This window comes from Paramagnetospirillum kuznetsovii, from assembly GCF_003284725.1.
Taxonomy (GTDB): Bacteria; Pseudomonadota; Alphaproteobacteria; order Rhodospirillales; family Magnetospirillaceae; genus Phaeospirillum; species Phaeospirillum kuznetsovii.
The window spans coordinates 1-45,084 of sequence record NZ_PGTO01000024.1 but is presented as its reverse complement, the minus strand read 5'-3'; the positions used below and the strand labels follow the sequence as shown (position 1 = coordinate 45,084).

Here is a 45,084-nt window from a genome sequence, read left to right as displayed (position 1 = left end):
TCGGCGGGCGTCACCGTGGATGTTTCGGCCGCCAGCCAGCCGATCTCGGTTACCGGCGGCACCGGCAACGATACCTTCACCGGCGGAACGGGTTACGACCATTTCGATGGCGGTGCCGGGACCGACAAGGCGATTTTCCACGGCGCCAAGGGCGACTACAAGATCGGCGCCATGGGCGGCGGCACCATTACGGTGCAAGACACCAATTCCAGCGACGGCGACGACGGCACCGACTATCTGACCCATGTGGAGACGCTGCAGTTCTCCGACGGGTCTCTGACTGTTTCCAGCGCCCCGGCCGCGGCAAGCTTTGCCGTTGGAGCGGCCAGCCAGGTCAATGCCTTCGATAGCGGGGCCCAGGATTATATCTACTTGGCGCCCTTGGCCGATGGCGGCTGGATCAGCACGTGGCGGACCCAGGGCCAGGACAATGTCGATGGCGACTGGGGATCGATCGCCCAGCGCTTCGATTCCACCGGTGCCAAGGTTGGCTCGGAATTCGTGGTCAACCAGACGTTGCCGGGCGAGCAATGGGGCGCCCAGTTCTCCCAACTGTCCGATGGCAGGATCGTTGCCGCGTGGCACAGCTTGAACCAGGACGGCAGCAGTTTTGGCGTCTATGGCCGTATCTATCCCGCCACTTGGCCGACCAGCGGCAGTGCTGGCAACGAGTTCCTGGTCAATACCACCACCAATGGTTATCAAGCCTGGCCGGTGGTGACGGCCACCCATGATGGCGGGTTCTTCGTCGCCTGGGACGGAAATGGCGGCGGCAACGGCACCACCAGGACCATTGACGGGCAGATCTACAATTCATCCGGGACCAAGGTGGGGAGCCAAATCTCCATCGCATCCGGCGCCCGCGAGCCCACCGCCGGAGCGGTCACGCTGAGCGATGGAACCGTGGTGGTATCCTGGGCTGGTACGGATGCTTCCGGGGCCGGCGTTTTCGCCCAGCGGATCAATCCGACGACCGGCGCTTTGGTCGGTGGGGTCATCTCCGTCAACAATCTGACCGACGGCGATCAATTCGCCCCCATAATCACCGCGCTGGCCGGGGGTGGTTTCGCGGCGGTCTGGCACGACTCCGTTAATGACGGCAATAATTTTGGAATTTATGCCCGAGTTTTCGATTCCGCCGGATCGGCGGTAACCTCGGGATTTCTTGTCAACACCGCGACCACTTCGGGCTGGCAGGCATGGCCGACCATCACCGCGTTGGCCGGTGGCGGCTTCATGGCGGTATGGGATGATTACTCCTCCGGATCTTTTGTGGTCAAGGCGCAATCCTACGGCGCCACTGGCCAGCCCGTGGGTGGGGTGCTGACGCTCAGTTCCGCAAGCGATATCGAGCATAAGCCCACGGCGACGACCCTTGCCAATGGCGACGTCGTCGTCAACTTCCTGCAGAACGGCACCTCCGGCCAGGACATTTTCACGCAGCGCCTGACCTTCACCACGTCCACCGACACGACGCTGACCGGGACCGGCACCGCCGACGTCATCAATGTGGGCTACGGCATCGCGATCGTCGATGCGGGCAGCGGCAACGACACCATCAAGGTGTCGGGAGCCGACCTGATCACCATGACCAGCGTCATCGGCGGGTCGGGGACGGATCAGGTGATCGTCAGCAATGTTGGCAATATCACGGATTCCGTGGCGGGTATTTTCAGCGGTGTCGAAACCCTGACTCTGACGGGGTCGACTCCCTCCTCGGTCACCTTTGGCGCTCTTGGCCGTTATAACGGCGTCAACACCATCGACGCCTCCGCCACCACCGGTTACATGACGGTGGAGACCTCGGCCAACTTTAACGGCGTTACCTTGGCGGCCGGTTCCGGCCAAACCAATTTCAATGCCGGCGCGGGCATCGACGTTGTCAAAGCGCTGTCCACTGAGTCAGCGGCCGTCTTCTCCGCCTATACGTCCGGCTCCGTCAATGTGGGCTTCACCGGCGGCATGGCGGGTGCGAGCATGACGCTTTCCGGCGTCGATTCCATCGTCTTCTCCGATGGCAAGACGGTGTCCCTGGATACCAGCAACGGGTCGACCACCGTGATCGGCGGCAGCGGCGCCGATGTCCTTCATGCCGGGTACGGGGTCGTGCTGGACGCCGGGACCGGCGGCGACGACACCTTGATCGGTTACGCCTCCGGTTCGACCACCTTCAAGCTGCATAACGGCCTGACCAGCGCGGATACCGTGACCGGCGGGGCGGGCTACGACAATCTTGTCCTCGACGGCGGCACTGTCGCCGATTCCGCGTTCTCCCATGTGACCGGCGTCGAGACCGTGTCGCTTGTGGGGGCCGGAACACTGACTCTGGGCAGCATTGCCAACGGGTCTGCGGGTATCGTCACCATCGATGGATCCGGGTCATCGGGCAAACTCGTGATCAACACGGTGGCCGACGCCTCGGTGACCACCATCGTCGGCGGCGGCGGCAACGACACCATCAGCGCCGGGACCGGCGGCGACACCGTGACCGGCGGCGCCGGGGCGGACACCTTCGTGATCGCCGTCAACGCGGGCACCGTGGGCAGTCCCATGGTGATCGCCGATTTCGAGTCCGGCACCGACAAGCTCGACCTTTCGGCGGCGGGAAGCACCCTGGACTTCGTCTATCGCTCCTGGTCGGGCACGCTCAGCGCGACCGTCGCCACCTTGACCGGGCTGACCAATCCCACCGCCGTGTTCATGCACGACACCACCGATGGCTGGCTTGTGTTCAAGAACGGCGCCATGGACGGCACCGTGATCCAGTTGACCGGTGCGACCGGCGGCATCCTGGGTTCCGATATGGTCGGTCCAACCGTCACGGTCCTCAACCATGCGCCGGTGTTCACCGGCACCAGCTTGCTGCAGACCGATATCAATACGCCCCTATACGGTTCGGCGGTCGCCACAGATTCCGATGGCGATACCCTGACCTATAGCCTGACGGGCGATTCCAGCAACATCATTTATTCGGTCAGCTCCGCCACATTGAGCTTCGGCACCCTGACGGTCAACGGCACCGCCTTGACCAGCGGCGGCACCTTCACCCAGGCGCAGATCGCCCAGGGCCAAGTGAAATACGTCGCGGGCAGCACCACCGGAACCGATTACATTACCACCAGCATTTGGGATGGTGTCGGGGGCACCGGCACGGCCAATCTGTACATGCATGTGTTCAGCGGCACCGACCATGCGCCGACCATCAGTACCGCCAGCGCCCTTTCGGTCAACCAGGGCGGCTATGTCTCGGTTCTGTCCACCGGCCTGATCGCCTCCGATGCCGAGACCGCGACGCCGGTCTTCATGCAGCCCAATCAGTTGGTCTACACCATCACCGCGCTGCCGACCCACGGAGCCGTGACCATCAACGGCGTGGTGGCCAGTGTCGGATCCCAGTTTACCGGCTACGATCTTTACGCCACCCAGAACGTCAAGAACGGCGTCACCTACATCAATGACGGCCAGAGCTCGGCCAATGACTCGTTTGCCGTGACGGTGTCGGACGGCCAGTTGACCAGCGGCACCAGCACCATCAGCATTTCCACCACCGCGGTCAACCAAGCGCCTGTCGCCGGTAACGGCGAAGGCTATGTCCTGAGCTTTGACGGTGAAAATACGGCCGGGTTCTCGGTCGCCGATACCTCCAAGGCCCTGGCGTTTACCAATGCCATGACGCTGGAAGCCTGGATCTTGCCGGAATGGGTCGGCAGCGGCGAACGCGTCCACACGGTCATGGCGCGGGGCATGACGGCCATCAAGACCGACTATGCGCTGGAAATCACCGAGGGAGTGGATCCGGGCACATTCTTCATCACCCCCGTCCTCGACGGCCAGGCCCTGACCTCCCGTGCCGCCGCTGTCACCTTCACCAACGCCGCTTGGCACAATGTGGCGGTCAGCTTCAACAGCGCCAACGGTGTCGCCGTCACCTATATCGACGGGGTCGCGGCCGACACCTTCGACTTCGACCCCGGGGCGCTGCCGGTTTCGTCCGGCGCGATCTTCGATATCGGCGAAAGCCCGAACAATCCCGACAGCCACTTCAAGGGGCTGATGGACGAGCTGCGGGTGTGGAACGGGGTTCGGACCGAGGCGCAGATTTCCGCTGGCATGACCGGCGAGCTGAATGTCTTCAACGAGCCCGCGCTTGTCGCCAATTGGCGCTTCGACGAAGGCAGTGGAACCACCGTCAAGGATGCCAGCCTGCACCAGTTGGATGGCGTCTTGGGCACCGGCGGCGAGTATGTCATCTCCGACCGCGCGGCCATCACGCCGACCCTGGATGCCGCCGGGCATGGGCAACTGACCGGCAGCGACCCCGAAGGTCATGCCCTGACCTACAGCTTGCTCTACGAGCCGGGCCACGGCACCATCACGCTCGATCAGGCCACCGGCGCCTTCACCTATACGCCCAATTACGGATACGGCGGTTCCGATCTGATCACCTATACGGTCAGCGATGGCACCCTGACCTCGACACCGGCCATGGCAAGGCTGCAAGCCCCCCATGGCAACCACGCGCCGCTGTTGGAAGGCTTGGCGACCCGCAATTCCGCGCTTGCCTTGGACGGCGACACCGGGTCGGCCACCGCATTCCTTGGGACCGGTAAGTTTACCATTGACGGCGCCGCGACCTTTGAATGCGACGTCAATGTGTCGTCACTGGGGGCCAGGCAGGACTTCATCCGGCTGTTCAGCCACGGGTCCAACAGCGTGGGTCTGTCGTTCGGCGTCGATACCACCGGTCATCTTTATGTGAACAACGGCTATTCCGAACCGAACCCTCCTTATTCGCCGGTCCATATCGGCAACGCGACCATTTCCACCGATGTCTGGCACCATGTGGCCGTGACCATCGACGACAACCTCTCCACCGGGTTGTCCACCGCCACTTTCGTGGTCGATGGCATGGTGTATGGCGGCATCACCTACGATGTGGATTATGCCCTGATGCAGTCACTAGACAGCGTCAGCATCGGCGACCAGGGCAACAGCGTTCTCAACGGCATGATCGACAATGTGCGGGTGTGGAACACGATCCGCACATTGCCGGAATTGGTAGGCGGCGCCGGGGCGACCTATACCGGCGCCGAGAGCGGGCTGGTGGGGGCCTGGACGTTCGATCCGGTCAACGGCAACTCCCTGACCGATCTGACCGGCCAGCATCCGTTGACCCTGTCGGGCAGCGCCCATCTGGCGTTGCCTCCGGCCGAGGCGTTGGAGTTCGCGGGCAGCACCAGCGTGACCTCAGGCAATGTCTTCGCCCTGTCGGAGCACACCGTCGAGGCGTGGATCCGTACTTCGGATATGACCGGATACGGCACGATATTTACCGTTGGCTCCGATCCCGATACCAGCGCGACCCTAAACCTATGCGCGGGCGGCCTGTTGCAGGTCAGAATTGGAACCGGCACTGAGGAGTACAATCTCTGGGAAACGACCGCCGTCATCGCTGACGGTCAATGGCACCATGTGGCCTACAGCTACAGCTATGACGATATCGATTCCCTGCCGACGATAAGAGTGTTCATCGATGGCGAGTTGGCCACGGCGCCGGTCGTCCATACCTCGGGCAATGCGCCGCCGCGATTGCAACTGGCGGCGGCCAGCGCGACGTTCGGGACGGACTTTGTCGGCGATATCACCGATGTGCGGCTGTGGGAGGCACCCCGGACCGACGCCCAAATCGCCGCCGATATGAATCACGGCCTGACGGGTACCGAGCCGGGCCTGCTGGACAATTGGACCATCTCCGGCGGCACTGTCGTCGATACCACCGGCCATGAGTCCGGAGTGGTGATTACCGGAGACCTATACCAGTCCATCCACATGCAACCGGATGCGGCCACCGCCACCCTGACCACCCGCGAGGGCGTCGCCCTCAACGGTCACGTGGTCGGATTCGACCAGGATGGCGGGACTCTGACCTATGGCACCGTCACCGGCGGCCTGCCCCATAGCGGCACCTTGCATGTGCAGTCGGACGGCGTCTTCTCCTACACGCCTGACCTCGGCTTCTACGGCTCCGATACGTTCAGCGTGCAGGTCACCGACGCGGAAAACCACACCACGACCAAAAGCTTCACCGTCAACGTCACCGACAACACCAGTGTGGCGGGCGTGGCGGAACGGACCGGCGTGTTGATTACCAATGGCGTCGGAACGGCAGCCAGCGCCAGTATCAATTCGCAAGACTTCGCGACGAATCAGGCGACCGTCGAGTTCGACTTCTATCTTCCCCAGACGACGGGGAAGGGGGCGCAGCGCCTTCTCAGCTTCCGGGATTACGACAATTCCGGCACCTTGCTGAATGTGCAGGTCAATGACGACGGCTATCTGGTGGTCGGAACCTCGTCGGCGGTGGGCAGCGGTTCGGCGCAGCCGACGGCAGGCGCTTGGCATCACGTGGCGGTCACCTATTCTAGCAATACGGCGACCATTTACCTCGACGGCGTGGCGAGCGGTTCCAAGGGCGGCACCAGCAGCACCATGACCAACGCGTCCAAGCTGTTCGTCGGTCCCGACAGCGGCAACAGCGATTCGTCGCTGACCGCCATGATCGACAACGTCAAACTGTGGAACGTGGCCCAATCGGCGGAACAGGTCACCCATCCGTCCAATTACACCACCAGTGACAATCTGATCGGTCATTGGACCTTCAACGACGCGGCTTCGACCTCGGCCAATCTGGTGGGCGACAATTATTCCGACATGGTGCTGGGGGCGCATGCCCATCTGGCGGCGCCGCCGGACCGGTCTGCTCATTTCGATACCGGCCAGATCGCGGTGGTTGCGGACAACGCCATTCCGGTGACCGGCGATCTGACGCTGGAAGCCTGGGTCCGCTGGGACGGCAAGACTTCGACCACCAACGACCATCCCCAATTCATCGCCTATAACGGCGACCCCAGTTGGAGTGGTTACGGAATCTATCTGGAAGAAAGCACCGGCAAGATCGGCTTCATGTGCGGCGGCGCTCAGATGGGGGCCAGCACCACAGCCGGCCTGACGGTAGGGATGTGGCAGCATGTGGCCTTGGTTCATGCCAACAATGTCTGGCATCTGTCCGTCGATGGGGTCGATTACGACCTTCCCTACAACACCATGGGCATTGGTGATTTCGGGACGCATCCCGGCAATATGGTGATCGGCGCCGCCGGTACCAATGGCGGCGAAGGATTCCACGGCGACATCGCCGATGTGCGGCTGTGGAGCACGGCCCTGGATGCCGGCCGTCTGATCGACGTGGCGAGCACGGATGTTCCCGCCACGGCGCCCCATCTGGTGGGGTATTGGAAGTTGGACGAGGGGACCGGTCTCGTCGCCCATGACCAAACCGGCGCCCATGACGCGACCTACAGCCATTCCGGCACCGCGCTCGTCCTCGACGGCGAGACCGGCGCGGTCCATGCCAAGGGCATCGACCTTTCCAACCATAACTTCACCATCGAGTTCTGGGCCAATCGGAAGACTTCGTCCACGGAAGACAATGCCATTTCCATGGGAACCCACGGATATGGGGGAGAAGGGCTGCATATCGACTTCCAGCCAGCCAGCTACAGCAATGATGTTATTTTCAGCTTCTGGGGCAACGACCTGACCTTCACCGACACCACCGACAATGTGGGGCAGTGGGTGCATTGGGCGGCCAGCTATGACGCCGACACCAATGCCATGACTCTCTACAAGAACGGAACGCAGGTCGCGACCAGGACGTCGGAGTTCGACTTTACCGGCGGCGGCGACTTCCAGATCGGCGATAAGTTCGATGCCACCGGCGACAGCCATTTCGACGGTCAGATCGACGATGTCCGCGTGTGGGACGTGACCCGCACGGGTGCCCAGATCGCGGCCAATTACCAGCAGGTGTTGACCGGCGACCAAGGCGGCTCCCTGGTCGCCCATTACACCTTCGATAGCGATCTCGGCGCCCTGGCGGTGGACAGCGCCGGAACCGCCCAGAACGGCACTCTGCTCGGCGGCGCCACCCGTGCCAGCACCTGGGTCGATGACAACCATGCCGATGTCCGCTCGGGCGGCATCCAGAATGCCGCGCTGACCTTCGCGGGCGGCCAAGCGGCCAGTGCCGGCAATATCTTCAATATCGCCAGCGGCGCCTTCACCATGGAGGCCTGGGTCAATCCGGCCAGCCTCACCGGCACCCAGATGCTGATCGCCAAGGATTCCAGCGCGGGCGACGGCTTTGCCCTGGAATTGGTCGCGGGCGTTCCGACCTTCCATATCGGCTCCACGACCATCAGCGGCACCACCGCGCTGAGCTTGGGCAATTGGTCCCATGTGGCGGTGACCCGCTTCGAGGACGGTTTAATGCTGATGGTGGACGGCCAGCCGGTGCAGGTGGTTGCCGCCCCCGATCTCGACATCGTCAATGCCTATGACCTGATGGTCGGTGCCCGGGCCGGAGCAAGCGGAATCGGACTCGATTCGACCACCTTCCACGGTCAGATCGCGGGCGTGCGCCTGTATGCCGACAGCCTCAGCCCCGATGAAATCGCCACCAACCGCTATCTTTCCACGGTCGACGACAATTCCCTGGTCGCGGCGTGGAAGGGCAACAGCCTGTCGGACGCCTCGGGCAATTCCCATTCCCTGACGCTGAATGGCGCGACGCTCAGCGGGACTCCATTCCGCGCCATGCATTTCGACGGCGCCGACCGGATCGTCACCAGCGGTTCCGGTGTCAGCTTCACCAACCACACCATGGAAGCCATGGTGCGAAGCACCGACACCACCCATGACTATCAGGGGATCGTCAGCACCGACGGCGGCGGCACCTACGCCACCATGTTCATGCGGGCCAACGGATCCATCCGCATCGAGATGAATCAGGCCGACGGTAGTCATGACCTTGAAGTCCAGACCACCGGTATCGCACTCAATGACGGCCTGTGGCACAACGTGGCCTACAGCTTTGTCGCCGCCACCAACACGGTCCATATCTATGTCGATGGCGTCGATGTGAGCACGACCGTCGTGGCCAATACCCTGACCGCCAACAGCTTCAACGCCAGCGCCAAGCAGATGGTGATCGGCGGCGATCGAATCGATGGTGGGCAGAAGTTCATCGGCGACATCGCCGATGTGCGGCTGTGGGACCGGGTTCTGGCCGGGTCCGAAATCGTCGCCAACAAGGACGGCCCCATCGACGGCAATCCCGGCGATCTGCTCGGCATGTGGCGGCTGGATTCGGTCACCGGCACTACGGTGTTTGATGCGACCGGCGCGGGCAACGACGGAACGATCAGTGGCAGCGCCACCCTGATCGACAGCGCCATTCCAATCTCTGGCGCGGTGATCGAGCTTGATCGCGGCTCGTCCTATCACGGCGTGCTGGCGGCCGACAGCAGCACCGGCGCGGCGTTGAGCTACGGTATCGAGGCCAAGCCCCTGCACGGCAGTGTGGTGTTCAACCCCGACGGCAGCTTCGCCTATACCCCGACCTCGGGCTATGTGGGCGTGGATTCCTTCGTGGTGAAGGTCAATGACGGCCTGGGCGACACCTACAAGTCGGTGAAGCTTGAGGTCAAGGACACCACCTCCGTCCTCGGCGTCAGCCAGCACGAGGCGGCGTTGACCTTCAATGGCAGCCAAGGTGTTGCTGTTTCGAGTAACAGCGCCTTCGCCGCCCTAGGGATGAGCGACTTCACCGTCGAGACGCTGATCAATCCCGCCAGTCTGACCGGAACCCAGGCGGTGTTCATCATTGGTGGTGGTCTTCCATACTTCAACCTGCGGATCATCTCCGGTCAACTCACCTTCCAGATGGTTACCGCCGGGGACAGTCTGACCCTTCAGGCCCCCTCTACCCTGACTGCCGGTCAGTGGGCCCATGTGGCGATCAGTCATCAAGGCGATAGTTTCACCCTATACGTCGATGGCAATGCCGTCGCGACCGCCAGCCATCATTTCACCGACGCGGCTCCGACGAGTGGTTCCATGGGGATCGGATCCCTCTTCAAGGGGTCCATGGACGAAATCCGGGTGTGGGATCACGCCCGCACCGCCAGCGAGATCGCCGACAACGCCCATAGCCAGCTCGACTATGAAAAGGGCTTGATCGGCTATTGGAACGGCGCCGATGCCGGTGGCAATGTCGTCGAAGACCGGTCGCATAACGGCCATTCCATCGACCTGTCGGCGGCCAATGCCCCGCATCTGGTCGAGCCGCCGAGCCGCGGGTTGCATTTCGACGGCAGCAGTTCGGTCGTCACCTCGGCGAGCCTCAGCCTCGCCAGCCATACCGTCCAGGCGTGGATCAGGACAACCAACGCCGCCCCCGGCTGGGATGGCGCCATCTTCTCGAGCCAAAGCGACGGCTCCAACACTATTCCGTGGATCCAGTTGGCGGTGAGTGAAGGCAAACTGGTGGCCGAGATGTACGGTGTCAGCCCCGTCCGTGGTGCAAGCTATATCGGCACCACCAATATCGCCGACGGGGTGTGGCACAATGTCGCCTACACCGCCGATCCCAGCACCAATACCATCACCTTGTACGTCGACGGCGTGGCCGAATCCGCCTCCCTGTTCCTGTCGCAAAACACCGGTAGCATTAGCGGCCTCAGCGTCAACGCTCCCGCCCAGATCGGCACCATGCGGGACGATTACGCCAAGTTCACCGGCGACATCGCCGATGTGCGGGTGTGGGGAACGGTGCTGAACTCCGCCCAGATTCAGAACGGCATGAGCACCGAGCTGACCGGTTCCGAACCCGGTCTGGTCGCCAATTGGCACCTGGATACGGCCGCAAATGCGGGGGGCACGGTCGTGGATGTGGCGACGACTCCCCACAACGGCACAGTGATTGATACGACCTCTCTTACCGCTTCTGTGACAGGAACGCTGACCTCCGTGAGCACAGGTCTCGCCGCAGGGCAGCCGCAGGGCGCCATGCATTTCGATGGCAGCAGCAGCGCGACCACCTCTGACAATCTGGTTCTGACCAGCCACACGGTTCAGGCTTGGATCAAGAGTTCCAGCACGGCTAACTTCTCCGCGATCCTCACCGCAGGCAACTCGGGCACGAGCGGTGCCCAGGTTCAGATTATCGTGGCTTTTGGCGTGCTGCGGGTCGATGTGGTGGATAATTGGGGGACGGGATGTGTAAAGAGGTATATCGGCAGCACCACGGTAGCCGATGGCCAATGGCACAATGTGGCCTATAGCCTGGATGTCGGGACCAACGCTCTCAAGCTCTTCGTCGATGGTGTTCAAGAATCGATTAGCGTTGACGTTCTCAACGGAGATCTTTCCGCATTCTCTCTGGAGCATTCGGCGACTATTGGCGCCCACAGCCTTAGGGATGGGAGCACGAATTTCAGCGGCGATATAGCCGATATCCAAATCTGGAATTCCGCCCTGGCGACCAGCCAGATCCAGTACAATATGGCCCATCAGCCCACTGGAGGGGAAACTGGGCTGGTGGCCAACTGGCAACTGGATGAAGCGTCCAATGCCACTTCGCTGGTGAATGCCACCTCGGGTGTCGCCGCCGTTAGCAACGATGCGCCCATCTACGACAATGTGCTCACCGCTGATTACGGCGCGCCCTATCACGGCCATCTGGCGGCGGAATCCTCCACCAGCACGTCGGAGACGTGGAGCGCCACCGGCCTGACCAGCGGCTCGCTGACCTCGCATGGAACGCTGATCATCGCGTCCGACGGCACTTTCACCTATACGCCCAATGCCGGATGGCACGGTCTGGACAAGTTCTTCGTCCAGGCGACCGGTTCGGATGGCTTCGTGACCACCAAGACCATCGGCGTCGAAGTGGCGAGCCCGGTGGAGCCCATCGGCGTCGGCGCGGCGGGCGGCAACTTGCAGTTCAACGGCAGCCAATATGCCCAGGCCAGCGGCGTGGGCATGGCCAGCCAATCATTCAGTTTCGAATTCTGGGGTAACCGGGCGGTCACCTCGGCGTCGGCCCAGACCGCGCTGTATCAGAGCGGCGGCATGAGCGTGGGCTACACCGACGCCACTCATTTCGGGTTCACCCTGAACGGCTACACCGTCTCGGTCACGCCGGTTCCGGCGGTCAACACCTGGACCCATTGGGCAGGCAGCTACGATTCCGTCTCCCATGTCCTGAGCCTTTACCAGAACGGCGTATTGGTTGGGACCGCGACCGGACCGACCAGCTTCACCGGGGCGGCGACCTTGAGCGTCGGCGCCCAGGGATCGGGCGGCTATGGCTTTAACGGTCAGTTGGACGAGATCCGCCTGTTCAGCGATGTGCGTTCGGCCGCCGAGGTCGTCGACGATTATCGGCGCAGGGATCTGGAAAGCGACGACCATCTGATGGTCCAATGGTCCATGGACCGGATGCAGGACGGTGTGTCCGGAAGCAATGTCAATTCCTTCGTGCCGGATTCATCGGGCGGTGGCCTGTCGCTGAGCTTCGTCGGCCGCGCGGGTGCGGGCAATACCATCCATGACATCACCGGCGCCGGACACAACGGAACGACGTTGAGCGGCGATACGCTGGGCGTCATCTCGGGCCATGCGGCGGTTCACCTGGAAGGTTCCGGCGCCGTCGGCGGCATCACACTCGCCAGCCCCAACACGCTGACCACCGGGACCGGCGCGGTGACCTACGGCGCCTGGATCCGCACCACCATGAGCAACGCCACCCGTGGCGAGATCCTGGAGGTCGGCGCGACGGGCCTCTACCAGACCGCTATCTTCTGCGTGAATGAAGGCCACCTGTATTTCGGCGGCAACAATATCGTCGGCGTGAGCTCCAGCGCCTATGTGAACGACGGCCAATGGCACTATGTGGCGGCCACCTATAACGCCGGATATGTCAGTCTTTACGTGGACGGCAAGTCGGACGGGGCAGGATATACCTACAGCAATCTCACCAGTAATCTTCAAGTTCTCGACGTCCAGTCCGGCGGCGCCGCCGTCATCGGCGATTTGGCCGATCATTGGACGGACGGCTATACCTTCACCGGCGATATTTCCGACGTCGCGGTGTGGAGCACCACCCTGTCGCAGGCCAGCATCCAGTCGGCGGCCGCCAATGGCGCGGCATCGGTCTCGACCGGCAGCCTGCTGGGCAATTGGACCATGGGCGAGGCGGCGGCGTCGCAGCCACTGTTTGCCAATACAGCGGGCAAGGCGCTGCATTTCAACGGCACCAGCGATCATATCGGTTTCACCAATTCGACGCTGAGTGCCCATCCGGCAACCGAGTTCACCGCCGAGGCCTGGATTCGCACGTCCAGCGCGTCCAACGAGACCATACTGTCCCTGGGCTCGACCACCGGCACCGGCACCGGCATCAAGATCTATATGAATGCCGGTCAGTTGGGGTTCTCGATCCAGGGCGGCACCAATGCGGCGACTCCGTCCGGAACCACTTATAATGACGGCTTGTTCCACCATGTGGCGCTGACCATCAGCAGCGGCGGTGTCGCCACCGTCTATGTGGACGGCAATGTGGTCGCGACCCTGAGTGGCGCCACCGCTTTGAATATCGCCACCGGCACGGGCCAGATCGGCCAGACCTTGACGGGGACCAACTTCTTCAGCGGCGACCTGTCCGACGTGCGGCTGTGGAACTACGCCCGGACGGCGGCGGAAATCGCCAATAACATGAATAACCGCCTGTCCGGCCAGGAAAGCGGGCTGCTGGACAATTGGCGTCTCGACGATGTCGCCGGGACAGCGGTCGCCGATACCACGAACCTCGGTGCGGGGACATCGGCCAATTCGCTGTCCTCGTTCAGCGTCAAGCCCAGCGTCTACGACGATATCATCACCACCCGCGAGGACACGGTGGCGCGCGGCGGCCTGCTGTCCATCGACCACGACAATGCGGCGCAGGCCCTTACCGTCTCCTTGCAACAGCAGGCCGCGCACGGCACCGTCACCATCACCACCAGCGGTTCCGGACCCAGCTATGTCTACACCCCGAACGCCCATTATGTCGGCAGCGACAGCTTCATCGTCGGCGTCAATGACGGCAGCGGTTTCCTGACCTATGCCACGATCGGGGTCAATGTCAGGGCGGCCCATGAGGCGCCGCAGGTCAGCGGGCTTGGCGCCTTCACCACCGATTCCAGCGGCAGCCATGTCCTGAACTTCCAGGTCAGCGATCCCATCGGACTTGCGGGGCACCAACTGTTCGAGGTGGTCCTGAGCGCGGGCCACGGCTTCTTCCAATTGGGCCAGACCGGTGGGCTCAACATCATTGGCGGCGCCAACGGTTCCAATGCCGTCACCGTGGTTGGAACCCTGGACCGCATCAACGCCGCCCTCAAGACCGCCACCTATTCGGCCGACCCCGGCTTCAACGGCGTCGGTGGCGATACGGTGAACTTCCAGGTGTTCGACTATTCGGTCGACAACAGCGGCAAGGAACTGGCGACCTCGTCTTCCATGGCCGTCACCATCGGCAACCGAGCCCCGTCCGGCGTCCTCACCATGACCAATGCCAGCGCGGTGGCGGGCGGCGCCCTGACCGGCACGCTTTCCGGAACGGACCCGGAAGGAACGGCCTTCGGCTGGGGGATGACCGGGCCGGACCATGGTTCTCTCACCCTCGGGACCGCCAGCTTTACCTATACCCCGACCAATTCCACCTATACCGGCTCGGAAATCCTTCACTTCACCGAGAGCGACGGAACGAACACGGTGGACCGCTATCAGCGGGTCGAGCTGTATAACCACCAGACCAATGCCACCACCGCCATCACCAGCGACACCTCCGGTCTGGTGGCCATGAGCGGCGTGACCATCACCCATTCCTCCGGCTCCCACGAGATCGCCGGCCTCAGCCTGACCGCCGCATCGGCGCTCAATCTGACCGGCGGCAATATCACCATCGATGTGGGGGCCAGCATTGGCGCCTCTTCATCGCTGGCCATCAATGGCGGCACCCTGACCTTGGGGACCAATGCCCTCGCCAAGTCGGCCGGAGCCCTGTCCCTGTCCAGTGGAACCTTGACCGGTGCCGGGACGCTGCAACAGACCGGCGGGACCATCGCGCTGCGGGGCTTCGACAACGATATCGGAGTCGCCTTCCAGAACGCGGCGGCCGCCTTGCTGCTGGTGGAAGGCATCAGCGGTAGCGCGGCCGTGGCGATCATGGAGCACGGCTTCGACAATTTGGGTGTCTTGCAACTGAACGCGGCGGTTGGGGGCACATACACCGATACGGCTTGGCTGAGGGTCGAAGGTGCGCTGACCAACCACGGCACGATCATGTCGACGGGGCAGGTGGCATCAAGCAGTCACGGATTGATGGCCGACAGCTTCGACAACGTGAATCTGATGCAGGTCGATCACAGCCTGTATCTCACGGCCGCCACAATCACCAACCACGGTGTCCTCACCCTGGGCGATGCCAGCACCTATCTGGTGATGCAGGATAATTCCACCGGACATGCCGCCGCCAGCAATGTCGGCCTGATCAGCGGCGACGGAACACTCTATGTGTCCGATGCGGATTTCGTTAACCACGGCTATATCAATCCAGGCTCCTCCACCACGGCGGGGACACTCGCCATCGGCGGCGACCTGACCCTGGCGGGCGATTCCCATCTCGTGCTCGATACCGGCCTCACGGGCGGCAGCGACAAATTGGATATTTCCGGCGTCGCCAATCTGGGCGGTGATCTCTACATCTCCAATCATGCCACCCCGACCGGCTCCTACAGCCTGATGACATGGGAGAGCAGCACGGGCGGTTTCGAGTCCATCCATGGCCTGGACAATGGCCCGACCAATGCGGGTTGGCTGCTTGATCCCACCTTCAGCGGCACGGGTCTCAATCTGACGGTTCGCTCTGCCACCGGCATCGGCCAGAACGACTATTTCAGCGATATCACGCTCACCGCGAACTACCTCATCGGCCTTGGCGGCAACGAGGAAGTCCATCTGGGCGGCGGCGCCGATGTGTTCATCGGTCATGGCGGCAACAATGTCATCGGAGTCGGCGGCGCCACCAATGGCAGCGGCACCACCTTCCACTTCCTCGACGGTGGTTCGGGCGGCAACAACCAGTTGCTGTGGGAAGGCATCAGCAATACCAACGACACCTTCGATCTGACCAAGCTTCAGACCAACGCCTTGCAGAACTTCGATGTGCTGAACTTCGCCAACAGCAATACCGGCGCCAAGCTGGACTTGGCCCATGTCCTGGCCATGACCAACGGCGCCAATTCCATCACCGGCACCGCCAACACCCTGGTGGTCATCGGCAGCGGCAGCGGCAACAGCAGCAGCAACTATGTCAGCTTTGCCGAGAACGGCTGGCACGTTGACGGGCAAGCCGACCTGACCGTGAACAACAAGCACGACAGCTATACCCAGTACAGCAATGGCGATGCCCATGTGCTGGTGGAAAACAACGTTCACGTCGGATAGGCGGACGCCAGAAACGGCAACGGCCGGAAGCTTGTGGCTTCCGGCCGTTGTTTTTTGTCGGACCCTAAAGCTTGAAGACTGTCCGCAAGCCCAGGACCGCCGCGTCGGGAATGGGAGTCGCCGGCCGGTCGGGCAGACCAGCGCCGCCCGCCGGATGAAAGATGTACTGGGCATCGGGGACGATGGTCCACCACGGCGTCACCTGATAGCGATAGGTCAGTTCCACGGCCGCTTCGAAGTCACGGACCTGGGCGGTGGAGGTGTTCATGCGCCGGGCGTCGGAGTCGCGGGCGGCCAGGGCCGGGCTGATGCGGCCATAGGCGAAGCCGATGGCGGCGACATCGTCGTCGCGCCCCTCGAACAGGCCCTTATAGGTCAGGCCGGTGTCGAAGGCGAAAGGCAGTTGGTTGCGATCCTCGGGCAGGACGGTGGTGCGGAAGAAGGTGCTGAGGCCGCCATCGGCGGTGCCGGGGGTCTTCCACAGCATCTGGTCGATGACGCCATAGACCGCCCAATTGCCGTGCTTGGGCTTGGCCACGGTCGAGCTGTCGCTGGCCGCCAGGGGAAGGCCGGTATTGTCGTAACGCTGATCCAGGGCGCGGCCGTTGTAATAGAGGCCGCCCAGCTTGAACATGGCGGGCAGGCCCTCGGCATCCTTTTCCTGATTGACGCCGTAATCCACCTCGGCCAGCCACAGCGGCGGCTGGTCGACCCGCATGTCGACGCCGCTGCGATTGCGCTTTTGCGGATCGGGAACCTGGGCGCTGCCCGGTGCCACGTCGCCGGTGAACACGCCGGCCAGGATCGCCAGTTGCTCGGTGGCCTGGACCTTGAGGCGCGAGCCCAGATTGGCGACGGGATAACCGCTGCCGCTGCTGGGAAGATTGGCGGAGAAGCCCAGTGGCCAGCCAAAGGCGCCGTTCAGGAGGTAGGCGGAATTGGCGCTGGTGTAGAATTCCTCCTGCATGGGAAGCTGGCCGAAGCGCAGCGACACCATGTCGTCCAGCACACTCTGTTGAAACCACACCGAATAGAGGCGCGTGGCGGGATTGGCCTCGATATCGCGCACCGTCGCCAGATTGGCGCCCAGGAAGTTGGCGCTGAGCTGGCGGCCGTGGATATGGAAGGCGGTCAGATGCATCAGACCGCCCTTCCAACCCATGGCCTTTTCCAGGTCGGCATCAATGTCCAATTGCAGCAGGCCCTCGGCAACCGCTCGTCGCCGCAGGCCGCCCGACACATTGCCCAGCGTCTCGCCGGTATAGGTGGCGGTGAATTTCAGGCCGTTATCGGCGAGATCGTCACGCAGGCCGCCCCAATTGCCCGTCAGGGTGTCGCGTTCCCAAAAGCCCTTCGGCTCGGCTGCCTCCGGAGCGGGAGCGGAACTCTCGTCCCCAGCCAGGGCGGGAAACGACGCGGCCCACAGCGGCAAAGCAATCAGTCCGGCAATAACCATCGAAGCCTTCATCTGATACCTCATATCGCTGTCCCTCACCAGGGCTGCCCCCAAGGCTTGTGGAGTGAGCCTTGAGAGCAGAGGTATAGAAGGACGATTCTGCTGTCAAGCAACGGGCTGTGCGGCCAAGCAATGATGTCGCCGTGTGGCATGTTTGCAAGGGTGTTGCCGCAATGCAACAGCTCTGGGGGGAATTGCCTGCAATGGGGGCAGGGGGGCAGAACTGCCTTGCCTGCCTATAATTGGGTCAGCTACAAAAGGCGTGCCCAACAAATCGGCATCAGCCGTGGGCAACGAAGATTTAGGCGTGCTGAATTTCTGGACTTTCCAGTTGGCATGGCCGTTGCGAAGTGAAGCGCAGTAAATACGAGTTCCGCGAGGGAGTGAGTGATGGTCGAACGTAATCTCCAGTGCCGCAGCCTGATTTCTGGCGCGATTTTTTCTGCCGTTGTTGGTTTCGCGGCGGTTCCCGCCCAGGCCGACATGTCGCTGTATGACGCCAACGGTCTGAAGATCGACGCCGCCGTCACCGCTGGCCTGACCGGCTTCGTTTCCCCCGGCGCCCAGTTCGGTGCCGGTTCGTGGACCAACAACCAGAATGCGACCCAGCGCCGCATTTCCGGCCGTCCGGCCTGGACCGAATGGTTCATCACTCCCGAGCTGAAGGCCTCGTTCGAGACCGAAAGCGCGGGAACCTTCTATGGTGATGTCAGCGGTCAGGTTTCCGCCACCGGCGGCGACGGCGATCCCAGCCTGATTTCCACCACCTACGGCCGTCCGGTTCTGCTGGGCGTCGAAAACCTGTATGGCGGTTGGAAGTCCGGCAAGACCCTGGACGGTCTCGGTCTCGACGAGAACGCCCTGGACCTGTCCGGCGGCCGTCAGAGCTTCAAGGTCGCCGACGGCTTCCTGATCAGCAACGGCACGAGCAACCAGGGCCAGCGCGGCATGTTCTGGACCCAGTCGCGCACCGCCTTCGCCCAGACCGGCCTGCTGAAGGCCGCCACCGGTCCGGTTCGCGCCGATGTGTTCTACCTGCAGAACAACTCGGCCAATGGATTGATGCCGACGGCCATCCCCGACAGCGCCAAGACCAAGGTCATCGGCGGCAATATCGAATGGTTCGAGAACGCCGATGCCGAGGAAGGCAAGCCGGCCAAGGACGGCGCGTCCAACTTCGCCGACCGCAAGTGGTATGCCGGTCTGACCTATTTCAATGTCATCGATGCCAACACCTCGGGGAACCTTGGTTTCGGCAATCCGGGCGTCACCAACGTGACCTCGACCAACACCCTGACGTCCAATCGCGACGGCATGAACGTGTATTCGGCCCATGTGGGCGGCAACATGCTGCCGTTCCTGCCGGACTTCTCGCTGTATGGCAATTACGTCTACGAAAACAACAGCAAGGTTAACCGCAAGGTCGATGCCAATGCATGGTATATCGAGCCCGGCTACCAGCTGTCCGACGTGATGTGGACCCCCAAGCTGTCCTATCGCTATGCGCACTTCAGCGGCGACAAGAGCCCGACCGATAACAAGAAGAAGGCCTATGATCCCTTCTTCTACAATGCCATCACCCGCGGTTTCGGCACGTGGTTCATCGGTGAGATCGTCGGCAACTACGTGATCTCCAACAGCAATGTGAACATCCATCAGTTGGTGTTCTCGGTCAATCCGCGCGACGACCTGAAGTTGAGCGTCCTGGGCTACACCTACAACTACGATGCCAAGGGGCAGAATGTGGGTGTCACCTCCGACAATCTGGCTCGTGAAATCGACTTCACCGCCGAGTGGACCATCAACGAGCATGTCTCGCTGTCGGGCGCCTTCGCCGCCGCCAAGTCGGGTACGGGCTATCGCCAGTACCTGAACCTGAATGCCGATGCTGGTAATAACTGGAACGGCGCCGACAGCACCTGGCTGCTGGCCGAGACTTCGCTGGTCGTGAAGTTCTAGTATCGGGTTGAAAGCGCCCCGGCACCCTCCCTTGGGACGGTGCCGGGGCTTTTTCTTTGGGATATGCAAGGGTGGACAGATGCCCCGGCTCGGCCTACCCTGGCACGGAATCGGGAGCATGCCGGGGGCGGAAGCGGTGGCTTTGGAACAGAATGGGGCTGGGCTGGGCAATCGATCCTGGCAACGGCATAATTGCGGTACCGAAGGCATCTTCACCATGGAAGGCTTCGATAGCCGCGCTTTCATGATCGATGCCTCGCGCGGCGGCTTCAAGCTCCGCTTCGAGCAGATCGAAGGCGCCATGGCGGTCATGACGCCGCTGCCCCGAGACATCACGGTCACGGATACCAACGGAAGCACGTTTTCCGCGACGGTGCTGTGGGCCAAGGATGGCTTGGCCGGATGCCGGTTCTATTCCCATGTCTCGCTGGATGACGTGGTGTGCCTGATGACGGGAAAATTCGTCCTCAGGCTGGCCAAACCGCTGGTGAGCAATGTGGAGCAGGCTGACGGGGATGCCTCTCCTCCGTCCTAGGCCTTCTCGGCGGCTTTCGCTGGGTGCTTGACCATATGCTTGTAGGCCAGCGCCTCGTCATTGATGTGGTGATACAGACCGCCGTCGATATTGCGGTAGATCTCCAGGCAGGCCTGCTGCCCCTGCTTGATGTTCTTGATCTTGGGCACCAGCTTCTTGCACAGCTCCACATAGGACAGCATGAAGGCCGCGTGGGTGGCCATATGGGGCGATCCCTCGGACTCCGAGCGGGTCTTGAGATACTGGTCCTCGGCGGTGAAGGCCGCCTTCATGGCGGTGAAGATGGCGCCGGTCCGCTCCGCCACCAGCTTTTGATTCAGGGCCGGATTGTCCAGGATCTGGAAGAAATCCGCCATGGCCTCCAACAACTGGCGGCGTCCATGGTCGATTGCTTCCAAGCCTGTTTCCAGGGACATGTTCCATCGAAACATGGGATCATCCTGCCAATAATTCGCCACCCTATCGATAGATAGTAAGGAGGCGTGCCCAGGTCAAATGACGGATCGGCGAAGTCACAAATCATCAATCTGCGCGCATTGTTGGCGCATAACGTCAGACGATCACTCCACCGTCACGCTTTTGGCCAGATTGCGCGGCTGGTCCACGTCGGTGCCCTTGGCGATGGCCACGTGATAGGCCAGCAATTGGACGGGAATGGCATAGAGGATGGGGGCGACGAAGGGGTGCACGGTGGGCAGCGCCATGGCGGCGTGGGCGGGCGTGGCAAGGCGTCCGACGCCTTCCTGGTCGGAGAAGAACACCACGCGGCCGCCCCGGGCCATTACTTCTTGGACGTTCGACGCGGTCTTTTCGTAAAGCTCGTCGGTGGGGCAGATGACGATGACCGGCACCGAATCGTCGATCAGGGCGATGGGCCCATGCTTCAGCTCGCCCGCGGCATAGCCCTCGGCGTGGATATAGCTGATCTCCTTCAGCTTCAAGGCGCCTTCCAGGGCGATGGGATAGCCGGTGCCGCGCCCCAGATAGAGCACGTCGCGGGCCTCGGCGATGCCTTGGGCGATCTGGTGGATCTCGTCGTCGCGGCGCAGGAATTCGGCGATGCGCGCCGGGGTCTCGGCCAGGGCCTGACAGATGGTGGCCTCGGTCTCGCGGGTGATGGCGCCGCGCGCGCGACCCAGACCGACGGCCAGACAGGCCAGCACCACCAGTTGGGTGGTGAAGGCCTTGGTGGAGGCGACGCCGATCTCCGGCCCGGCCAGGGTCAGAAGGGTGGCCTCGGATTCACGCGAGATGGTGCTTTCCGGCACATTGACCAGGGCCAGGGTATGCTGGTGGTTGGCGCGGCAATAGCGCAGCGCCGCCAGGGTGTCGGCGGTCTCGCCCGACTGGGAGATGAAGATGGCCAGCCCGCCCGGCTCCATGGGCGGTTCGCGGTAGCGGAATTCCGAGGCGATATCCACCTCGACCGGCAGGCGGGCCACCTTCTCGATCCAGTACTTGGCCACCGAACCGGCATAGTAGGAGGTGCCGCAGGCGATGATGCGCACCCGGCCGACCGAGGCCAGATCGAAGGGCAGGGTGGGCAGCGTGATGGTGCGCTCGGCCGGGTTCAGCATGGTGTTCAGGGTTCCGCCGATCACTTCCGGCTGCTCGAAGATTTCCTTCAGCATGAAGTGGCGGTGCTGGCCCTTGCCGATCATGGCGCCGGAGAATTGGGTCTGGCGCACCTCGCGGGTCACCAACTGGCCGTCGCGGTCGCGGATGGTGGCGCCCTCGGTGGTCAGCACCGCCCAATCGCCGTCCAGCAGATAGCTGATCCTTTGGGTCAGCGGCGCCAGGGCCAGGGCGTCGGAGCCCAGATACATCTCGCCCTCGCCATAGCCCAGCGCCAGGGGCGAGCCTTGGCGGGCGGCGATCATCATATGGGGGTGTCCGGCGAAGATGATGCCGAGCGCGAAGGCGCCGCGCAGCCGTTCCAGCGCCTTTTCCGTGGCGGCGACCGGCTCCATGCCCTGGGCGAGGTGATGGTCGATCAGCTGAGCCACCGCCTCGGTGTCGGTGTCGCTTTCGAATACCTGGCCGACGGCACTCAGTTCCGCCTTCAGTTCCTGGAAATTCTCGATGATGCCGTTATGGACCACGGCGACGCGCTTGGTGGCGTGGGGGTGGGCGTTGCGTTCATTGGGAACGCCATGGGTGGCCCAGCGGGTATGGCCGATGCCGATGCCGCCAGCCACCGGCTTTTGCTCCAGCAGGGCGGCGAGATTGGCCAGCTTGCCCTCGGCGCGACGGCGTTCGATCTGGCCACCCACCAGGGTGGCGATGCCCGCGCTGTCATAGCCGCGGTATTCCAGGCGCTTGAGCCCTTCGACCAGCAGCGGCGCGACGTCCTGCTTGCCGATGATGCCGACGATGCCGCACATGCCCGATTATCCCTTCTTCTTGGCCTGCTGCTGCTTGCGGAAGCGGTCGGCCCAGCCGGCCAGTTCCATCTGCGAGCCCCGCGCCACCGCCAGCGCGCCCGCGCCGACCTCCTTGGTGATCACGGAACCGGCGCCGATGACGGCGCCGTCACCGATCTTGACCGGGGCCACCAGGGCGGAGTTGGAACCGATGAAGGCGCCCTTGCCGATATCGGTGAAGGACTTGTTGAAGCCGTCGTAATTGCAGGTGATGGTGCCCGCGCCCACATTGGCGCCCGCGCCGACGCGGGCATCGCCGATATAGGTCAGGTGGTTGACCTTGGCGCCCGCTTCCACGGTGGCTTTCTTGATCTCGACGAAATTGCCGATATGGGCGGCCTCGCCGATCTCGGCGCCGGGACGCAGCCGGGCATAGGGGCCGAGAATGGCGCCGTCGGCGACGCTACAGCCCTCGAAATGGCAGAAGCCCTTGATCTCGACATTATCACCGATGGCCACGCCGGGACCGAACACCACATGCGGCCAGACGGTGACGTCGCGGCCGATGCGGGTGTCCCAGGACAGCCACACCGTCTCGGGATCGATCAAAGTGGCGCCACCCGCCATGGCGGCCTCGCGCAGGCGGGCCTGAACCAGGGATTCCGCGACCGCCAATTCCGAGCGGGAATTGACTCCCAGCAGTTCGGCCGGGTCGCCTTCCACATGGCTGCAGCAGGCGCCATCGAAGCGGGCCAGTTCCACCACGTCGGTCAGATAGTACTCGCCCTTGGAATTCTTATTGTCCAGCCGGTCGATCAAGCCCCACAGCCGACGGCCGTCGATGCACATGACGCCGGAATTGCACAGCGGGTTCTCGCGCTGCTCCTCATTGGCGTCGCGCCATTCGACGATGGCCTTCAGCCCTTCGGCGCCCACCACCAGACGGCCGTAATGGCCAGGGTCCATGGGCTTGAAGCCCAAGACCACCACCGCCGGGTCGCGCTGGCTGCGGCGCTCGGCCAGCATGCGTTCCAGCGTCGCCAGGGTGATCAGCGGAGTGTCGCCGTACAGCACCAGCACATCACCGTCGAAATCGCCCAAGGCGGAACGCGCCTGGGCGACGGCGTGGCCGGTGCCCAGGCGGTCGGCCTGGATGACGGTGGGAAGCGGCGCGACGGCCTTGGCGATCTGCTCCATCTCGGGGCCGACGACCACCACCACCCGGTCGGGCGACAGGCCGGACACGGTATCCATCAGATGGCTGATCATGGGACGCCCGGCGACCGGGTGCATGACCTTGGGCAGGGCGGATTTCATACGGGTGCCCATGCCGGCGGCAAGGACGATGACGGCTAACGTGTGGGAGGTCATGAGAACGCCAACACTCAATCTGTTGCGGCTGCGAGGGGAAGGTGCCACAAAAGACCGGTTTGGACCAAATCAATCTTTGTTTCCGCTCATCACTCTTTGTTTCCGATGGTGTCAATGAGGGCAATTCTCCGCGCCGTGCTGTTCGATCTGGACGGCACCCTGATTCACTCGCTTCCCGATCTGGTGGCGGCGGTCAACCGCATGCTGGCCGCCGAGGGACGCCCCGCCCTGGAATCCGAGGCCATCAAGGCCATGGTCGGAGACGGCGCCGACGCCCTGGTCAGCCGGGCCTTCGCCGCCTCGGGCGGTTTGCCGGGCCCGGAGGTGGGGCCTTATCTGGATCGCTTCATGGCCGATTACGAGCCGCGATCGGCCGAGACCACCCGGCCTTGGCCCGGCGTGGTGGAAACCTTGGAGGAACTGCGCCGACGCGGCCTTGCCCTGGCGGTGTGCACCAACAAGCCCCGCGCGGCCACTCACGAGGTGTTGGGCGCGCTTGGCCTCGCCGAGTATTTCCATGTGGTGGTGGCCTCCGACGACGCGCCCGCCATCAAGCCCGATCCCGCCCATGTGCGGGTCATTCTAGAGCGCCTTGGCGTGTCGGCCGATGCCGCCGTCATGGTGGGCGATTCCATCAACGATATCTTGTCGGCCCGACGGGCGGGGGTGAGGAGCGTGGCGCTGTCCTTCGGCTATGCCCATGGCCCGGTGGAGGCGTTGGGAGCCGATCGCGTGATCCATCGGTTCGATCAGCTACCGGATGCGCTGGCGGACTTATACCCATGACCTACCTGCACGGCCTTGCGTGGGAGGTGGCAAAACTGCATGCTGGACGCAGTCATCAAGAGCCCCTTCGGGAGTGGTCGTGCCCGCAATTGGAACCGAGACGCTGAAACTTCGGGTTGAAGAACTTTCCAGAAGGGTCGAGGAATTATCCCTCTACCAAGTGGTGGTGGACCATGCTCCGGATGGCATCGTCGTCACCGACGCCGACGACGTGATCATCGCCATCAATCCTGCCTTTTCGGCCATTACCGGCTTTTCCGCCGACGAAGTCGTCGGCCGTCCCGCCGTCATGTTGACCGAGGGGGAACTGAACGCCACTTCCCATGCCGAAATGCGAGAGACACTGGCCGTCCATGGCCGCTGGAAGGGCGACATCGTGGCGCCGCGCAGCAATGGCCATTTGGCGACCTTTCGCGTGTCCATTTCCAACCAACGTGACGGCGAAGGAAAGGTGGCCCGACGCATCGCCATTTTCCGCGATGTGACCGCCGCGCGGGAAACCACCGAGCAGCTTTGGCGGCGCAGCAATTTCGACCCGCTGACCGAATTGCCCAACCGCAGCCTGTTTCTCGACCGCCTGCTTCAGGCGCTGGTGATGGCCGGCCGCGAGAATTCGCGGGTGGCGCTGCTGTTCATCGGCCTGGACGGGTTCAAGAACATCAATGATTCCCTGGGCCATTGGATCGGCGACAAGGTGTTGCAGGACGCGGCGCGCCGCTTTCAGGCGGCCCTGCGCCAGGGTGATACGGCGGCCCGGTTCGGCGGTGATGAATTCACGGTGGTGCTGGCTAATATCCGCGCCGTCGAGGAGGTGGAAGGGGTGCTGCGGACCATATTGGAGGCGCTCCAGGAACCCTTCGTCATCGAGCAGCATCATGTGTTGATCTCGTGTTCCATCGGCATCTGCCTGTGGCCGGGCGACGGCGAGGACGTGGAGGCGCTGATGCGCAACGCCACCTCGGCGCTGCAGCAGGCCAAGCAGGCCGGTCGCAACACGTTCCGCTTCTTCACCCCGGCCATGGACGCCCGCGCCCAGGCCCGCTCGCGGTTGGCCGACGAACTGGCCGGCGCGTTGGAAGGGGAGGAATTCCATCTGGTCTTCCAGCCGCTGGTGGATCTGAAAACCGGCGAGGTCACCGCCGCCGAGACGCTGTTGCGCTGGCACAATCGCTATCTCGGCGTGGTCAGTCCCGAACAGTTCGTGCCCCTGGCCGAGGAACTGGGCCTGATCCGGCCCATCGGCGAATGGCTGTTGATGGCGGCCTGTCACGAGGCACTGCGCTGGCAAAGCCTTGGACTCGGCGATATCGGCGTGGCGGTGAACATCTCGCCCCGGCAATTCCAGCAAGGCGACATCCTTCAGATCATCGAGCGCGCCCTGAGCGAAAGCGGCCTTGAGCCCCGCCTGCTGACCATCGAGATCACCGAGGGACTGCTGCTGACCAACAGCGAGGAAGTGATCGCCAAGCTGGAAAGCATTCGCGCCCTTGGCGTCACCTTGTCGGTGGATGATTTCGGCACCGGCTATTCGTCCTTGTCCTATTTGAAGACCCTGCCGGTGGATGTCTTGAAGATCGACCGTTCCTTCATCGCCGACATGCTGGACAATCTGGACGATGCCACCTTGGTGGACGCCATCATCGCCATGGGCCATTCCATGCGCTTGGAGGTGGTGGCCGAAGGGATCGAGACGGAAGATCAACTGGTCTATCTGGCCGAACACGGATGCAATTCCGGGCAAGGCTATCATTTCAGCCCGCCGCTCAGCCCCGGACGCTTCCGCGACTTCGTTTTGTCGCGCAGTAGTTCGAACGCTTCATCACCGTCTCAGGTCTTCGATAGCTGCCGTGGAACGGCCCCGGCCGGAATCCGTGTCCTGTTCGCCGACGACGTCGATCTGGTCCGGCTGGTGTTCCGCGATTTTCTCGACGGCACCGGCTGCATCATCCATGAGGCCAGGGACGGCGCCGAGGCGGTGGAGAAGTTCAGGGCCGCCCGCATGCCTTACGATCTGATCGTACTCGATCTCTATATGCCGGGAACCGACGGATTCGAAGCCGCCAAGGCCATTCGCGCCTTGGAGACCAAGGGCGGGCTGGATCGCACCCCCATCATCGCCCTGACGGCGGGCAATTCCGAGGAAGAGCGTTGGAAGGCGAAGGATTCAGGCTTCGACCGTTTCCTGTCCAAGCCGATCGCGCGAACCGACCTGTTGGAGGCCATGGCTGAAATGCTGCCGCCCGAAATGACCGACTCCGCTCCGGCGGCGGAAACCCTGGCGGGGCTCAACATTCCCCCTGGGCTGGAACATCTGTTGCCCAACTTCATCCAGGAAATGATCAAGGACCAGCAAAGGCTGCGGGACTTGGCGGACCTGTCGGATCGCAAGGAACTGGCCGAGCATGTGCACGCCATGCGGGGCAAATGTGGCATGTTCGGCGAAGAGGTGCTGTTCGATCTGCTCACCCGGCTTGAAGCCCAGGTGGCCTCGGGAAAGCAGAATGACATAACAGCCCTGCTGGCCAAGGTTGTTGAACGGATCGGCCGCCTGTAGCAGCATTGATCCGGCCTGGAATCTGGCGAAAACCCATGAAGATCACCCAGTTCACCGATTATTCGTTCCGTCTGCTGCTGTATCTGGCCCGTTCCCCGGGGCGGGTGGTCACCGTCCGCGAAGTGGCCGAACATTACGGAATTTCCGCCGAGCATCTGAAGAAGATCGTGCGCAGCCTTTCCGATCTGGGCCATGTCCAGACGGTGCGGGGGAAACTGGGTGGGCTGAAGATGGCCCGCGATCCGTCCGAGATCAATTTGGGCCAGCTGGTGCGGGCGCAGGAAAACCTCAATCTTCTGCCCTGCCACGAACCCTGCGACCTGTGCCCCATGCAGACCTGTAAGTTGCGGGATCTGGTGGACGAGGCCCTGGACTCGTTTCTCGGCTTCTTCGACGCCAAGACTCTGGCCGATATCATCTGATCGCCCCAACGAAGTTGTGGCGAATCCGAGGCAAAAGTTGTAACTAACCAGCCGTTCGCCTGGGTGATGTGTCGCCCGGGCCCGTATGGTTATGGGCAGGGCCAATGGACGGAAAATATCTGGTAACCGGAGCGACCGGCTTCGTCGGATCGGCCATCGTGCGGGCATTGCTCGCGCGCGGCGCCGATGTCCGCGTGCTGGCCCGGCCCAATTCCAACCGCCACAACGTCGCCAGCCTGAAGGTCGAAGTGGTCGAGGGTCGGCTGGAGGAAGAGGCGTCGCTGCGCCACGCCATGTGCGGCTGCTCGGTGCTGATCCATACCGCGGCCGATTACCGCATCTGGGTGCCCGATCCCGCCGCCATGATGAAGGCCAATGTGGACGGCACGCGGACGCTGATGCAGGCCGCCCTGGCCGAGAAGGTCCAGCGCGTGGTCTATACCTCGTCGGTGGCGACGCTGGGCCATATGGAAGGCGGCATCGCCGACGAGGACACCCCCAGCGACATTTCCGACAAGGTCGGCCCCTACAAGCAGTCCAAGTTCCTGGCCGAGGAGGTGGTCCGCCGCATGGTGGCCGAGAACGGTCTGCCCGCGGTGATCGTCAATCCGTCCACACCGGTCGGCCCGGGCGACGTCAAGCCGACGCCCACCGGCCGCATGATCGTCGAGGCCGCCTCGGGGCGCATGCCCGCCTATGTGGATACCGGGCTGAACGTCGTCCATGTGGAGGACGTGGCCGAGGGCCATCTGTTGGCCTTGGAAAAGGGCAGGGTGGGCGAGCGCTATATCCTGGGCGGCGACAATCTGACCCTGGCCGATATCCTGGGCCGCATCGCCCGGATCACCGGCGGTAAGCCGCCTTTGATGAAGCTGCCGCGTCTGCCGCTTTATCCCTTGGCGTTCGGCGCCGAGCTGTGGGCGCGCTTGACGGGCGCCGAGCCTTTCGTGACCATCGACGGCCTGAAGATGTCGCGCTGGAAGATGTTCTTTTCCTCGGCCAAGGCCGAGCGGGAACTGGGGTATCGTCACCGGTCCGCCGATCAGGCGCTGGCGGCGGCGGTGGAGTGGTTCAAGCATACCGGGGAGGTCGCATGAGCAGCCTTGCATCCCTTGTCGGATTGGCGGGCGTCGGGTCGTGGGCTTGGCTTTTGACCATGCGCGGCGCATTCTGGCGCATCGAGCGCGCTCCCCATGCGCCGTCGCCGGAATCGTGGCCCGAGGTGGTGGCGGTGATCCCCGCCCGCGACGAGGCCGAGGTGATCGGCGACGCGGTGGAATCCCTGCTGTCGCAGAACTATCCCGGCATCCTGTCGGTGGTGGTGGTCGACGACAACAGCAGCGACGGCACCGCCGAACTGGCCCGTGCCCGCGCCGAGTCCATGGGGGTCGCCGGACGGTTGAGCGTGGTTCGCGCCCCCGACCTGCCGCCGGGCTGGACCGGCAAGATGTGGGCGCAGAATTTCGGCGTGACCACGGCAAGGGCCTGGCGCCCCAACGCCGAACTGCTGCTGCTGACCGATGCCGATATCAGCCACGGCAAGGGCGAACTCCGCTACATGGTCGCCAAGCTGCTGCATCTGGGCTTGGACATGGCCTCGCTGATGGTGCGGCTGCGCACCGAAAGCATTTGGGAAAAGGCCGTGGTTCCCGCCTTCGTGTTCTTCTTTCGCATGCTCTATCCATTTTCCTGGGTGTCCGATCCCCGCAGCACCACGGCGGCGGCGGCGGGCGGCTATGTGCTGACCCGCCCCGCCACCCTGGAACGCATCGGCGGCATCAAATCCATCAAGGACGCCCTGATCGACGATTGCACCCTGGCGGCGGCCGCCAAGGCGGAGGGCTGCCGCCTGACCCTGGATCTGGCCGAGGAAAGCGTGTCGCTGCGCGGCTATAATGGTCCCTCGGGGCTGTGGAAGATGATTTCGCGTTCGGCCTATACCCAGTTGCGCCATTCGCCGTGGCTGCTGCTGGGCACCATCCTCGCCATGCTGGTGATTTTCGTGGCGCCCCCCATCCTGGCCTTCCGCCAGGGCGGCGGCGCCAGCACCGGGGCACTGGCCTGGGCGGCCATGACCCTGTCCTATTATCCCATCATCCGTTACTACCGCCTGCTGCCGGTCTGGGCGCCGTTGCTGCCGGTGGTGACCCTGTTCTATCTGGGGGCCACCTTTCACTCCGCCGTCAAGTATTGGCGGGGCGAGGGCGGCGAATGGAAGGGGCGCATCCAAGATAAGCAACCGGCCGGGGCGAGGGCATGAACGCCTTGGTGATCGACGCCGATCAATACGAGATGGTGGCCGAGAAGGTCCGGGCCTCGGGCTCGTCCTTCTACTGGGGCATGCGGCTGCTGTCGCGACCCCGGCGCTTCGCCATGTACGCCGTCTACGCCTTTTGCCGCGAGGTGGACGACATCGCCGACGAGCCGGGCGAGCCCGAGACCAAGCGGGCGCAACTGGCGGAATGGCGGGTGGAACTGGATCGTCTCTACCAGGGCAAGCCGACCCATCCGGTGGCGGTGGCGTTGGCCGGGCCGGTGGCCGAGTTCGGCCTGCCCAAGGAGGATTTCCGCGCCGTCATCGAAGGCTGCGAGATGGATGGCCGCAACGAGATGGTGCGCCCCTCCATGGACAAGCTGAACCGCTATTGCGATTGCGTCGCCAGCGCGGTCGGCCGCCTGTCCATCCGGGTGTTCGGCGAAATGCGCCCCAGGAGTATCGAGGTCGCCAACGCCACCGGCATGGCCCTGCAATTGACCAATATCCTGCGCGATGTGGCGGTGGATGCCGCCATCGGGCGGCTGTACCTGCCCGATGAATTGCTGACCAAGCACGGTATCGCGACAAGCGATCCCATGGCGGTGCTGGCCCATCCCAATCTTGGAGCGGTCTGCCGCGAATTGGGCGAGACGGCGCGGGGCTATTTCAGGGCTTCGGATCAGGCCATGGCCGAATGCTTGCCCGCCGCCATGCGCCCGGCCACCCTGATGAAGGAAATGTACCGGGAAATCTTCCACAAGGTGGAAGCCGAGGGATTCATCCCCCGCGACCCGCCGGTCAAGGTGTCCAAGGTTTTCAAGATATGGTGCATCTTGCGCCACGGACTGTTCTAGAGGTCGACCGTGTCTCCCAGCGAAATCAATCCCCGCAGCTTCGACTCCAAAACGTTCCGCGATCCGCTGGAAAAGGCGATCAAGGATTCCGCCGCCGCCCTGATGGCGAAGCAGAAGGCCGACGGCCATTGGGTGTTCAACCTCGAGGCCGACGCTACCATTCCCGCCGAATACGTGCTGTACCTGCACTATCTGGACGAACGCGACCCCGAGACGGAAAAGCGCATCGGCGTCTATCTGCGCGATATCCAGGAAGAGCACGGCGGCTGGCCGCTGTTCCACGGCGGCGATTTCAATATCAGCGCCTCGGTGAAGGCCTATTACGCCCTGAAGGCCATTGGCGACGATATCGATGCCCCGCACATGAAGCGGGCGCGCGACGCCATCCTGGCCCATGGCGGCGCCGCCACCTCCAACGTCTTCACCCGCACCCTGCTGGCGCTGTTCGGGCAGATTCCGTGGAAGGGCGTGCCCATCATGCCCGTCGAGATCATGCTGCTGCCCAAGTGGTTCCCCTTCCACCTGGACAAGGTCAGCTATTGGTCGCGCACCGTCATCGTCCCGCTGGTGGTGCTGATGAGCCTGCGGCCCAGGGCGCGCAACCCGCTCAACATCAATATCCAGGAACTGTTCCCCATCCCGCCCGAGAAGGTCACCAACTGGTATCTGGACGAGGTCCGTTCCAACTGGGCCTATGTGTTTAGGGCGCTGGACCGGGTGCTGCATGTGGTGTTTCCGTTCTTCCCCAAGGGATTGCGCAGCAAGGCCATCGACAAGGCGGTGGCCTTCGTGGACGAGCGCCTGAACGGCGAGGACGGACTGGGCGCCATCTTCCCCGCCATGGTCAATTCCGTGCTGATGTACGACATCCTGGGGGTACCCAAGGACGATCCCCGGGTGGTGATCGCCAAGCAGTCCATCCGCAATCTGATCGTCGACGAGGGCGAGCGGGTCTGGGTCCAACCCTGCCTGTCGCCCATCTGGGATACCGCCCTGGCCACCCATGCCATGCTGGAAGTCGGCACGCCCGAGGCCGATGCCTCGGCGCGCAAGGCCTGCGACTGGATGGTGGAGCGCCAGATCACCGACGTGGTCGGCGACTGGGCGGCCCAGCGCCCCGGATTGGAGCCGGGCGGTTGGGCCTTCCAATATGCCAATCCCCATTATCCCGACGTGGACGACACCGCCGTGGTCATGGCGGCGCTGGACCGGGTCGATCCGCAAGCCTATGAAGAATCCATCCGCAAGGGCGCGGTCTGGCTGCGCGGCATGCAGTGCGATGACGGCGGCTGGGGCGCCTTCGACGCCGAGAACACCGCCTATTACCTCAACCATATTCCCTTCGCCGATCACGGCGCCCTGCTGGACCCGCCCACCGCCGACGTCTCGGCGCGATGCGTCTCGGTGCTGTCGGTACTGGGCAAGCGCCATTCCGACGTCACCGCCCATCACGGCGTCGACTACCTGCTGCGCGAGCAGGAGAAGGACGGTTCGTGGTTCGGCCGTTGGGGCACCAACTACATCTACGGCACCTGGTCCAGCCTGGCGGCCCTGAACGCCGCCGGTCTGCCCCACGACCATCCCGCCATCCGCAAGGCGGTCAAGTGGCTGGAAAGCAAGCAGCGCGAAGACGGCGGCTGGGGCGAGGACGGCCGCTCCTACTGGACCGACCAGCCCCACGGCGAGGCCACCGTATCGACCCCGTCGCAGACCGCCTGGGCGGTGCTGGGCCTGATGGCGGTGGGCGAGGTCGGCAGCACCGCCGTCGCGCGCGGCATCGACTATCTGATGCGCACCCGCAATGAGGAAGGTCTGTGGGACGAGGCCCATTACACCGCCGTCGGTTTTCCCCGCGTGTTCTATCTGCGCTATCACGGCTATCGCCAGTTCTTCCCGATCTGGGCCATGGCCCGGTACCGCAACCTGACGACCGGCAATGCCGGGCCGGTGATGCATGCCCTCTGACCACGCGTTCCCCGAAGTCTGTTGGGGAGAGGGTGTGGGTAAGGACGCCAGGATCGGCGTCATCGTGGGGATGAAAAGCGAGGCGGCCCTGCTGCCGGACGGCGTGGCGTGGGGCTGCGCCGGGGCGGTTCCGGCCAAGGCCGAGGCCCTGGCCCGCTCGCTGATCGAGCAAGGCGCCCATGCCCTGATCAGCATCGGCATCGCAGGCGGCCTCGATCCCGCCTTGAACCCGGGCGACATGGTGGTCGGCTCCGGCGTTCAGGTCGACGGCGGGGTAGTGGAAACGGATTCCGTGTGGAAATGCCGCCTGCTCAGCGCCATTCCGTTTTCCCGGTCCGGGCTGGTTCACGGCTCCGATACGGCGGTGGGCGGCGTCCGGGGCAAGCGCGACCTGTTCGCCCAGGGCGCCATGATCGTCGATATGGAAAGCGGCGCGGTGGCGCGGGTGGCGGCCAAGGCGGGGGTACCGCTGGCGGTGCTGCGCGCCGTGGCCGATCCGGCCGGGCGGGCCTTGCCCATTTCCGCCATGGCCGGACTTGATGCCGAGGGCAATCCCCGCATCGCGGCGGTTCTGGCGGGACTGGCCCGCCGTCCGTGGGAACTGCCCGGTCTGATCCGGGTCGGCCTGGACAGTCAGGCCGCCCTGTCAGCCCTGCGAGACGCGCTGAAGATTATTGGTCCGACCTTCGGCACTTAGCTTTTCCAGGTTCTCGGCCAGTAATTGCTCGTAGTTGTCGATGGCGGGCCGCTGCTTGTCCAGCGCCAGGTCGGGGACCATGGGGCCATCGGTACGGGGGCCGAACAGGGCGACCCTGGCGGCTTTCAGCGGATTGCTGAGCGTATCGGTGACGGCGGTCGCCTCGAAGCCGCAATGGACCATGCAGTCGGCGCATTTTTCGTATTTGCCGACGCCGTAGGCGTCCCAGTCGGTGTCGTCCATCAGTTCCTTATAGGTCTTGGCATATCCTTCGCCCAACAGGTAGCAGGGGCGCTGCCAGCCGAACACGTTGCGCGTCGGGTTGCCCCAGGGGGTGCACTGATAGGCCTGGTTGCCGGCCAGGAAGTCGAGGAACAGCGATGACTGGGTGAACACCCAGCTCTTGCCCTTGCCCAGGGCGAACAGCTTGCGGAACAGATCCTTGGTGTGGCGCCGGTTCAAGAAGTGCTCGGAGTTGGGGGCGCGCTCATAGGCGTATCCGGGCGAAATGGTGATGCCGCCGACGCCGATGGAATGGGCATAGTCGAAGAACTTCGCCATGCGGTCGGGATCGGCGTTGTTGAACAGGGTGCAATTGATATTGACGTTGAAGCCGCGGGCCTTGGCCGCCTTGATGGCCGAAACGGCCTGATCGAAGGTGCCTTCCTGGGACACGGCGCGATCATGGTCGTTGCGGTCGCCGTCCAGATGCACCGTCCAGGTGAAATAGGGGCTGGGCTCGAACAGATCCAGCTTCTTTTCCAGCAGCAGGGCGTTGGTGCACAGATAGACGAATTTCTTGCGCGCCAGGGCGCCCTTGACGATCTGGTCCATCTCGCGGTGCAGCAGCGGCTCGCCGCCCGCCATCACCACCACGGGGGCGGGGCATTCGTCGATGGAGGCCAGGGCCTCGGCCACCGAGATGCGGGAATTCAAGATGGCGTCGGGATAGTCGATCTTGCCGCAGCCATTGCAGGCGAGATTGCAGCGGAACAACGGTTCCATCATCAGCACCAGCGGATAGCGCTTGGTGCCGGAGAAGTGCTGACGCATGACGTAATAGCCGATGCGGAGTGTCTGGAGCAGGGGTACGGCCACGAAAATGCACTCTGACTGGATGATGGGGCGGCGGGACTATACAGGGCGGGGTCGGCAAAGTTCAACTGTTGAACCAGTAGGGTCTTTGCGCGCGTGGCATGGCGACGCGATTTATGGTAATGCAGGCTTCCATTTTTCGGAGTTCACCCATGCGGTCGCGCCTTTTCGCCCTATTATTCCTGCTTATGGCTGCCACCGGTCTGCCGGGAGCTGCTTTTGCCGGAGAGGTGGATGACGCCCTTCGGACGTTCAACGCCCGTGTGTTGGAGGTCATGAAGGCCGGGCCGAAGCTTGGCTTCAAGGGGCGCTTGGACAAGTTTCGCGCCATCGTTTCCGACTCCTACGACATCACCGCCATCACCAAGGCGATGCTGGGACCGTCGGCGGTCAAGCAATTGGGCGACGACATGGTGAAGGTTTCGGAAAGCTACACCACGTTTTCGGCGGCCACCTATGCCGCCCAGTTCGGCGATTGGGACGGCGAGCGGTTCGAGGTGGGCGAGTCGCGCCCCTCGACCGGCGGCTCGCTGATCGTCCAGAGCTGGATCATTCCCAAGACCGGTGACCCGACCCAGATCGACTATGTCATGCGCCAGGGCCAGGGGCGCTGGCGGATCATCGACGTTCTGTTCGACGGCACGGTCAGCCAGGTGGCGGTGCGGCGCTCGGAGTTCGGCTCCATTTATCGCGCCAAGGGGCTGACGGGGCTGTTGGAGACCATCGAGAAGCAGACGGCGGCGTTGGAAAAATAGACAGATGATCGGGTTCTGGCAGGGGCTCTCCCTGCTTCTGCTGGCGGCCGCCGGGTTCGGCTGCCTCTACCACATCATAGCCGCCCAACTGGTGCGCAGCTTCGCCCAGAGGCAGCCGGTGCCGCCATCGGCGCGACCGCCGGTCAGCGTCATGAAGCCGCTGTGCGGTGCCGAGCCCGGCATGGCGGAGAACCTGTCCTCCTGCGTCGCGCAAGACTATCCCGACTTCCAACTGGTGTTCGGCGTGGCACAGCCGGACGATGGCGCGCTGGCCGAAGTCGCCAAGCTGCCGACTGATCGGGTGGAAATCACCACAGTGGTCGATCCGACCCCCCATGGCCGCAATCTCAAGGTCGGCAATCTGCTGAACATGTGGCCCCATGTCAGGCATGACCTGATCGTCATCGCCGACAGCGATATCCGGGTCGGGCCCGCCTATCTCGACCACGTCGTGGCGCCATTCGAAGATGCCAAGGTGGGGGTGGTGACCTGCCTGTACGTGGGACGTCCGGTGGAAGGCCTCTGGAGCGCCCTGGGCGCCTTGGGGGTCAATCACGGCTTTTTGCCCTCGGCCCTGGTGGCCCGCGCCATCGGCCGCAAGGACGGCTGTTTCGGCGCCACCATGGCGGTCCGGCGCGGCGTGCTCGAACATGCGGGCGGTCTGGCCGCCCTTTCGGACTCGCTGGCCGATGACTGGGTGCTGGGAAATCTGGTGCGAAAGCAGGGGCTCCATATTGAACTTGCCGCCCGGCCTGTCGATATCATGGTCCATGAAGACGACTTCCAAACCCTGCTGGCCCATGAAATCCGCTGGGCGCGCACCATCGCCGCGGTGGATCGGCCGTCCTATCAGGCATCCCTGGTCACTCAGCCGGTGGCCCTGGCCATGATGGCGGCGGCGGTGGGGGGAGGGAGTATGATCTCGCTAATCGGGGTGGTGGTGGCCTGCCTCAGCCGTCTGTGGGCCGTCCGCGCCCAGGAAGCCGCCCTGGGCCTGCCGCGCGCCGGTTTGGGGCTGTTGGGCTTGCGAGAATTTCTGTCCTTTGTCGTCTATGTTGTCGCATCTTGCGGGCGGACTGTGATATGGCGTGGCCGCCGGTTCGTCGTGCGGCGCGACGGCACTCTTGATCTTGCTGAAGGGTCCATACCATGAAGAAGTCGCTTTTCCTCAATCCGCCCTCCTTCGACGGGTATGATGGCGGGGCCGGTGCCCGTTTCCAGGCGAAGCGCGAGATCAAATCCAATTGGTATCCCACATGGCTGGCCCAGCCGGCCGCCATGGTGCCCGGCTCCAAGCTGGTGGACGCCCCCGCCTCGGGCAAGACCCTGGACGACTGCCTGAAGCTGGCCAAGGATTACGAGCTGCTGGTGATCTATGCCAGCGCCGCCACCTATGCCTCCGAGTGCAAGGTCGCCGAGGCGTTCAAGGCCGCCAACCCCAATATCATGATCGGCATGGTCGGCGCCCATGTGGCGACGGTGCCCAACGAGTCGCTGATGGCGTCGACCGCCGTCGACTTCGTCGCCCGTCACGAATTCGACTACACCATCGTCGAGGTGGCCGAGGGCAAGCCCTTCGCCGAGATCGACGGCCTGAATTTCCGTGGGCCGGACGGCCAGCCGGTGGCCACCAAGGATCGCACCCTGATCCACGACATGGACGCGCTGCCCTTCGTCGCTCCGGTCTATCGCCGCGATCTCAATCCCGACGACTACTTCATCGGCTATATCCGCCATCCCTATCTGTCGTTCTACACCGGGCGCGGCTGCAAGTCGAAGTGCAGCTTCTGCCTGTGGCCGCAGACCATCGGCGGCCGGGTCTACCGCGCCCGCAGCGCCGCCTCGGTGATCGAGGAGGTCAAGCAGGCCCGCGCCCTGTTCCCCGAGGTCCGGGAATTCTTCTTCGACGACGACACCTTCACCGACGATCTGGAGCGGGTCGAGGAAATCGCCAGGGGCATCGGTCATCTGGGCGTGCCGTGGTCGTGCAACGCCAAGGCCAATATTCCGCGCAAGACCCTGGAAGTGCTGAAGGCCAACGGCCTGCGCGTTCTGGTGGTCGGCTATGAATCCGGCGTGCAGGAAATCCTGAACAATATCCGCAAGGGCCTGCGCATCGATATCATCAAGCGCTTCTCCAAGGATTGCCACGAACTGGGCATCGTCGTTCACGGCACCTTCATCCTGGGCCTGCCCGGCGAGACCCGCGAGACCATCAAGGAGACCCTGGCCTTCGCCAAGGAAGTCAATCCCCGCACCCTGCAGGTCTCCATGGCGGCGCCCTATCCCGGCACCGAGCTTTACGACCAGGCCATCGCCAACGGCTGGTTCAAGAAGGACAAGGAACTGCTGCTGAAGGAAGCGGGCGGCGGCGGCTGGCAGACGGCGGCGCTGAGCTATCCCGATCTCAGCAGCGAAGAGATCTTCAAGGGCGTGGCCGAGTTCTACAAGGCCTTCTACTTCCGCCCGACCAAGATCGGCGAGATCCTGTGGGAGATGCTGCAGGACTGGGACATGATGAAGCGCCGCCTGCGCGAAGGTGTCGAGTTCTTCCAGTTCCTCCGGACCCGCGACGCCGCCAACGCGTGCTGATCCGCCCGACCGTGTCATCCCGACGCCCATCGGGCGGAGGGATCTCCTCCTTGAACGGCTTTTCGGAACCGGCACCGACAGCCGAGAGCGTGATGCATTAAATATGCATCACGCTCTCGCTTCATTTGTTTCGCCCTCGCCGGGCGGGCGCATCCGCGCCCTTGGCCGCTCGCTCAATGCTCGCCAGAGCGCGTCGCCTCATATTTGAGGCTCGGCGCTCTAGGCGGAGATCCCTCGGCCTTGCTCGGGGATGACCGACTCTACTCCCTCTATTCCGCCGCGTCGGACTTGGGCGCGGGCGGCACCACGTCCGGCACTCCGGCGAAGCGGCGCAGCATGGCGAAGCGGCGGCGGATATTGGCTTCCGCATGGTCCACCAGTCCGCGATAGCGTTCGGGATCGGCGCGCTCCACCATCTGGAAGCGGGCCTCGCCCTTCATGAATTCGGCCAACTGGCCGTTGGGCTCCTTGCTGTCGAGGGTCAGCGGGCTTTCGTTGGTGCCCAGCTTGCGCGGATCCCAGCGATAGAGCGGCCAATAACCGGCATCCACCGCCATCTTCTGCTGGTCCAGGCCATGGGCCAGGTCGTAGCCGTGGGCGATGCAATGGGAATAGGCGACGATCAGCGACACGCCCGGCCAGCTCACCGCGTCCTGGAAGGCGCGGGTGGTCTGAACGTCCTTGGAGCCGAAGGCGATGTTGGCCACATAGACGTCTTCATAGGCCATGGCCATCATGCCCAGATCCTTCTTGGGCAAGGTTTTGCCCGCGATGGCGAACTTTGCCGAGGCGCCGATGGGGGTGGCCTTGGACTGCTGGCCGCCGGTATTGGAATAGACCTCGGTATCCATCACCAGGATGTTGATGTTCTTGCCCGAGGCGAAGACGTGGTCGAGGCCGCCATAGCCGATGTCGTAGGCCCAGCCGTCGCCGCCGACGATCCACACCACCTTTTCCACCAGATAGTCGGCCACCTGTTCCAGGCGCCGAGCCAGCGGGTCGTTGATGGAGGTGAGGGCGCGGCGCAGATCCTCGATCCGCTTGCGCTGGACGGCAATCAGCACTTCGCTGCTCTGGTCGGCGTGGATGATCTCGTTGGCCAGCTTCTCCGGCAGCTTGCCCTGGCTCGCCAGGGCCAGCAGCAGGATGCGGGCATGATCCTTGTGACGGTCGAGCGCCAGGCGGAAGCCGAAGCCGAATTCGGCGTTGTCCTCGAACAGCGAATTGGCCCAGGCGGGACCGCGTCCCTCGGCGTTCACCGCATAGGGGGTGGACGGCAGGTTGCCGCCATAGATGGAGGAACAGCCGGTGGCGTTGGCGATCATCAGGCGGTCGCCCCATAGCTGGGTCATCAGCTTGAGATAGGGGGTCTCGCCGCAACCCAGGCAGGCGCCGGAGAACTCGAACAGCGGCTGGAGCAACTGCGCGCTCTTGACCGTGGGGGTGCCCAGCTTTTCCTTGTCCACCTCGGGCAGGCCGAGGAAGAAGTCCCAGTTGACCTTCTCGTCCTCGATGACGTCGGTCTTTTCCTGCATGCGCAGCGCCAGACGCGACGGATCCTTCTTGTCCTTGCCGGGGCAGACCTTGACGCACAGCGTGCAGCCGGTGCAGTCCTCGGGGGCGACCTGGATGATGTAGGAATCGCCCTTGAACTCGTTGCCGCGGTAATCCATCCGCTTGAAGGCGGCGGGCGCCGCCGCCATGTCGGCGGGCGAGGCCACCTTGGCGCGGATGGCGGCATGGGGGCAGACCAGGGCGCATTTGTTGCACTGGATGCACGGCCCCTGGTCCCACACCGGAATCTCGGCGGCGATGTTGCGGCGCTCGTACTGGGCGGTGGCGGTGGGCCACACGCCGTCCACCGGGAAGCAGGAAACGGGGAGCAGGTCGCCGTGATTGGCCAGCATCATGGCGGTGACGCGCTTGACGAAATCGGGCGAGTTGTCCGGCACGATGGGCGGCCGCGACCGGGTGGAGGTCACGGCGGCCGGAATGGTCATCTGCTCGAGATTTTCCAGCGTCCGATCCACCGCCTCGAAATTCTTGGCGACGATCTTCTCGGACTTGCGGCCATAGGTCTTCTCGATGGCCTTCTTGATGTGGCCGATGGCCTCGTCGCGGGGCAGCACGCCCGACAGCGCGAAGAAGCAGGTCTGCATGATGGTGTTGATGCGGTTGCCCATGCCGGTGGCCAGCGCCACCTTGCGGGCGTCGATCACATAGACCTTCAGCTTCTTGTCGATGATCTCCTGCTGGACCTCGCGCGGCATGGTGGCCCAGGTCTCTTCCTTGGAATAGGGCGAGTTCAGCAGGAAGGTGGCGCCCGGCGCGGCATAGCGCAGCACTTCGTACTTGTCGAGGAAGACGAAGTGGTGACAGGCGACGAAATCGGCCTGTTCCAGCAGATAGGCGGACTGGATGTGCTCGGGCGAGAAACGCAGATGCGAGATGGTGATGGCGCCCGACTTCTTGGAATCATAGACGAAATAGCCCTGACCCTGGAAACCGGCGTTCTCGGCGATGATCTTGATGGAGTTCTTGTTGGCGCCCACGGTGCCGTCGGCGCCCAGGCCGAAGAAGACGGCGCCCTTGACCTTGGGCTGGTCCAGGCGGAACGAGGCGTCCACCTCCAGCGACAGATGGGTGACGTCGTCGTTGATGCCCACGGTGAAGCGGCGCTTGGGCTTGGCCTTCGACAATTCGTCGAACACCGCCTTGACCATGGCCGGGGTGAATTCCTTGGAGGCGAGGCCGTAGCGGCCGCCGATGACGACGGGATCGGCGATGGTGGTGACGCGGCGGCCTTCGGCCTTGGCTTCGAACAGCGCCGACAGCACGTCGAGATAAAGCGGCTCGCCGACGGCGCCGTGTTCCTTGGTGCGGTCCATCACCGCGATGGCCTTGGTGCTGGGCGGAATGGCCGAGATGAAGGCGTCCACCGAGAACGGACGGTAGAGGCGAACCTTGAGCACGCCCACCTTCTCGCCCTTGGCGACCAGGGCGGAAACGGTCTCGTGCACCGTCTCGGCGCCCGATCCCATGATGATGACCACGCGCTCGGCCTCGGGGTGGCCCACATAGTCGAACAGCTTGTAGGCGCGGCCCGTCAGCTTGGCGAAGCGGTCCATCTCCTGCTGGACGATGCCGGGACAGGCGTCGTGCCAGGGATTGCGGGCTTCCTGCATCTGGAAGAAGGTGTCGGGGTTCTGGGCGGTGCCGCGCAGCGTGGGGTGATCGGGTGACAGCGAGCGGTCGCGGTGCGCCTTGATGGCGGCGTCGTCCATCAGCGAATGGAGGTCCGCGTCGGTCAGTTCCTCGATCTTGGCCACCTCGTGCGAGGTGCGGAAGCCGTCGAAGAAGTGGACGAAGGGGATGCGCGAATGCAGGGTCGAGGCGTGCGCGATGGCCGCCATGTCGTGGGCTTCCTGCACCGAAGCCGCGCCCAGCATGGCGAAGCCGGTCTGGCGACAGGCCATGATGTCGGAATGATCGCCGAAGATGGACAGGCCGTGAGTGGCCACGGTCCGGGCGCTCACATGCATGCAGAACGAGGTCAGCTCGCCCGCGATCTTATACATGTTGGGGATCATCAGCAGCAGGCCCTGGCTGGCCGTGAACGTGGTCGCCAGCGAACCGGCCTGGAGCGCGCCGTGGACCGCGCCCGCGGCGCCGCCCTCGTGCTGCATCTCGGCCACTTCCGGGATGACGCCCCAGATGTTCTTCTTCTGCTCGGAGGCCCACTGGTCGGCCAGTTCGCCCATGGTGGATGACGGCGTGATCGGATAGATCGCCGCCACCTCGCTGACCCGGTAAGCCACAGAAGCGCAGGCTTCGTTGCCGTCGACCGTGATCAATGCCCTGTCTGCCATGTCCAGCCCCACTCTTTGCTGCTGTGTCCGTCCTTTGGAATGGCTGGAAATCTCTGTTTCCGTCGCCCGCCAAAGGTTCGGCAGAATAGACGGCGCCATGGATTCATCGCAAGTCCCTTACGTAAAGGCTCGGCATAAAGTAATATAATTACGCCATATGCGAATTAGGTTTATTTGAAAATGTCGGTTGCGCTATGCTCAAGGGGATTTGCGTGGTAGAGGAGCAAAGGTCGCCATAGGCACGAATACGTAGGTTGAACTCAATGCCAAAATCGTTGCCAGTGGATTGGGAGATTATCAGGAATACTGATCTCATCGCGGCCATGATGGACGCGATTCCCCATCCCATATTCTTCAAGGATGCGGGCGGCCGCTATCTTGGCTGCAATCAGCGCTTTTGCGAGATGCTGGGGCATGAGCACGACCAGATCGTCGGCAAGACGGTCTTCGAGATCGCGCCGTCGGAATTGGCCAGGATCTACCACGAGGCGGACCTGAAGCTGATGGAGGAAGGGGGGGCTCAGCGCTACACGTCCTCCGTTCGCTATGGCGACGGCATCGTGCGGCGCGGCGTTTTCTTCAAGTCGGTGTTTTGCGACAACCTTGGCGTCACGGCGGGTCTGGTGGGGATGTTCTATCCGATGGAATTCCTGCTGGACGTCATCGAAATTTAGAACGCCCCTTCAATCGGCTTGGCCGCGAAGCTCCCGACGGCGGCGGAGCTCGTCGGTGGCCAACTTCCGGATACGGGTCTCGACGACCTTGCCGTCGGCGGCGATGCGCTCGACCGTAGTGACGGGCAGGTTTCTGATCCATTCTTCAAGCACGGCGGGCACTCCAATCTGTTTATGCTGCGGTGCACAATCAACATATTGGGTTTGAAGAAGCAAAAGCCACATCCGTCTTGGCAACGGTCCTATGCTTTAGACGCAATGGTCATACCATAGGTCAGGGGTGTGTTTTTTCATTTGCTCTTCGCTGATGATTTGGATCAAAATGCCCAGATGAACCCCGGACCTCATTGAGGCCGGGATTTTTTTTGCCTAGGAGCTGCGCGATGGCCGACACAAATAATCCCAATCAGCCGACCGATCACAACACCGGGACCGGCGATGGTGCGCATCAGGCGCTGGATGATTTGACGGTGTTGCAAAACGTCCAGGATCAAAGCCTGGGCGATGCGAGGCTCAATCTTTCGCGGCCGGTGGATGTCTCCGACACCTCGCTGGGCAACCTCGCCAATGTGCAGCAGGGCTCGACCAGCAATCCTCAGGTTCATGACATCGGCGCCATCGCCGGTGGCGTCAATGTCGCGCTTGACGTCGCCATCGAAGGTGCCGAGGGCAGCACGGTCGCGCCGCCGGATTTGGGCTCTGCTCCTGCTCAGTTCGAGGATCAGGCGGTCACCGTAGAGGTCAAGGCAGAAGGCGCCAAGGCGCTGAACGTCCAGAGCTTCGATAACCTGGCCCAGCCCGACGAAAACTTTAAGCCGCAGGAGCTTCCCGAGGGGCGCCCGACCGATCTGGCTTCTCCCACCGGCCCGGCTGTCACCAACCAGCAGCAGGCCGCCGCCGATGCGCCCGCCGAAACGGTGGTGCCGGATCAGCAGGAAAAGACCAACAGCGCACCCGATGCGCCGAATGTGACCATCGACACCGGATCGGTCGAAGATCCCAATACCGCTCCCGTCGTCGGCGGCGCCGATATCTATTCCAAGGAAGACACCCCCCGGACCTTCAAGTTCGGCGTCTCGGCCACCGATGCCGACGGCGACACCCTGACCTTCACCGTGACCAATCCGTCCCATGGCAGCATCAGCAAGGATCCCGCCACCGGGGAATACACCTATAACCTCGAGGAAGACTGGAACGGCGTCGATTCCTTCACCGTTACCGTCGACGACGGCAACGGCCATGCGGTCAGCAAGACCTTCTCGGTCAATATCGAGGGCGTCGCCGACGGCGCGTCCATTTCCTCGGTGGATTCCGTCCTGATTCAGGAAGGCGGCAATTTCGGTCTGAACCTGAACGTCACCGACACTCATTACAACGAGGCGGTTACCGGCGTGACCCTGAGCGGTGCTCCGGCTGGCAGCACGCTGACCATCGGCGGCGAGGAGGTCGCGGCCAATGCGGACGGCACCTTCTCGCTGACCCCTGCTCAGGCCAATGCCGCCGATCTGTCCATCAAGCCGCCCAGCGATTTCTACGGCACCATCAATCTGGAAGTCAGCGCAGCCGCCGTGGATCACGGCGCCGCGCTGGCGGAAGACGCCACCGCGACCACTTCGAAGACCATCGTCATCGAAGTCAACGCGCCGCCGACCATCGACAATTCCGATGCGTCCGACCACGGCAGCGTCACCGGCCATATCTCGGCCTCCGATCCCGATAACGCCAATCTCAGCTATACGCTGGTGGGCGGAGTCGACGGCACCCTGGCGGTGGACGGCGGCTCCGTGACCATGGACGCCCAGGGCAATTACACCTTCACTCCCGAAGCCGGTTGGCAGGGCGGCGATACCGCCAGCTTCGACGTTCAGGTTTCCGACGGTCGTGGCGGCACCGCCACCCGCACCGTGACGGTGACCGAGACCAACGAAGGGCCGGTGGTCGAGTCCGAGGTGACCGAAGTCACCCAGGCCGGCACCGTCAAGGGTGGCATCGACGCCACCGACGCCGATAACGATCACATGACCTATCATCTGGTGGACCCGAACGGGAATGTGGTGGATTCCATCACCAACGACAGCGGCACCATCACCATCAATTCCGAGACCGGCGACTACACCTTCGTCGCCTCCGATGCCACCAAGGCGCTCGCCGCTGGCGAAAGCGTCAATGACAGTTTCGATGTGCGGGTCAGCGACGGCCATGGCGGCGTCGGCACCACCTCCATCGACGTGACCATCGACGGCGCCAATGACGCTGCGGTGATCACCGGCGACGCCAAGCACGTGTCCGAGGATTCGGCCAGCGTGTCCGGTCATGTGAGCGTGACCGACGCCGACCACGATCAGGCGGTGATGCAGGAGACGACCCAGGAGACGCCGGAAGGCACCTTCACCATGGGGACCGACGGCAACTGGAGCTTCGCGGTCAACAGTGGCGCGGTGCAGGGCATGGCGGCGGGCGAGAGCCTGACCAAGGACTTCAAGATCCA

General features: G+C 63.4%; 23 protein-coding genes. 16 read left to right on the top strand and 7 right to left on the bottom strand.

Annotated elements, in window-relative coordinates; translation table 11 throughout:
- The first annotated feature begins 15 nt into the window (after nucleotides 1–15).
- Nucleotides 16–16,392 (top strand): LamG-like jellyroll fold domain-containing protein, encoded by a 16,377-nt coding sequence (locus CU669_RS18665; RefSeq protein ID WP_112147110.1) that lies wholly within the window; start codon nucleotides 16–18, stop codon nucleotides 16,390–16,392.
- A 64-nt stretch (nucleotides 16,393–16,456) separates the two neighbouring features.
- Here the strand turns inward: CU669_RS18665 and CU669_RS18660 are convergent, their stop codons facing one another.
- Nucleotides 16,457–17,860: a carbohydrate porin gene (locus CU669_RS18660; protein WP_239988792.1), complete on the bottom strand. Its 1,404-nt coding sequence runs from the start codon at nucleotides 17,858–17,860 to the stop codon at nucleotides 16,457–16,459.
- 378 nt (nucleotides 17,861–18,238) lie between these two features.
- Between CU669_RS18660 and CU669_RS18655 the strand changes: the two genes are divergently transcribed.
- Nucleotides 18,239–19,807 carry an alginate export family protein gene (locus tag CU669_RS18655; protein ID WP_112147108.1) on the top strand — a complete coding sequence of 523 codons (1,569 nt, stop codon included), beginning with the start codon at nucleotides 18,239–18,241 and terminating at the stop codon, nucleotides 19,805–19,807.
- Nucleotides 19,808–19,886: 79 nt separating this feature from the next.
- A complete protein-coding gene (locus tag CU669_RS18650; RefSeq protein WP_239988791.1) occupies nucleotides 19,887–20,342 on the top strand; it encodes a PilZ domain-containing protein in 456 nt (151 codons plus the stop codon).
- Here the strand turns inward: CU669_RS18650 and CU669_RS18645 are convergent.
- The 3 genes from CU669_RS18645 to glmU all read right to left on the bottom strand — a co-directional run bounded on the left by CU669_RS18645 (nucleotide 20,339) and on the right by glmU (nucleotide 24,076).
- Nucleotides 20,339–20,773 (bottom strand): hemerythrin domain-containing protein, encoded by a 435-nt coding sequence (locus CU669_RS18645; protein ID WP_112147107.1) that lies wholly within the window; start codon nucleotides 20,771–20,773, stop codon nucleotides 20,339–20,341. The genes CU669_RS18650 and CU669_RS18645 overlap by 4 nt on opposite strands.
- Nucleotides 20,774–20,902: 129 nt before the next feature.
- A complete protein-coding gene (gene glmS, locus CU669_RS18640) occupies nucleotides 20,903–22,726 on the bottom strand; it encodes a glutamine--fructose-6-phosphate transaminase (isomerizing) (protein ID WP_112147106.1) in 1,824 nt (607 codons plus the stop codon).
- A gap of 6 nt (nucleotides 22,727–22,732) precedes the next feature.
- Nucleotides 22,733–24,076 (bottom strand): bifunctional UDP-N-acetylglucosamine diphosphorylase/glucosamine-1-phosphate N-acetyltransferase GlmU, encoded by a 1,344-nt coding sequence (gene glmU / locus CU669_RS18635; protein ID WP_112147105.1) that lies wholly within the window; start codon nucleotides 24,074–24,076, stop codon nucleotides 22,733–22,735.
- A gap of 114 nt (nucleotides 24,077–24,190) precedes the next feature.
- On the opposite strand from glmU, the gene gph reads away from it, so the two are divergent.
- The 8 genes from gph (at nucleotide 24,191) to CU669_RS18595 (ending at nucleotide 33,611) form a co-directional block, all read left to right on the top strand.
- A complete protein-coding gene (gene gph, locus CU669_RS18630; protein ID WP_112147104.1) occupies nucleotides 24,191–24,862 on the top strand; it encodes a phosphoglycolate phosphatase in 672 nt (223 codons plus the stop codon).
- Nucleotides 24,863–24,941: 79 nt separating this feature from the next.
- Nucleotides 24,942–27,416, top strand: a complete 2,475-nt coding sequence (locus tag CU669_RS18625) for an EAL domain-containing protein (protein ID WP_239988790.1) — start codon at nucleotides 24,942–24,944, stop codon at nucleotides 27,414–27,416.
- A gap of 35 nt (nucleotides 27,417–27,451) precedes the next feature.
- The gene (locus CU669_RS18620) at nucleotides 27,452–27,838 is read left to right on the top strand and encodes an RrF2 family transcriptional regulator (RefSeq protein ID WP_112147102.1); all 387 of its coding nucleotides are present in this window, start codon (nucleotides 27,452–27,454) and stop codon (nucleotides 27,836–27,838) included.
- 104 nt (nucleotides 27,839–27,942) lie between these two features.
- Nucleotides 27,943–28,935, top strand: coding sequence for a hopanoid-associated sugar epimerase (gene hpnA, locus CU669_RS18615; RefSeq protein ID WP_112147101.1), 993 nt, complete (start codon nucleotides 27,943–27,945; stop codon nucleotides 28,933–28,935).
- Nucleotides 28,932–30,098 carry a glycosyltransferase gene (locus tag CU669_RS18610; protein ID WP_112147100.1) on the top strand — a complete coding sequence of 389 codons (1,167 nt, stop codon included), beginning with the start codon at nucleotides 28,932–28,934 and terminating at the stop codon, nucleotides 30,096–30,098. Before hpnA ends, CU669_RS18610 begins: the two co-directional genes overlap by 4 nt.
- Nucleotides 30,095–30,949: a presqualene diphosphate synthase HpnD gene (gene hpnD / locus CU669_RS18605; protein WP_112147099.1), complete on the top strand. Its 855-nt coding sequence runs from the start codon at nucleotides 30,095–30,097 to the stop codon at nucleotides 30,947–30,949. The genes CU669_RS18610 and hpnD overlap by 4 nt, the downstream gene beginning before the upstream one ends.
- Nucleotides 30,950–30,958: 9 nt before the next feature.
- A complete protein-coding gene (gene shc, locus CU669_RS18600) occupies nucleotides 30,959–32,914 on the top strand; it encodes a squalene--hopene cyclase (RefSeq protein WP_112147098.1) in 1,956 nt (651 codons plus the stop codon).
- Between the two features lie 34 nt (nucleotides 32,915–32,948).
- On the top strand, nucleotides 32,949–33,611 hold the full coding sequence (locus CU669_RS18595) for a phosphorylase family protein (protein WP_239988789.1): 663 nt from the start codon (nucleotides 32,949–32,951) through the stop codon (nucleotides 33,609–33,611).
- Here the strand turns inward: CU669_RS18595 and hpnH are convergent.
- Nucleotides 33,561–34,709 carry an adenosyl-hopene transferase HpnH gene (gene hpnH / locus CU669_RS18590; RefSeq protein WP_112147096.1) on the bottom strand — a complete coding sequence of 383 codons (1,149 nt, stop codon included), beginning with the start codon at nucleotides 34,707–34,709 and terminating at the stop codon, nucleotides 33,561–33,563. The genes CU669_RS18595 and hpnH overlap by 51 nt on opposite strands.
- 149 nt (nucleotides 34,710–34,858) lie before the next feature.
- On the opposite strand from hpnH, the gene CU669_RS18585 reads away from it, so the two are divergent.
- Genes CU669_RS18585 through hpnJ form a run of 3 tightly spaced genes read left to right on the top strand, consistent with a single transcriptional unit; the run spans nucleotide 34,859 to nucleotide 38,053 of the window.
- Nucleotides 34,859–35,461, top strand: a complete 603-nt coding sequence (locus tag CU669_RS18585; protein WP_112147095.1) for an ABC transporter substrate-binding protein — start codon at nucleotides 34,859–34,861, stop codon at nucleotides 35,459–35,461.
- A 4-nt stretch (nucleotides 35,462–35,465) separates the two neighbouring features.
- A complete protein-coding gene (gene hpnI / locus CU669_RS18580) occupies nucleotides 35,466–36,614 on the top strand; it encodes a bacteriohopanetetrol glucosamine biosynthesis glycosyltransferase HpnI (protein WP_112147094.1) in 1,149 nt (382 codons plus the stop codon).
- Nucleotides 36,611–38,053 (top strand): hopanoid biosynthesis associated radical SAM protein HpnJ, encoded by a 1,443-nt coding sequence (gene hpnJ / locus CU669_RS18575; RefSeq protein WP_112147093.1) that lies wholly within the window; start codon nucleotides 36,611–36,613, stop codon nucleotides 38,051–38,053. The genes hpnI and hpnJ overlap by 4 nt, the downstream gene beginning before the upstream one ends.
- 269 nt (nucleotides 38,054–38,322) lie before the next feature.
- Here hpnJ and nifJ read toward each other — a convergent pair whose 3' ends face one another.
- Entirely contained in the window at nucleotides 38,323–41,922 is a 3,600-nt protein-coding gene (nifJ, locus tag CU669_RS18570) for a pyruvate:ferredoxin (flavodoxin) oxidoreductase (protein ID WP_112147111.1), read from the bottom strand.
- 323 nt (nucleotides 41,923–42,245) lie between these two features.
- Here nifJ and CU669_RS18565 point away from each other — a divergent pair, with 323 nt between their 5' ends.
- Complete coding sequence (locus CU669_RS18565) at nucleotides 42,246–42,596, top strand: PAS domain-containing protein (protein WP_239988788.1); 351 nt, start codon at nucleotides 42,246–42,248, stop codon at nucleotides 42,594–42,596.
- Between the two features lie 9 nt (nucleotides 42,597–42,605).
- On the opposite strand, the gene CU669_RS21470 is transcribed toward CU669_RS18565, so the two are convergent.
- Complete coding sequence (locus CU669_RS21470) at nucleotides 42,606–42,749, bottom strand: hypothetical protein (RefSeq protein WP_161539719.1); 144 nt, start codon at nucleotides 42,747–42,749, stop codon at nucleotides 42,606–42,608.
- Between the two features lie 230 nt (nucleotides 42,750–42,979).
- On the opposite strand from CU669_RS21470, the gene CU669_RS18560 reads away from it, so the two are divergent.
- A partial coding sequence (locus tag CU669_RS18560) for an Ig-like domain-containing protein (protein ID WP_146747789.1) occupies nucleotides 42,980–45,084 on the top strand: 2,105 nt, incomplete at its 3' end.

Coding starts and splice junctions, on each gene's coding strand:
- CU669_RS18660 (WP_239988792.1), bottom strand. CDS start 17,860: ATGAAGGCTTCGATGGTTATTGCCGGACTGATTGCTTTGCCGCTGTGG.
- CU669_RS18655 (WP_112147108.1), top strand. CDS start 18,239: ATGGTCGAACGTAATCTCCAGTGCCGCAGCCTGATTTCTGGCGCGATT.
- CU669_RS18650 (WP_239988791.1), top strand. CDS start 19,887: ATGCCCCGGCTCGGCCTACCCTGGCACGGAATCGGGAGCATGCCGGGG.
- CU669_RS18645 (WP_112147107.1), bottom strand. CDS start 20,773: ATGTTTCGATGGAACATGTCCCTGGAAACAGGCTTGGAAGCAATCGAC.
- glmS (WP_112147106.1), bottom strand. CDS start 22,726: ATGTGCGGCATCGTCGGCATCATCGGCAAGCAGGACGTCGCGCCGCTG.
- glmU (WP_112147105.1), bottom strand. CDS start 24,076: ATGACCTCCCACACGTTAGCCGTCATCGTCCTTGCCGCCGGCATGGGC.
- gph (WP_112147104.1), top strand. CDS start 24,191: ATGAGGGCAATTCTCCGCGCCGTGCTGTTCGATCTGGACGGCACCCTG.
- CU669_RS18620 (WP_112147102.1), top strand. CDS start 27,452: ATGAAGATCACCCAGTTCACCGATTATTCGTTCCGTCTGCTGCTGTAT.
- hpnA (WP_112147101.1), top strand. CDS start 27,943: ATGGACGGAAAATATCTGGTAACCGGAGCGACCGGCTTCGTCGGATCG.
- CU669_RS18610 (WP_112147100.1), top strand. CDS start 28,932: ATGAGCAGCCTTGCATCCCTTGTCGGATTGGCGGGCGTCGGGTCGTGG.
- hpnD (WP_112147099.1), top strand. CDS start 30,095: ATGAACGCCTTGGTGATCGACGCCGATCAATACGAGATGGTGGCCGAG.
- CU669_RS18585 (WP_112147095.1), top strand. CDS start 34,859: ATGCGGTCGCGCCTTTTCGCCCTATTATTCCTGCTTATGGCTGCCACC.
- hpnI (WP_112147094.1), top strand. CDS start 35,466: ATGATCGGGTTCTGGCAGGGGCTCTCCCTGCTTCTGCTGGCGGCCGCC.
- hpnJ (WP_112147093.1), top strand. CDS start 36,611: ATGAAGAAGTCGCTTTTCCTCAATCCGCCCTCCTTCGACGGGTATGAT.
- nifJ (WP_112147111.1), bottom strand. CDS start 41,922: ATGGCAGACAGGGCATTGATCACGGTCGACGGCAACGAAGCCTGCGCT.
- CU669_RS18565 (WP_239988788.1), top strand. CDS start 42,246: ATGATGGACGCGATTCCCCATCCCATATTCTTCAAGGATGCGGGCGGC.